Annotated in this window: 55 protein-coding genes (1 of these 55 only partly in view); 35 read left to right on the plus strand and 20 right to left on the minus strand. The window is 69.5% G+C overall.

The window, feature by feature from the left end; translation table 11 throughout:
• Positions 1–146 precede the first annotated feature (146 nt).
• Positions 147–2,375: a (Fe-S)-binding protein gene (locus AB0J91_RS24325; protein WP_363872912.1), complete on the minus strand. Its 2,229-nt coding sequence runs from the start codon at positions 2,373–2,375 to the stop codon at positions 147–149.
• A 502-nt stretch (positions 2,376–2,877) separates the two neighbouring features.
• Between AB0J91_RS24325 and AB0J91_RS24330 the strand changes: the two genes are divergently transcribed.
• From AB0J91_RS24330 to AB0J91_RS24355, 6 genes are all read left to right on the plus strand, one after another.
• Positions 2,878–3,201, plus strand: coding sequence for a multidrug efflux SMR transporter (locus AB0J91_RS24330; protein WP_363785635.1), 324 nt, complete (start codon positions 2,878–2,880; stop codon positions 3,199–3,201).
• Between the two features lie 5 nt (positions 3,202–3,206).
• On the plus strand, positions 3,207–3,791 hold the full coding sequence (locus AB0J91_RS24335; protein ID WP_363873037.1) for a TetR family transcriptional regulator: 585 nt from the start codon (positions 3,207–3,209) through the stop codon (positions 3,789–3,791).
• A 323-nt stretch (positions 3,792–4,114) separates the two neighbouring features.
• The gene (gene dnaK, locus AB0J91_RS24340) at positions 4,115–5,989 is read left to right on the plus strand and encodes a molecular chaperone DnaK (RefSeq protein WP_363872915.1); all 1,875 of its coding nucleotides are present in this window, start codon (positions 4,115–4,117) and stop codon (positions 5,987–5,989) included.
• A 17-nt stretch (positions 5,990–6,006) separates the two neighbouring features.
• Positions 6,007–6,711 carry a nucleotide exchange factor GrpE gene (gene grpE, locus AB0J91_RS24345; protein WP_363872918.1) on the plus strand — a complete coding sequence of 235 codons (705 nt, stop codon included), beginning with the start codon at positions 6,007–6,009 and terminating at the stop codon, positions 6,709–6,711.
• A gap of 25 nt (positions 6,712–6,736) precedes the next feature.
• Complete coding sequence (gene dnaJ, locus AB0J91_RS24350) at positions 6,737–7,930, plus strand: molecular chaperone DnaJ (protein WP_210968147.1); 1,194 nt, start codon at positions 6,737–6,739, stop codon at positions 7,928–7,930.
• Between the two features lie 44 nt (positions 7,931–7,974).
• Entirely contained in the window at positions 7,975–8,403 is a 429-nt protein-coding gene (locus AB0J91_RS24355) for a helix-turn-helix transcriptional regulator (RefSeq protein ID WP_165944488.1), read from the plus strand.
• A gap of 249 nt (positions 8,404–8,652) precedes the next feature.
• On the opposite strand, the gene AB0J91_RS24360 is transcribed toward AB0J91_RS24355, so the two are convergent.
• On the minus strand, positions 8,653–9,756 hold the full coding sequence (locus AB0J91_RS24360; protein WP_363873040.1) for an FAD-binding oxidoreductase: 1,104 nt from the start codon (positions 9,754–9,756) through the stop codon (positions 8,653–8,655).
• Positions 9,757–10,107: 351 nt separating this feature from the next.
• On the opposite strand from AB0J91_RS24360, the gene AB0J91_RS24365 reads away from it, so the two are divergent.
• The 5 genes from AB0J91_RS24365 to AB0J91_RS24385 all read left to right on the plus strand — a co-directional run bounded on the left by AB0J91_RS24365 (position 10,108) and on the right by AB0J91_RS24385 (position 15,751).
• Entirely contained in the window at positions 10,108–10,824 is a 717-nt protein-coding gene (locus tag AB0J91_RS24365) for a pyridoxamine 5'-phosphate oxidase family protein (protein WP_363873043.1), read from the plus strand.
• A gap of 310 nt (positions 10,825–11,134) precedes the next feature.
• Positions 11,135–11,599: a MarR family transcriptional regulator gene (locus tag AB0J91_RS24370; RefSeq protein WP_307870184.1), complete on the plus strand. Its 465-nt coding sequence runs from the start codon at positions 11,135–11,137 to the stop codon at positions 11,597–11,599.
• A gap of 168 nt (positions 11,600–11,767) precedes the next feature.
• Complete coding sequence (locus AB0J91_RS24375) at positions 11,768–12,259, plus strand: MarR family winged helix-turn-helix transcriptional regulator (protein WP_363872921.1); 492 nt, start codon at positions 11,768–11,770, stop codon at positions 12,257–12,259.
• Between the two features lie 74 nt (positions 12,260–12,333).
• Positions 12,334–14,763, plus strand: a complete 2,430-nt coding sequence (locus tag AB0J91_RS24380; protein ID WP_363873046.1) for an MFS transporter — start codon at positions 12,334–12,336, stop codon at positions 14,761–14,763.
• Positions 14,764–14,884: 121 nt separating this feature from the next.
• The gene (locus tag AB0J91_RS24385) at positions 14,885–15,751 is read left to right on the plus strand and encodes a YceI family protein (RefSeq protein ID WP_363872924.1); all 867 of its coding nucleotides are present in this window, start codon (positions 14,885–14,887) and stop codon (positions 15,749–15,751) included.
• A gap of 205 nt (positions 15,752–15,956) precedes the next feature.
• On the opposite strand, the gene AB0J91_RS24390 is transcribed toward AB0J91_RS24385, so the two are convergent.
• Positions 15,957–17,534: an alanine/glycine:cation symporter family protein gene (locus tag AB0J91_RS24390; protein ID WP_363872927.1), complete on the minus strand. Its 1,578-nt coding sequence runs from the start codon at positions 17,532–17,534 to the stop codon at positions 15,957–15,959.
• A 226-nt stretch (positions 17,535–17,760) separates the two neighbouring features.
• On the opposite strand from AB0J91_RS24390, the gene clpB reads away from it, so the two are divergent.
• Positions 17,761–20,346, plus strand: coding sequence for an ATP-dependent chaperone ClpB (gene clpB / locus AB0J91_RS24395; RefSeq protein WP_363872930.1), 2,586 nt, complete (start codon positions 17,761–17,763; stop codon positions 20,344–20,346).
• 93 nt (positions 20,347–20,439) lie between these two features.
• On the opposite strand, the gene AB0J91_RS24400 is transcribed toward clpB, so the two are convergent.
• The gene (locus tag AB0J91_RS24400) at positions 20,440–21,645 is read right to left on the minus strand and encodes an MFS transporter (RefSeq protein ID WP_363872933.1); all 1,206 of its coding nucleotides are present in this window, start codon (positions 21,643–21,645) and stop codon (positions 20,440–20,442) included.
• A 90-nt stretch (positions 21,646–21,735) separates the two neighbouring features.
• Between AB0J91_RS24400 and AB0J91_RS24405 the strand changes: the two genes are divergently transcribed.
• The 5 genes from AB0J91_RS24405 (at position 21,736) to AB0J91_RS24425 (ending at position 25,227) form a co-directional block, all read left to right on the plus strand.
• Positions 21,736–22,359 (plus strand): helix-turn-helix domain-containing protein, encoded by a 624-nt coding sequence (locus tag AB0J91_RS24405; protein WP_363785655.1) that lies wholly within the window; start codon positions 21,736–21,738, stop codon positions 22,357–22,359.
• A gap of 115 nt (positions 22,360–22,474) precedes the next feature.
• The gene (locus AB0J91_RS24410) at positions 22,475–23,167 is read left to right on the plus strand and encodes a hypothetical protein (RefSeq protein ID WP_363873049.1); all 693 of its coding nucleotides are present in this window, start codon (positions 22,475–22,477) and stop codon (positions 23,165–23,167) included.
• A gap of 84 nt (positions 23,168–23,251) precedes the next feature.
• Positions 23,252–24,025, plus strand: coding sequence for an SDR family oxidoreductase (locus AB0J91_RS24415; RefSeq protein ID WP_363785661.1), 774 nt, complete (start codon positions 23,252–23,254; stop codon positions 24,023–24,025).
• Positions 24,026–24,043: 18 nt separating this feature from the next.
• Entirely contained in the window at positions 24,044–24,586 is a 543-nt protein-coding gene (gene pyrE / locus AB0J91_RS24420; RefSeq protein ID WP_363872936.1) for an orotate phosphoribosyltransferase, read from the plus strand.
• Entirely contained in the window at positions 24,583–25,227 is a 645-nt protein-coding gene (locus AB0J91_RS24425) for an RNA methyltransferase (protein WP_363872939.1), read from the plus strand. The genes pyrE and AB0J91_RS24425 overlap by 4 nt, the downstream gene beginning before the upstream one ends.
• A gap of 110 nt (positions 25,228–25,337) precedes the next feature.
• Here AB0J91_RS24425 and AB0J91_RS24430 read toward each other — a convergent pair whose 3' ends face one another.
• From AB0J91_RS24430 to AB0J91_RS24440, 3 genes are all read right to left on the minus strand, one after another.
• Positions 25,338–26,009, minus strand: a complete 672-nt coding sequence (locus tag AB0J91_RS24430; protein ID WP_363872942.1) for a VTT domain-containing protein — start codon at positions 26,007–26,009, stop codon at positions 25,338–25,340.
• 321 nt (positions 26,010–26,330) lie between these two features.
• Positions 26,331–27,485: an N-acetylglucosamine-6-phosphate deacetylase gene (gene nagA, locus AB0J91_RS24435; RefSeq protein WP_363873052.1), complete on the minus strand. Its 1,155-nt coding sequence runs from the start codon at positions 27,483–27,485 to the stop codon at positions 26,331–26,333.
• A gap of 126 nt (positions 27,486–27,611) precedes the next feature.
• Positions 27,612–28,181, minus strand: a complete 570-nt coding sequence (locus AB0J91_RS24440; protein ID WP_363785671.1) for a SigE family RNA polymerase sigma factor — start codon at positions 28,179–28,181, stop codon at positions 27,612–27,614.
• Between the two features lie 93 nt (positions 28,182–28,274).
• On the opposite strand from AB0J91_RS24440, the gene AB0J91_RS24445 reads away from it, so the two are divergent.
• The 4 genes from AB0J91_RS24445 to AB0J91_RS24460 all read left to right on the plus strand — a co-directional run bounded on the left by AB0J91_RS24445 (position 28,275) and on the right by AB0J91_RS24460 (position 31,784).
• Positions 28,275–28,553: a YciI family protein gene (locus tag AB0J91_RS24445; RefSeq protein WP_363785673.1), complete on the plus strand. Its 279-nt coding sequence runs from the start codon at positions 28,275–28,277 to the stop codon at positions 28,551–28,553.
• A gap of 208 nt (positions 28,554–28,761) precedes the next feature.
• Positions 28,762–29,796, plus strand: a complete 1,035-nt coding sequence (gene fbaA, locus AB0J91_RS24450) for a class II fructose-bisphosphate aldolase (RefSeq protein ID WP_363872945.1) — start codon at positions 28,762–28,764, stop codon at positions 29,794–29,796.
• 290 nt (positions 29,797–30,086) lie between these two features.
• Positions 30,087–30,497 (plus strand): DUF3151 domain-containing protein, encoded by a 411-nt coding sequence (locus tag AB0J91_RS24455; RefSeq protein WP_363872948.1) that lies wholly within the window; start codon positions 30,087–30,089, stop codon positions 30,495–30,497.
• 198 nt (positions 30,498–30,695) lie between these two features.
• Complete coding sequence (locus AB0J91_RS24460; RefSeq protein ID WP_363872951.1) at positions 30,696–31,784, plus strand: FUSC family protein; 1,089 nt, start codon at positions 30,696–30,698, stop codon at positions 31,782–31,784.
• Here AB0J91_RS24460 and AB0J91_RS24465 read toward each other — a convergent pair.
• The 3 genes from AB0J91_RS24465 to AB0J91_RS24475 all read right to left on the minus strand — a co-directional run bounded on the left by AB0J91_RS24465 (position 31,781) and on the right by AB0J91_RS24475 (position 33,618).
• Positions 31,781–32,023, minus strand: coding sequence for a hypothetical protein (locus AB0J91_RS24465; RefSeq protein ID WP_132680425.1), 243 nt, complete (start codon positions 32,021–32,023; stop codon positions 31,781–31,783). The two genes, AB0J91_RS24460 and AB0J91_RS24465, sit on opposite strands and share 4 nt — an antisense overlap.
• Before the next feature lie 171 nt (positions 32,024–32,194).
• A complete protein-coding gene (locus AB0J91_RS24470) occupies positions 32,195–32,827 on the minus strand; it encodes an HNH endonuclease family protein (RefSeq protein WP_363872954.1) in 633 nt (210 codons plus the stop codon).
• A 152-nt stretch (positions 32,828–32,979) separates the two neighbouring features.
• On the minus strand, positions 32,980–33,618 hold the full coding sequence (locus AB0J91_RS24475) for a hypothetical protein (protein ID WP_363872957.1): 639 nt from the start codon (positions 33,616–33,618) through the stop codon (positions 32,980–32,982).
• 166 nt (positions 33,619–33,784) lie between these two features.
• Here AB0J91_RS24475 and AB0J91_RS24480 point away from each other — a divergent pair, with 166 nt between their 5' ends.
• Positions 33,785–35,071: an adenylosuccinate synthase gene (locus AB0J91_RS24480; RefSeq protein ID WP_363785688.1), complete on the plus strand. Its 1,287-nt coding sequence runs from the start codon at positions 33,785–33,787 to the stop codon at positions 35,069–35,071.
• Between the two features lie 42 nt (positions 35,072–35,113).
• On the opposite strand, the gene AB0J91_RS24485 is transcribed toward AB0J91_RS24480, so the two are convergent.
• Together AB0J91_RS24485 and AB0J91_RS24490 are read right to left on the minus strand one after the other, a co-directional pair.
• Positions 35,114–36,727, minus strand: coding sequence for a Na+/H+ antiporter (locus AB0J91_RS24485; protein ID WP_363872960.1), 1,614 nt, complete (start codon positions 36,725–36,727; stop codon positions 35,114–35,116).
• A 214-nt stretch (positions 36,728–36,941) separates the two neighbouring features.
• Positions 36,942–38,042: a glycerophosphodiester phosphodiesterase gene (locus AB0J91_RS24490; protein ID WP_363872963.1), complete on the minus strand. Its 1,101-nt coding sequence runs from the start codon at positions 38,040–38,042 to the stop codon at positions 36,942–36,944.
• A 186-nt stretch (positions 38,043–38,228) separates the two neighbouring features.
• Between AB0J91_RS24490 and purD the strand changes: the two genes are divergently transcribed.
• From purD to AB0J91_RS24505, 3 genes are all read left to right on the plus strand, one after another.
• Positions 38,229–39,491 carry a phosphoribosylamine--glycine ligase gene (gene purD, locus AB0J91_RS24495; RefSeq protein ID WP_363872966.1) on the plus strand — a complete coding sequence of 421 codons (1,263 nt, stop codon included), beginning with the start codon at positions 38,229–38,231 and terminating at the stop codon, positions 39,489–39,491.
• A 95-nt stretch (positions 39,492–39,586) separates the two neighbouring features.
• A complete protein-coding gene (locus AB0J91_RS24500) occupies positions 39,587–40,750 on the plus strand; it encodes a pyridoxal phosphate-dependent aminotransferase (protein WP_363872969.1) in 1,164 nt (387 codons plus the stop codon).
• A 130-nt stretch (positions 40,751–40,880) separates the two neighbouring features.
• Positions 40,881–41,045: a hypothetical protein gene (locus AB0J91_RS24505; protein WP_363785701.1), complete on the plus strand. Its 165-nt coding sequence runs from the start codon at positions 40,881–40,883 to the stop codon at positions 41,043–41,045.
• A 95-nt stretch (positions 41,046–41,140) separates the two neighbouring features.
• Here AB0J91_RS24505 and AB0J91_RS24510 read toward each other — a convergent pair whose 3' ends face one another.
• A complete protein-coding gene (locus tag AB0J91_RS24510; protein WP_363873055.1) occupies positions 41,141–41,734 on the minus strand; it encodes an HAD family phosphatase in 594 nt (197 codons plus the stop codon).
• Between the two features lie 23 nt (positions 41,735–41,757).
• Positions 41,758–42,780, minus strand: a complete 1,023-nt coding sequence (locus AB0J91_RS24515; RefSeq protein ID WP_363872972.1) for a GntG family PLP-dependent aldolase — start codon at positions 42,778–42,780, stop codon at positions 41,758–41,760.
• A gap of 167 nt (positions 42,781–42,947) precedes the next feature.
• On the opposite strand from AB0J91_RS24515, the gene AB0J91_RS24520 reads away from it, so the two are divergent.
• From AB0J91_RS24520 to AB0J91_RS24530, 3 genes are all read left to right on the plus strand, one after another.
• The gene (locus AB0J91_RS24520) at positions 42,948–43,463 is read left to right on the plus strand and encodes a SigE family RNA polymerase sigma factor (RefSeq protein WP_132671969.1); all 516 of its coding nucleotides are present in this window, start codon (positions 42,948–42,950) and stop codon (positions 43,461–43,463) included.
• A gap of 51 nt (positions 43,464–43,514) precedes the next feature.
• Positions 43,515–44,132: a hypothetical protein gene (locus tag AB0J91_RS24525; RefSeq protein ID WP_363872975.1), complete on the plus strand. Its 618-nt coding sequence runs from the start codon at positions 43,515–43,517 to the stop codon at positions 44,130–44,132.
• Between the two features lie 89 nt (positions 44,133–44,221).
• A complete protein-coding gene (locus AB0J91_RS24530; RefSeq protein ID WP_363785707.1) occupies positions 44,222–44,806 on the plus strand; it encodes a TetR family transcriptional regulator in 585 nt (194 codons plus the stop codon).
• A 55-nt stretch (positions 44,807–44,861) separates the two neighbouring features.
• Here the strand turns inward: AB0J91_RS24530 and AB0J91_RS24535 are convergent, their stop codons facing one another.
• Positions 44,862–45,128: a hypothetical protein gene (locus AB0J91_RS24535; RefSeq protein WP_363872978.1), complete on the minus strand. Its 267-nt coding sequence runs from the start codon at positions 45,126–45,128 to the stop codon at positions 44,862–44,864.
• Positions 45,129–45,437: 309 nt separating this feature from the next.
• On the opposite strand from AB0J91_RS24535, the gene purB reads away from it, so the two are divergent.
• On the plus strand, positions 45,438–46,871 hold the full coding sequence (gene purB, locus AB0J91_RS24540) for an adenylosuccinate lyase (RefSeq protein ID WP_363872981.1): 1,434 nt from the start codon (positions 45,438–45,440) through the stop codon (positions 46,869–46,871).
• A gap of 242 nt (positions 46,872–47,113) precedes the next feature.
• Here purB and AB0J91_RS24545 read toward each other — a convergent pair whose 3' ends face one another.
• Positions 47,114–47,761 (minus strand): TenA family protein, encoded by a 648-nt coding sequence (locus AB0J91_RS24545; RefSeq protein ID WP_363872984.1) that lies wholly within the window; start codon positions 47,759–47,761, stop codon positions 47,114–47,116.
• 72 nt (positions 47,762–47,833) lie between these two features.
• Here AB0J91_RS24545 and AB0J91_RS24550 point away from each other — a divergent pair, with 72 nt between their 5' ends.
• Both AB0J91_RS24550 and AB0J91_RS24555 read left to right on the plus strand, forming a co-directional pair.
• On the plus strand, positions 47,834–48,724 hold the full coding sequence (locus AB0J91_RS24550) for a phosphoribosylaminoimidazolesuccinocarboxamide synthase (RefSeq protein ID WP_363872987.1): 891 nt from the start codon (positions 47,834–47,836) through the stop codon (positions 48,722–48,724).
• Positions 48,725–48,947: 223 nt separating this feature from the next.
• Positions 48,948–49,691: a DUF2334 domain-containing protein gene (locus tag AB0J91_RS24555; protein WP_363785720.1), complete on the plus strand. Its 744-nt coding sequence runs from the start codon at positions 48,948–48,950 to the stop codon at positions 49,689–49,691.
• A 33-nt stretch (positions 49,692–49,724) separates the two neighbouring features.
• Here AB0J91_RS24555 and AB0J91_RS24560 read toward each other — a convergent pair whose 3' ends face one another.
• Both AB0J91_RS24560 and AB0J91_RS24565 read right to left on the minus strand, forming a co-directional pair.
• Positions 49,725–50,360 (minus strand): MBL fold metallo-hydrolase, encoded by a 636-nt coding sequence (locus AB0J91_RS24560; protein ID WP_363872990.1) that lies wholly within the window; start codon positions 50,358–50,360, stop codon positions 49,725–49,727.
• A 104-nt stretch (positions 50,361–50,464) separates the two neighbouring features.
• Entirely contained in the window at positions 50,465–50,875 is a 411-nt protein-coding gene (locus tag AB0J91_RS24565) for a hypothetical protein (protein ID WP_363872993.1), read from the minus strand.
• A 233-nt stretch (positions 50,876–51,108) separates the two neighbouring features.
• Between AB0J91_RS24565 and purS the strand changes: the two genes are divergently transcribed.
• From purS to purL, 3 genes are read left to right on the plus strand one after another with little or no spacing between them, the layout of a single operon-like run.
• Positions 51,109–51,348 (plus strand): phosphoribosylformylglycinamidine synthase subunit PurS, encoded by a 240-nt coding sequence (purS, locus tag AB0J91_RS24570; RefSeq protein ID WP_132621754.1) that lies wholly within the window; start codon positions 51,109–51,111, stop codon positions 51,346–51,348.
• Positions 51,345–52,022: a phosphoribosylformylglycinamidine synthase subunit PurQ gene (gene purQ / locus AB0J91_RS24575; protein ID WP_363872996.1), complete on the plus strand. Its 678-nt coding sequence runs from the start codon at positions 51,345–51,347 to the stop codon at positions 52,020–52,022. Before purS ends, purQ begins: the two co-directional genes overlap by 4 nt.
• Positions 52,019–54,328, plus strand: a complete 2,310-nt coding sequence (gene purL, locus AB0J91_RS24580; RefSeq protein WP_363872998.1) for a phosphoribosylformylglycinamidine synthase subunit PurL — start codon at positions 52,019–52,021, stop codon at positions 54,326–54,328. The genes purQ and purL overlap by 4 nt, the downstream gene beginning before the upstream one ends.
• Positions 54,329–54,343: 15 nt before the next feature.
• On the opposite strand, the gene AB0J91_RS24585 is transcribed toward purL, so the two are convergent.
• Together AB0J91_RS24585 and AB0J91_RS24590 are read right to left on the minus strand one after the other, a co-directional pair.
• Positions 54,344–55,327, minus strand: a complete 984-nt coding sequence (locus AB0J91_RS24585; protein ID WP_363873001.1) for a pentapeptide repeat-containing protein — start codon at positions 55,325–55,327, stop codon at positions 54,344–54,346.
• Between the two features lie 108 nt (positions 55,328–55,435).
• The gene (locus AB0J91_RS24590; RefSeq protein WP_363873004.1) at positions 55,436–55,648 is read right to left on the minus strand and encodes a hypothetical protein; all 213 of its coding nucleotides are present in this window, start codon (positions 55,646–55,648) and stop codon (positions 55,436–55,438) included.
• Between the two features lie 416 nt (positions 55,649–56,064).
• Between AB0J91_RS24590 and AB0J91_RS24595 the strand changes: the two genes are divergently transcribed.
• Positions 56,065–56,901: the 5' portion of an EAL domain-containing protein gene (locus AB0J91_RS24595; protein WP_363873007.1), read on the plus strand. 1,329 nt of this gene lie beyond the right edge of the window; 837 of the gene's 2,166 nt are visible here — the first part of the coding sequence; the start codon lies at positions 56,065–56,067; the stop codon falls past the right edge of the window.

Here is a 56,901-nt window from a genome sequence, read left to right on the forward strand (position 1 = left end):
GAGTGGGAACCCGACCCCGCCGTGGGGGGGGGGGGGGCGGGCCCCCCGCGCGGGGGGGGGGGGGCTGTACTAACCCCCCCCCCCGGCCCGGCGCCCGCGCGCGGGGCGCCGGGGGGGGGGGCGCCCCCCTTCTCAGCTCACAACCGTCAGCTGGTGGCGGGTTCCGCCTCGGCTGCGCCGTCCTTCTTGTCGTCGCCGCGCTTGACCGCGTTGAGCAGCAGCTGGGCGACGTCGACGACCTCGACGGACTCGTTGGCGACCTTCTCGCTCTTCCGAGCGGTCAGGCCGTCGGAGAGCATCACCTTGCAGAACGGGCAACCGGTGGCGATCTTCGAGGGGGCGGTGCCCAGGGCCTCGTCGACGCGCTCCTGGTTGATCCGCTTGCCGGTGCGCTCCTCCATCCACATGCGGGCACCGCCGGCGCCGCAGCACATGGAGCGGTCCGCGTGGCGTGGCATCTCGCGGAAGGTCGCACCCGCGGCGCCGACCAGGTCGCGCGGCGGCGTGTAGACCTTGTTGTGCCGTCCCAGGTAGCAGGGGTCGTGGTAGGTCACGTCCTCGGCGACCGGGGCGACCGGGGTCAGGCGCTTCTCGCGAACCAGCTTGTTGAGCAGCTGGGTGTGGTGCACGACCTCGTAGTCACCGCCGAGCTCGGAGTACTCGTTGGCGAGGCTGTTGAAGCAGTGCGCGCAGGTCGCGACGATCTTGCGCTTGCCCGGCTCGCGGCCCTCGAACACCGAGTTGAGGACCTCGACGTTCTGCTGGGCCATCATCTGGAAGATGAACTCGTTGCCCGCGCGACGGGCCGGGTCACCGGTGCAGGTCTCCTCCGGGCCCAGCACCTTGTACTTCACGCCCGCCATGTGCAGCAGCTCGGCGACGGCCTGGGTGGTCTTCTTCGCGCGGTCCTCGAAGGCACCGGCGCAGCCGACCCAGAACAGGTACTCGTCGTCGGCGGCGAGCTCACCGTCGAAGACCGGCACCTCGAAGTCCAGGTCCTCGGTCCACGCGAGGCGGTCCTTGGCGTTCTGGCCCCACGGGTTGCCCTTGTTCTCCAGGTTCTTGAACATCCCGCCCAGCTCGGTCGGGAAGTTCGACTCGATCATGACCTGGTAGCGGCGCATGTCGACGATGTGGTCGACGTGCTCGATGTCGACCGGGCACTGCTCGACGCAGGCACCGCAGGAGGTGCAGGCCCACAGCACCTCGGGGTCGATGACGCCCATCTCCTCCGGACCGCCCACGAGCGGGCGCTCGGCCTCGGCCAGCGCCAGCGCGTTGATCTTGCCCAGCTTCTCCTCGGCGCCCTCACCGGTGATGCCGACCTCGTCACCGGCCATGTCCTTGCTGCCACCGGCGAGCAGGTACGGGGCCTTGGCGTAGGCGTGGTCGCGCAGCTGGGTGATCATCAGCTTCGGCGACAGCGGCTTGCCGGTGTTCCAGGCCGGGCACTGCGACTGGCAGCGACCGCACTCGGTGCAGGTGGTGAAGTCCAGCCAGCCCTTCCAGGAGAAGTCCTCGACCTTGCCGGCGCCGAACACGTCGGTGTCGGGGTCGGCCTCCTCGAAGTCCAGCGGCTTGCCGCCCGACATCATCGGCTTGACCGCGCCCAGGGCGACGTCACCGTCGTCCTCGCGCTTGAAGTAGATGTTGAAGAACGCGCTGAAGCGGTGCCAGGCCACACCCATGGTCATGGTGCGGGCGACGACGATCAGCCAGACGGTGGCGCTCATCAGCTTGATGAACGCGAACACCGAGACCAGGTTCTCGCTGGCGGGCAGCAGCATGCCGACCGGGCCGGAGGCGAACTCGGCCCACAGCGGGATCTCGTGGGCGCCCAGCGCCGACTTCGCGGCGCGCACACCGAGGATGCCGATGCCCTCGATCAGCACCACGGCCTCGATGAAGTAGGCCCAGGTGAAGTTGGAGCCCTGGAAGCGGGAGACCCGTCCGGCCTTGCGGGGGTGGTTGGCCTGGCGGATCGCCATCAGCACGAGGATGCCGACGACCGTGCCGACGCCCAGGATCTCCATCAGCAGGTGGTAGATCGCCAGGTGGTCGAGGATCGGCCAGCCCCAGGTGGGGACGAAGACCTCGCCGTAGGCCTCGAACAGGGCAAGGGAGCCGAGCAGGAAGCCCCACATGACCAGCCAGTGCCACACTCCGACGTTGCGGAACTTGTTCATCCGGGTGTGCGCGGCGAACTCCTTGACCAGTGTGGCCAGACGCGCCAGAGCCGGACCGTTCCGGGTGCCGTCGGGTTGCCCGAGGCGGATGATCCGCACGAATCGGGCGATGGTCATGGCGAACATGCTCCACGCGACGACGCCGAGCGCGACCGAGATCGCGCCAAGCGTGATCTGTACAGCACCCATGCTCGCGGCCTCCTGTTTCGGGGGTTGTCCGTTTGGGGAGCGTACGCCCTGTTACCCGCTGGTAACCACGGGGGCTGGGGCGTGAATTCGGGAACAGACGGTGATTCTGCGAGACCCCAGGTCGAAAAACTACTTGGGCGATCGTTCAGTTTTCTGCTAATTTTGGTGCTGTGGCGGCCAGATCGCGGTCGTCCGGGGTCCCGGGTGTTTCTGGAGTTGTCGCTGTTGAACGCACGGTGCAGGAGTGGGCACGTGCCGCGGTTCCACTGCTGCGGCTGTGCCGATCAAGGCGGACCGATGAATGGTTGTGCGATTTTCGCCACGTAATTGATCGAGTGAACGTCATCATCGATCAATCCGCACCTGGGGGTGGGGGCATGGTGGATCCGAACGGCGGAGGCGCGACGACCTCGGCCGAGCGCTGATCCCTTGGTTCCCGCGACCCGGGGACGCGCAGGTCCTAAAAGTTGGGCGATCGCCCATGTTGATTCGAGGAGGTCTCGTGGCGTACCTGCTGCTCGTGGTGGCGATCTGCAGCGAAGTGGTGGGCACGGTGTCGCTGAAGCTGTCGGAAGGCTTCAGCAAGCCCGTCCCGTCCGCGGCGGTCGTGATTGGATATGCGGTCGCGTTCACCGCCATGAGCGCGGTGCTCAAGCTCGGACTGCCCGTCGGGGTCGTCTACGCGATCTGGGCGGGAGCCGGAGTTGCGCTGGTCGCCGTCATCGGAGCGGTGTTCCTCGGGGAGTCGATCACCGCGGTGCAGGTCGGGGGCATCGCGCTCATCATCGGCGGGGTGGTGGCACTGGAACTGGGAGGCGCGCATTGACAGAGGTGACCGACGGGCGGCGGCTCAAGGGAGAACGCCGCCGCCGCGCGATCGTCGACGCGACGCTGCGAGTCGTGGCCCGCGAGGGCGTCGGCGCGGTCAGCCACCGCAACGTCGCGCGCGAAGCCGGCGTCCCGCCGGCGTCGATCGCGTACTACTTCAACGGCATCGACGACCTGCTGGTCGCCAGCCTGCTCGACGGGTGCGAAGGGCTCGTCGAGCAGATCAACGCCGTCCGCGAGCAGGTCACCGACAACACCCAGTGGCCGCGCGCCATCGCCGAACTGCTCGTACGCATGATCGTCGAGCAGCGCGAGCGCACCCTCGGCGAGTACGAGCTCTACCTCCTCGCCGCCCGCCGACCCGCCCTGCGCCCGGCCGCGCGCCGCTGGATCGAACTCATCCGGGGCAACATCAACAACGGCGCGGGCGGCAGCGACCCGGTCATCAGCGCCTTCATCGCGGGCATCGACGGCCTGCTCATCCAGGCCCTCATCGCCGACGAACCCCCCACCGCCGACGACCTCGAACCGGTCCTCCGCTTCCTCATGCACCCCCACGACCACCTCGGAGTCCCGTCCCCGGAGTGACCGCACCCCTGCGGCCGGTGCCGGAGCACCGGATTTCAATGGAAGTCAGGGGTCGGAGTTCCATTGAAATCGGGATCCTGGTTTCCATTGAAATCGCGTCACCCCCGGCGGGACGGGTGGCGCTCCGGCGTGTCGGGTGGGTCACCTGGCGGGTTTCGGGGAACTGATCTGGCTGGTCAGGCGTTGGAGTGGCAGAAAGCTTGAGCGCCCCTTGCTCAACCCGTTTGACGGTGCGCATGGGTAGTGGGTAAAACTTGAGCGAGCAAGGCTCAAGAGCCGGAGACGGCCTTGGGCGGACTGGACTAGTACTGGAGGAACCACCCATGGCGCGAGCGGTCGGCATCGACCTGGGGACGACCAACTCCGTCGTTTCCGTCCTGGAGGGCGGTGAACCGACGGTGATCGCCAACTCCGAGGGCTCGCGGACCACGCCGTCCATCGTGGCCTTCGCGAAGAACGGCGAGATCCTCACCGGTCAGCCTGCGAAGAACCAGGCGGTCACCAACGTTGACCGCACCATCCGGTCGGTCAAGCGCCACATGGGCACCGACTGGAAGGTCGGCATCGACGACAAGGACTACACGCCGCAGGAGATCTCCGCGCGAGTCCTGATGAAGCTCAAGCGCGACGCCGAGTCGTACCTGGGCGAGGACGTGACCGACGCGGTCATCACCGTCCCCGCCTACTTCGAGGACGCCCAGCGCCAGGCGACCAAGGAAGCCGGTCAGATCGCCGGCCTCAACGTGCTGCGCATCGTCAACGAGCCGACCGCCGCCGCCCTGGCCTACGGCTTGGACAAGGGCGAGGCCGAGCAGACGATCCTGGTCTTCGACCTCGGTGGCGGTACCTTCGACGTCTCGCTGCTGGAGATCGGCGAGGGCGTCGTCGAGGTCCGCGCCACCTCCGGTGACAACCACCTCGGTGGTGACGACTGGGACGAGCGGATCGTCGACTGGCTGGTCGAGAAGTTCAAGTCGTCCAACGGCATCGACCTGACCAAGGACCGCATGGCCATGCAGCGGATCAAGGAAGCCGCTGAGAAGGCCAAGATCGAGCTGTCCTCCTCGTCGACCGCGGGCATCAACCTGCCCTACATCACCGTCGACGGTGACAAGAACCCGCTGTTCCTGGACGAGACGCTGTCCCGCGCCGAGTTCCAGCGGATCACCTCCGACCTGCTCGAGCGCTGCCGCAAGCCGTTCGAGTCCGTCATCCGCGACGCGGGCATCAAGCTCTCCGAGATCGACCACGTCGTGCTCGTCGGTGGTTCCACCCGCATGCCGGCCGTGTCCGACCTGGTCAAGGACCTGACCGGCGGTCGCGAGCCGAACAAGGGCGTCAACCCGGACGAGGTCGTCGCCGTCGGTGCCTCGCTGCAGGCCGGTGTGCTGCGCGGTGAGGTCAAGGACGTCCTGCTGCTCGACGTCACCCCGCTGTCCCTGGGCATCGAGACCAAGGGCGGCATCATGACCAAGCTGATCGAGCGCAACACCACGATCCCGACGAAGCGCTCGGAGACCTTCACGACCGCTGACGACAACCAGCCGTCGGTGCAGATCCAGGTCTTCCAGGGCGAGCGCGAGATCGCCGCGCACAACAAGAAGCTCGGCATGTTCGAGCTGACCGGCCTGCCGCCGGCGCCGCGCGGCGTCCCGCAGATCGAGGTCACCTTCGACATCGACGCCAACGGCATCGTGCACGTCTCCGCCAAGGACCTCGGCACCGGCAAGGAGCAGTCGATGACGATCACCGGCGGCTCCGCGCTGCCGAAGGACGACATCGAGCGGATGGTCTCCGACGCCGAGGCCCACGCCGAGGAGGACAAGAAGCGTCGCGAGGAGGCCGAGGCCCGCAACCAGGCCGAGACGCTGGTCTACCAGACCGAGAAGGTCCTCAAGGAGAACGACGAGAAGCTGCCCGAAGAGACCAAGACCAAGGTCAAGGGCGCGATCGACGAGGTCAACGAGGCCCTGAAGGGCGAGGACGTCGACGCCATCTCCAGCGCCGTGGAGAAGCTGGCCACCGAGTCGCAGGCTCTCGGCCAGGCCCTCTACGCCGACGCCGGTGCCGCCGCCGCGGGCGGCGCGGGTGCCGGTGACGCCGCTGGTGAGGCCGGCGCGGGCTCCAGCTCCTCGGCCAAGGACGACGACGTGGTGGACGCCGAGATCGTCGACGACGAGGACGAGAAGAAGAAGTGACTTCGGACAGGCCCGAAATGTCGCGCAACGAAGGCGAGCAGCAGGAGCCGGTGGTCGTCCGGGATCGGCGTCGAATCGACCCCGAGACCGGTGAGCGCCGGACCCCTGCTCCGAACGGAGACGAGGCTCAGGTGGCCGAAAGCATGTCCGGCACCCTCGACGAGGAGTTCGGCCAGGCCGACGAGTCGGCCGAACTGCCCGTCGACGGTGCCTCGCCCGAGCAGGGTGGCGAGTCCACCGGCCTGCAGAAGCAGGTCGACGAGCTCACCGCCGACCTCAAGCGGGTCACCGCGGAGTACGCGAACTACCGCAAGCGGGTGGAACGCGACCGCGAATCGGTGATCGCCGCCGCGAAGGCGTCGGTGGCCGGCGACCTGCTGACCGTCCTCGACGACCTGGAGCGGGCCGAGGCCCACGGCGACCTCAACGGCGCGTTCAAGGCGGTGGCCGACAAGCTCATCGGCGCGCTGAACTCCTCCGGTCTGGAGGCGTTCGGGGCCGAGGGCGACGAGTTCGACCCGTCGGTGCACGAGGCCGTCCAGCACACCACCTCGTCGGAGGTCTCCGGCCCCACGGTCACCACCGTGATGCGCCGCGGCTACCGGTTCGGCGAGCGGGTGCTGCGCCCGGCGATGGTCGCGGTCACCGACTACGAGGCCGACGGGGACACCGCGTCCGAGGCCGGTGCCGACCAGTCCGGCGAGTCCACCGAACAAGAGTGACCATGAGCGGAAGGAGGAGCGTCCGGTGAGTGCCAGGGAATGGCTCGACAAGGATTTCTACGCTGAGCTGGGCGTCTCCTCCGATGCTTCATCCGAGGACATCAAGAAGGCGTACCGGAAGCTGGCTCGGGAGAACCACCCCGACGCCAACCCCGGCAACGCCCAGGCCGAGTCCAAGTTCAAGGCGGTGTCCGAGGCCTACGGGGTGCTGTCCGACCCCGACAAGCGCAAGCAGTACGACGAGGCCCGGCGGCTCTTCGGAGCCGGCGGGCTCGGCGGTGCGGGCGGTGGCTTCGGCGCTCCGGGCGGCTTCGGCGGTCCCGGCGGTGCCGGTGGCGGCTTCGACCTCGGTGATCTCTTCGGCGGTCAGCAGGGGGCCGGTGGCCTGGGCGACCTGTTCGGCGGGTTGTTCGGCAACCGGCGACCCGGTGGCGGCGCGGGCCCGACCACGGCCAGCCGGCCGCGGCGCGGGGCCGACGTCGAGACCGAGGTGCGCATCGACTTCTACGAGGCGGTGCGCGGTGCCACGGTGCCGTTGAGGCTGTCGAGCCCGGCGACCTGCCAGACCTGCCGGGGCTCGGGCGCCAAGCCCGGAACCCGGCCGCGCGGCTGCTCCACCTGCGGCGGAGCCGGTCTGGTCACCCGCAACCAGGGCGCGTTCGCGTTCAGCGAGCCGTGCCCGGACTGCCGGGGACGCGGCCAGATCATCGACAGCCCGTGCGAGGACTGCGCCGGTGAGGGCATCAGCACCCGCACTCGGACGCTGACCGTGCGCATCCCGCCAGGAGTGGACGACGGGCAGCGGATCCGGCTGGCGGGACAGGGCGAGCCCGGACGTCAAGGTGCCACCTCGGGTGATCTGTTCGTCGTGGTGCACGTCAACGGCAACAAGGTGTTCGGACGATCCGGTGATGACCTGACGATCTCGGTCCCGGTCACCTTCCCGGAACTCGCGCTGGGCACTACGTTGGCGGTGCCGACCCTGGACGGGAAGGTCACGTTGAAGGTTCCCGCCGGAACCAGCAGCGGACGGACTTTCCGGGTGCGTGGCAAGGGCGTGGGCAAGAAGGCCGGTGGCAACGGGGACCTCCTGGTGACGCTGCAGGTCGCGGTGCCGTCGAAGCTCGACGGCAAGGCGGCCGAGGCGCTCGCCGAGTACGCCGAGGCCACCGCCGATCACGACCCGCGCAGCGAGCTGAACGAGTTGCTCGGGAGGTAAGCATGGCCGGCCGCATGACGGGTCCCGGTGGGATCGGACCGGAGATGGGATTCGCGTTCCCGCCCGGTTCCAACGAGGACACCCCGATGTTCGTGATCTCGGTGGCGGCGCAGCTGTCCGGGCTGCACGCGCAGACCCTGCGCAGCTACGACCGGCTCGGACTCGTCTCGCCCGGACGCACAGCGGCAGGCGGCCGACGCTACTCGCTGCGCGACATCGCGCTGCTGCGCGAAGTCCAGCGGCTCTCCCAGGAGGAGGGCGTCAACCTGGCCGGGATCAAGCGCATCATCGATCTGGAGAACCAGGTCGACGCGCTGCAGGCCAAGGTCACCGAGCTCACCGAGGAGGTCGCGGCGGCCTACGCGGCGGCGGAATCGGCAGCGGCCCAGATCCACGCCTCCTACCGCCGAGACCTGGTCCCGGTGCGCCAGGAGACCGCGCTGGTCGTCTGGAAACCCAACCGCAAGCGGTAACCCCGTGAACGTGAAGAAGGGCGTCTCCCACCAGGGGAGACGCCCTTCTTCACGTCAGCCAAGCGGCGAAGCCGCTTCCTCCTCACCCCACCTGCGCAACCGGCACCGCCGGGGGTTCTGAGCGGCTTCGTGGCGAGCACGCCGCGACGCCGATGTCCACCCCCTGGGTAAGCGGCATGCATCAGGAGTGGCGCGCGGAGTCCACGGAGCCGCTCAGGTTCCCCCACCGGCACCGCTGAGCAAGACGACTCAGTCCAAGGTAAATGGGTCGTAGCGGATGTTGTCGAGGGTGGTGCCCGCGACCAGCATCTTCGAGACGGTGGCGCGGATCATCGCCGGAGAACCGGAGACCAGCACGTCCCAGCCCTCCCAGGCCCCGTAGCGGGAGACGACGTCGGCGATCGTGCCGTGCTCGACCCCCTCGACGTTGGGGTCGTTCTCCAGCACGGCCGTGATCGTCAGCCACGGGTTGTGCATCGCGATGCGGCGGAGGTTCTCAAGGTCGTAGAGGTCGTCGCGGGTGCGTCCGCCGTAGAAGAGCTGCACGCGCGGGTTCTCGCCGTACTGGGCGAGGTCGTCGATGATCGCGCGCAGCGGCGTGACGCCGGTACCGCCGGCGATCATCAGGACGTCCGGCGAGTTCTCCCGGTCGACGGTCAGCCGCCCCATCGGCGAGCCGATCCGCCACTGGTCACCGGGCTGCGCGTGGCCGACCAGCGCACGGCTGACCCAACCGCCATCGACGGAGCGGACGTGGAACTCCATCACGCCGTCGTCGCTGGGCGCGTTCGCCGGCGACAGGTACCGCCACATCCGGGGCCGCTGGGGGACCTCGACGCTGACGTACTGGCCGGGCGCGTAGGGCACGGGGTGATCGGTCTGCACGCGGACCACGGCGAGATCCCAGCTCAGCCGCTCGTGGTGCAGGACCTGGCCGGTGTACCAGGCGGGACCGTCGTCGGCGGCCGCCGCTTCGGTCATCGCCGAGGCCATGACCGTGTAGGCCTCCGCCCAGGCGCGTTCGACCTGGTCGGTCCAGCTGTCACCGGCGAAGCGCTTGATGGCTGCCAGCAGTGCGGTGCCGACCGCCTCGTAGTGCTGGGTGACGACACCGAACTTGCGGTGATCGCGACCCAGCTGCTGCAAGAACGGGAGCAGCTCGTCGGGCTTGTCGACCATCTGGATGACGTGCACGAGCGCCCGAAGCAGACGGCTGCGCTGCACCTCCATGTTGGCGGCGAACAGCTCGCGCGTGTGCGGCGCGATGCTGAACAAGGTGCCGTAGAAGAACTTCGCCACCTCGTCTGAGTGCGGTTCGACCACCGCGTAGCTCTCGCGGATGAGTCGAACCATCTTGCTCACACCGGAGTTGGACGGTTCGTTGTTCGGGGGCGGACCGGGGCTCAGTACGGCGTTCGTCATCGTTTCGGGCGCAGTCTTCTCCACGTTGGCGGCAGGCACCTGGGGTGGGCGCAACCGCTACCTGCAAACGTTCCCCGACATCAGGGGCGACCCTAACCCCTGATCGGGCGTACGTCTGCCTTGATGGCACTTTCGAGTGCTTTGTAACTACTTCACGTAGATAATCCATCAATCGGTCGGGGGAAAGCTAGTGGCGAGGCTGTTACCGGACAGGGCGACATGACACGGTGGTCCGCCGTGACCCCCGATCACGTCAATCCGGTCGGCGTGGCTCCCGATGCCATGCTGGACCTAGAGCTGTCCGACAGCACAGCGCCCCCCGTCCCGACCCCCGCCCGATTATCCGAGTCGCAGCTCACCGACCCGTTTTGGCAGGAAACCCCGACTCTGCCCGGATCGGCCGGTGAGCACCTGCTCCAGAGCGCCTACGGCACCGAGAAGCGGGCCCGACGCTTCTACGACGACCAGGTGCTGGACAGGCTCAACGACGAGATGAAGGCGTTCATCGGGCGCATGGAGCTGGCTTTCGTGGCCACCTCCGACGCCCGAGGCGAGTGCGATTCCAGCCTGCGGGCAGGACCGCCCGGCTTCATCGAGGTCCTCGACGACCAGCACGTCTGCTACCCGGAGTACCGGGGCAACGGGGTGATGGCCAGCCTCGGCAACATCAGCGAGAACCCGCACGTCGGCATCCTCCTGGTGGACTTCGTCACCGACCTGATCGGCCTGCACGTCAACGGCAAGGCCCGCATCGTCGAGGACTCCGACCTGCGCGGCATCTACCCAGCGCTGCCCTCGGAGTTCGATCGGGGCCGCACGCCCGAGCGCTGGGTGGTGGTGCAGGTCGAGGAGGCCTACATCCACTGCCGCAAGCACATCCCCCGGATGATGCCTGTCCTGCGGGAACGCACCTGGGGCACGGACGATGTGAAGCGCAAGGGTGGCGACTACTTCAGCGCCAAGGGAATGCCCCGCCCCTGGCACGAAGTCATGAGCTGATCCTGGCCGGTTTGCTTAGCGGTGCGGGTGGGGGAACCTGAGCGGCTTCGTGGACTCCGCGCGCCACTCCTTGAGTATGTGAGTACGCGGCGTTGCGGCGTATTCACCACGCAGCCGCTCAGAACCCCCGGCGGTGCAGGTTGCTCAGGTGGTGAAAGAGAAAGCGACTTCGTCACTTGCCTGACGTCCGGGTATTGGCGAGCCGGTCGTCCGGTTGGAAATCGGGTTGACTGGTTCTCGGGCTGGTGCTCTGCGTTGCGGGCGTGCTCCCTAGAGTGGGGCGAAACGGTCGCAAGGTGCGGGGAGAGACGTGAGCGAGCAGGACGACGAGATCGCGGAGGACCCCGCGCGCCGCGAAGCGGCCGAGGAGATCGAACGCGAGCTGGTGATGATGTTCCGCAACGCGCGGAACCTCTCCACGCACGTCGCCGCGCTGGTGCACCCGGACCTGGACCCGGCGTCCTACACGATGTTGTTGATGGTGGCCAACGAAGGACCGCTGCGCGGCATGGACCTGGCCGGCCGCACCGGCCTGGACAAGTCCACCGTCTCGCGGCAGATCGCCACCCTCGTCGACCTGGAGCTGCTGGAGCGCGCGCCCGACCCGGACGACGGCCGCGCCCGCCGCATCCAGCTCTCCGACCTGGGGCAGGAGCGCCTGGAGCGGGTGCGCGCCGAGCGCCGCAAGCACCTCCACGGCCAGTTCGCCAGCTGGAGCACGCAGGACCTGGCGGACCTCGCCCGACTGCTCGGCAAGCTGAACCAGACCAGCTGATCTGACGGCTCCGGCCACCCCGGCACGCCTGCTTCCGCGTGCTGAATCTCGTGCCCCATCAGGCAAAACGGCCAAAACCGGCCGTGGTGCGAGTCACCCTGATTTCAGTTGCGTGCTGCAACCAAGTGGTCCTATTGTTGCCTAGAGCAACTAAAAGGATGGGCTCGCATGGGACCTACACCAGAGACCTGCGGTGAGCTGCTCCGGCCACTTCGCGCCTTGATGGGCCTCAAGCAGGTCGCGCTGCAACGGGGGTTGCAGCTCTCCGACCAGGTGCCCTACGCCGCGGCGGGGCTGCTCACCGAGCTCGTGCACCGCGGCGAATGCCGGGTCTCCGACCTCGCTCACCACCGCATCGTCGATGCGTCCGTGGTGAGCCGGCAGGTGAACCAGCTCGAACAAGCCGGATTGATCACACGCCGGCCGGACCCCGCCGACCGCCGGGTCTCGCTGCTGCGGACCACCGAGCTCGGCGACCGGGTCGTCGCCGAGCTCGAGCAGAAGAAGGCGGAGTGGATCGGCGAGGCGCTGGTCGACTGGGAGGACACGAAGGTCCGCGAACTGGCCCGGTTGCTCGGCGACGCGATGTCGGACATCCGCCGCCACACGATCGAAAGCGGAGATCACTCAGACTCCGGGATGAGGGAAGGAACTCGATGACCAGCTCGACGGAGACGGCGCCCGCGGTGTCGACTCAACCGAGCGCGCCGCACGAGTCGGCCCAGGACCAGGCGATGTCGCACCGCCAGATCCTGGAGGCCATGTCCGGCCTGATGTTGGCGCTGTTGGTCGCCATCCTCAGCTCGACCATCGTGTCCAATGCGCTGCCGAGGATCATCGCCGACCTGCACGGCACCCAGGGCCAGTACACCTGGGTCGTCACGGCGATGCTGCTGACCTCCACGGCCTCCACCCCGCTGTGGGGCAAGCTCTCCGACCTGTTCAGCAAGAAGCTGCTGTACCAGATCGCGATCACCATCTTCACCATCGGCTCCGTGGCCGGCGGTTTCGCGCAGTCGATGGAGACCCTGATCGGTTTCCGCGCGCTGCAGGGCATCGGCATGGGCGGTCTGCAGGCGCTGATCCAGGTCGTGATCGCCGCGATGGTCCCGCCGCGCGACCGCGGTCGCTACAGCGGTTACATCGGCGCCACCTTCGCCGTGGCCACCGTCAGCGGCCCGCTGGTCGGCGGCGTCATCGTCGACACCCCGTGGCTGGGATGGCGCTGGTGCTTCTGGGTCACCGTGCCGATCGCCGTCATCGCCTTCATCGTGCTCGGCCGGGTGCTCAAGCTGCCGGTGATCAAGCGCGAGGTCAAGATCGACTGGTTCGGCGCGCTGTTCCTGGTCGGCGGTGTGTCGCTGCTGCTGATCTGGGTCTCTCTGGCCGGCAAGAACTTCGACTGGCTCTCGCCGGAGACCGGCTACTTCGTCGGTGGCGGCATCCTCGCCCTGATCATCGCCGTCATCATCGAGTCCAAGCACAGCGAGCCGATCGTGCCGCTGAAGATGTTCCGCAACCCCACGGTCACGATGGCCACCATCGGCACCGTCGCGGTAGGCACCGCGATGTTCGGCGGCGCGGTGTTCCTGGGGCAGTACTTCCAGATCGCGCGCAGCTTCAGCCCGACCACCGCGGGCCTGATGACGCTGCCGATGGTCGGCGGTCTGTTCATCTCCTCCACGGTCAGCGGCCAGGTCATCTCCCGGTACACCGGCAAGACCAAACCGTTCCTCGTGGGCGGCTCGATCGTGATGATCATTGCGATGGGGCTACTGAGCACCGTCGATCATGAAACGAACCTGGTGCTGGTGGGGGTCTACCTCTTCCTGATGGGCACCGGAGTGGGCATGCTCATGCAGAACCTGGTGCTGGCGGTGCAGAACGCCACCAGCGCCAAGGACATGGGCTCGACGACCTCCGTCGTCACCTTCTTCCGCACCTTGGGAGGTTCGGCTGGTGTGTCGGTGCTAGGCGCGGTGCTGGCCACCCGCGTTCAGGACTACATCGTGGAGGGCCTGGCGAAGATCCCCGGCGCGGCCCAGGCCGCGGCCGCCGGCGGAGGAACCGGATCGCTGGACATCGGACACCTCCCCGGGCCGATCCAGACCATCGTCCGCGCGGCGTACGGGGATGCCATCGGCGACATCTTCCTCATCTCGGCGTGCATCTCCGTGGTCACCTTCCTCGCGGTGCTGTTCATCCGCGAGAAGCCGTTGCGGACCACGATCGAAAGCAACGAGGAAATGGAGACGGCTTCAGTGGCCGCACACGAAGAGGGCCGGAACAACGGCGCGCAGGCGAACTCCGCCCAGGCCAGCCCGTGGACCGAGCCGTCGATCCCGTCGTTCGCCTCCAACGGCGCGGCGCTGACCGGCCGGTTCATGGAGGACCAGGAGCACGCCCAGCAGCGGGTCGTGCACGGAGTCGTCCACGACTCGATCGGCACCCCGGTTTCCGGCGTGGTGCTGACCCTCACCGACGCCAACGGGCGCCAGGTGGAGCGGGCGCGCACCGACAACGACGGCGAGTTCGACTTCGCCGTCGACAACGGTGGCACCTACGTGCTGATCGCCTCCGGCGGCAGCTACCAGCCCACCGCCTCGATGGTGGTCGTGGCCGACCGCCCGGTGCGGCACGACGTGCAGCTGCTCGGCGCCGGTGAGCTCAGCGGTCTGGTGCACGTCGGCGGTGTCGGCGTGCCGGGCGCGATGGTGGTGCTCACCGACGTGCGCGGCGAGGTCGTGGCCACCAACGCCACCGACGCCGACGGCGACTACGGCTTCTCCGACCTGGTCGGCGGCTCGTACGCGCTGACCGTCACCGCGGACGGATACCGTCCGGTGGCCCACCCGATCGTGGTCACCGATGGGGAGCGGGTGCGCGTCGACGTCGCCCTGCAGACCGGGGCGCAGCTGAGCGGCGTCATCCGGTCGGCCAACCTGGGCGTGCCGGTGCCGGACGCGCGGGTGACGCTGCTCGACGCTTCGGGCGCGGTGGTGGCCGCGGGGACCACCGACATCGACGGCAACTACCACTTCACCGACCTGCCCGACGGCGAGTACACGGTGATCGCCAGCGGTTATCCGCCGGTGGCCGGCTCGCTGCGGCTGACGGGCCAGGAGATGTCGCACGACGTCGACCTGGGCTACCCCGAAGGCTGACCGGTCGCACCAGCACCACCCGGAGGTCACGGTCGTGCTGCGGCGGGCGGGATCGGCTGGACGTCGGCCCGCCCGCTGAGCAAGATCATGACCGAGCTCTGCTTCAAAGGAGTGTTTTCAGATGGATCTCGGCCAACCGCAGGCCGCGGCCGCCAACGGCGAGACCGGCGCCGCCCGGGGTTCCGGGGCGGTGACGGCGTCGGTGCGCGGCAGCGACGGCTGGCCGGTGCCGGAGGCGGTGGTCACCGTCATCGACGGTAGCGGCACCCAGGTCGCACGAGCTCAAGGCGACGCGCAGGGCTCGGTGATGGCCTCCGGCCTCGCCGCGGGCGCCTACACCGCGATCGTCACCGCGATCGGCCACGAGCCGGTCGCCCGCACCACCCTGGTGCACGAGGGCGCGACCGCCAACCTCGGTGAAGTCGAGATCCGCCGTGTCGGCGGCGCCGATCTGCCCGCCCCCGGGTTGTGGCGGATCGACCCCGTGCACTCCTCCATCCAGGTCACCGCCAAGCACCTGGGCCTGAGCAGCATCCACGGCCGCTTCAACGAGTTCTCCGGCGAGGTGCGCATCGGCGCCCCGATCGAGAAGTCGCTGGTGGAGGCCCGCATCAACGCCGACACCATCGACACCGGCAACAAGCTGCGCGACGACCACCTGCGCACCGAGGACTTCCTCAACGTCGCCGAGTACCCGGAGATCGTCTTCCGCTCCACCGGGCTGCGCCCGCGCGGCGGCGACAAGTGGGACCTGGCGGGCGAACTCACCATGCTCGGCGTGAGCAAACCGGTCATGCTGGACACCCGCTTCGACGGAGTCGGTCCCGACCAGTGGGGCGGCACCCGGGCCTCGGCCTCGGCGGTCGCGCAGCTTCGTCGCGACGACTTCGCGGTGCGGTTCAGCCAGTCGCTCAAGAGCGGCATCGCCACCGTCGGCACCACGCTGCGCGTGCAGATCGACATCCAGGTGGTGCACGAGCAGGAATGAGACCAGGAGCGGTCTGCTGTGGCTGGCTCGGCCGCTCCTCGAAAGAAGAAGCCGTGCGCACGTCGGGGGTGCGCACGGCTTCTTCACATCTTGGCGTCCGAGGTGGAATCGGCTTGCTCAGCGGTGCCAGTTGCTCAGGTGGGCAAAGAGGAAGCGACTTCGTCGCTTACCGGGATTGCCCCCGCAACCGGCACCGCCACCGCGGTCAGACGCCGGACTTCGAGTCGACCTTGCGGACCTCGCCGGAGCGGATCTTGGCCTTGTAGTCGGCCAGCTCCCGCTTGACCACCGGGATCATGATGTAGAGGCCGATGATGTTGAACAGGGCCAGCAGGAACAGCACCGCGTCGGTGAAGTCCATGACGCTGCTCAGGCTCAGCACCGAACCGACGATCACGAACAGGCAGAACACCACGTTGTAGATGTTGCGGCTCACCGAGGTGTTGCCGAACAGGAACAGCCACGCGCGCTGGCCGTAGTAGCCCCAGGTGATGATCGTGGAGACGGCGAAGAGCACGACCGCCACGGTGAGCACGTACGGGAACCAGGGCAGGACGCTGGCGAACGCCTCGGAAGTCACCGTGACGCCGTCCGGCTCCTCACCACCGGCCAGCACCGCCTTCTGGCCCTCGACCCACAGCTGCGGCTGCGCGATGACGATGGTCAGCGCGGTCATGGTGCAGATGATGACGGTGTCGATGAAGGGCTCCAGCAGCGCCACCAGGCCCTCGGTGGCGGGGTGCTGGGTGCGGACCGCGGAGTGCGCGATCGGCGCCGAGCCCAGACCGGCCTCGTTGGAGAACGCGGCGCGCTGGAAACCGACGATCAGCACACCGATGAGACCGCCGAATCCGGCCTCCGGGGTGAACGCGCCCTGGACGATCGTGACGACCGCGTCCGGCACGGCGGTGATGTTGACGCCGATGACCGTCAGCGAGGCCAGGACGTAGATGATCGCCATCGCCGGGACGAGCTTGCTGGTCACCGCGCCGATGGACTTGATGCCGCCGACCACGACCGAGCCGACGATGATCGCCAGGATGACGCCGAAGATCAGCGCGGCACCGTCCGAGCCGAGCAGGCCCTCGTCGCCGCCGGTGACGTCGCGCACCTGGGCGAAGGTCTGGTTGGCCTGGAACATGTTGCCGCCGCCGACGCCGAACAGCAGGATCATGATCGCCGCCAGTACGGCGAGCACCTTGCCCAGGCCCCGTCCGAAGGCGTTGGGGATCTGCTCGGCGAGGCCCTTGCGCAGGTAGTGCATCGGACCGCCGTGAACGTTGCCGTTCGCGTCGATCTCGCGGTACTTCACCCCGAGAGTGCACTCGACGAACTTGGTCGCCATGCCGAGCAGGCCGCAGAGGATCATCCAGAAGGTCGCACCCGCGCCGCCGACGGTGACCGCGACACCGACACCGGCGATGTTGCCCAGACCGACGGTTCCCGACAGCGCCGAGGACAGCGCTTGGAAGTGGTTGATCTCGCCCGGTTCGTCCTTGCTGGTGTACTTGCCGCGCACCAGGTCGACAGCGAGCTTGAAGCTCCGGATCTGCACGAAGCCGAAGACCAGGGTGAACACCGTCGCGGCGATCACCAGCCAGGCGACGATCCACGGGAAGCTCACGCCGAGGACGGTGATCTCACCGAACACGAACCCGGAGAAGGCCTCCGAGATCGGCGTGAAGACGTTGTTGATGGTGTCCTCGATGCTGGCGAGTGGGCCGGCATCGGCCGCAAGGACGAGTTCGCCGTCCGGCGGTGGTGTCCCCAAGGTGTAGGTCATGGCGCAATAGCAAAGCGAGCAAAACCCCTGAAAGCAAGCACTGTGCGTAACAATCTGCGGAAGGTTGGTCCGATTGGTCAGACCTATGTTTACGCCGTGTGAAAAAAGAAACCTAGTGTGAAACTGAGCTTGAGCGGAAGGCGCTCAACTTTTGTTATGTTGGACGTGTGGAGTCTGCTGCCGACAAGCGGGACGACCAGGCACGACAAGCGGCACGAGGTGAGGAATGGACGCGTTCAACCCGACGACGAAGACTCAGCAGGCGATCTCCTCCGCGGTTCAGGCCGCGACGATGGCCGGGAACCCGGACGTAGGCCCCGCGCACGTGCTCGGCGCCCTGCTCGCGCAAGGTGACGGGCTGACGGCACCGCTGCTCACCGCCGTCGGGGCGGACGTCGCCGACGTGCGGCGCGAGCTCGACTCGCTGACGCACTCGCTGCCCGCCGCCACCGGCAGCACCGTCGGCGCCCCGCAGCTGTCGGGCGAGGCCGTCAAGGCGCTCACCCGCGCGCAACGCCTGGCCACCGAGATGGGCGATGAGTACGTCTCCACCGAGCACCTGCTGGTCGGCCTGGCCGCCGAGGGCGGCCGCGTCGCCGACCTGCTGCGCAAGCACGGCGCCACCCCCGACGCCCTGCGGGAGGCCTTCGCCAACGTGCGCGGCTCGGCCCGCGTGACCAGCGCCGATCCCGAAGGCACCTACCAAGCGCTGCAGAAGTACGGCCAGGACCTCACCGAGCGCGCCCGCGCCGGTGAGCTCGACCCGGTCATCGGCCGCGACGCCGAGATCCGCCGCGTCGTGCAGGTGCTGTCCCGGCGGACCAAGAACAACCCGGTGCTCATCGGTGAGCCCGGCGTCGGCAAGACCGCCATCGTGGAGGGCCTCGCGCAGCGGGTCGTCGCAGGTGACGTGCCCGAATCGCTGCGCGGCAAGCGGGTCGTCTCGCTCGACCTCGGTTCGATGGTGGCCGGCGCGAAGTACCGGGGCGAGTTCGAGGAGCGGCTCAAGGCGGTGCTCAAGGAGATCACCGAATCCGCCGGTCAGGTGATTACCTTCATCGACGAGCTGCACACCATCGTCGGCGCCGGTGCCACCGGTGACGGTTCGATGGACGCGGGCAACATGATCAAACCGATGCTCGCGCGCGGCGAGCTGCGCATGGTCGGTGCGACCACGCTCGACGAGTACCGCGAGCACATCGAGACCGACGCCGCGCTGGAACGCCGCTTCCAGCAGGTGCTCGTCGGCGAACCCAGCCCCGAGGACGCCGTGGCGATCCTGCGCGGGCTCAAGGAGCGCTACGAGGTCCACCACGGCGTCCGGATCACCGACGGCGCCCTGGTGGCCGCCGCGACCCTGTCCGACCGCTACATCACCGCCCGCTTCCTGCCGGACAAGGCCATCGACCTCGTCGACGAGGCGGCGTCCCGGCTGCGCATGGAGATCGACTCGCGCCCGGTGGAGATCGACGAGGTCGAGCGCGCCGTGCGCCGGCTGGAGATCGAGGAGATGGCGCTGGCCAAGGAGACCGACCCGGCCTCGGTCGAACGGCTCGCCGCGCTGCGCGCCGAGCTCGCCGACCGGCGCGAGAAGCTCTCCGAGCTCACCGCGCGCTGGCAGCAGGAGAAGGAGTCCATCGACAAGGTCCGCGATCTGAAGACTCAGCTGGAACAGCTGCGCGGGGAGTCCGAGCGCGCCGAGCGCGACGGCGACCTCGGCAAGGCCGCCGAACTCCGCTACGGGCGAATCCCCGCGCTGGAGAAGGAACTCGACACGGCCACCCACGCGCAGACCGAGCGCAAGGCGATGCTGCAGGAGGAGGTCACCGCTGACGACGTCGCGGACGTCGTCAGCGCCTGGACCGGCATCCCCGCGGGTCGCCTGATGGAGGGCGAGACCACCAAGCTGCTGCGGATGGAGGACGCCCTCGGCGCCCGCGTCGTCGGCCAGTCCGAAGCGGTGCGCGCGGTCTCCGACGCGGTCCGGCGCACCCGCGCCGGTGTCTCCGACCCGGACCGGCCGACCGGATCGTTCCTGTTCCTGGGCCCGACCGGGGTCGGCAAGACCGAGCTGGCCAAGGCGTTGGCCGGTTTCCTGTTCGACGACGAGCGGTCGATGATCCGCATCGACATGAGCGAGTACTCCGAGAAGCACTCGGTGGCCCGCCTGGTCGGCGCCCCGCCCGGCTACGTCGGCCACGACCAGGGCGGTCAGCTCACCGAATCGGTCCGCCGCAGGCCCTACTCGGTGGTGCTGTTCGACGAGGTCGAGAAGGCCCACTCCGACGTCTTCGACGTGCTGCTGCAGGTCCTCGACGACGGGCGGCTCACCGACGGGCAGGGCCGCACGGTCGACTTCCGCAACACGATCCTGGTGCTGACCTCCAACCTCGGGTCGCAGGCCATCGCCGATCCCAACCTCGGCGAGCGGGACCGCGACGAGGCCGTGATGTCGGTGGTGCGCGCGCACTTCAAGCCCGAGTTCCTCAACCGGCTCGACGACGTCGTGGTGTTCCACCAGCTCAACACCGAGGAGCTCACGTCCATCGTGGACATCCAGGTGGACCGGCTGGCCAAGCGGCTCGCGCAGCGGAGGCTGAGCCTCGACGTCCAGCCGGCGGCGCGGGACTGGTTGGCGCTCAACGGTTTCGACCCGATCTACGGCGCTCGTCCGCTGCGCCGCCTGGTGCAGTCGGCCATCGGCGACCAGCTGGCCCGCAAGCTCCTCGCGGGCGACATCCGCGAGGGCGACAAGGTCCGCATCGACGTCACCGACGACAACGACGCCCTCACCGTCGAACCCGCGAACTGACCTCACGTTCGGGTGAATGATTCGAATTTCGCGCGAAATCTGAATGCCGAAGTTCGGGCTCGAATTTCGCGCGAAATTCGAATCACCCTGGTCTCAACGGCGAAAGGTGGACAGGGCTGCGATCGCGGCGAAGAGGGAGGCCGCCGCGGTGAAGACCAGGGTGGCGGTGGTCAGATCCGTGATGGTGCTGATGTAGCCGAGCACGACCGCGGGGACCGTGGCCGACAGGTAGGCGACGACGTAGATCATCGCCGCCGTGCCCGCGCGCTGGTGCGGGGCCGCCAGGCCGGTGAGCATCCGGAAGGCGCCCATGAACATCAGCCCCCAGCCGACGCCGAGCACGGCGGTGGCCGCGAAGAACAGGTCGGCGTGGTGGGACAGCACAGCGGTCGCGATCCCCGCCATCGGGATGATCATCAGCACCGCTCCGACCCGCACCGCTCGCTCGGCGGCCCAGCGGGCCAGCAGCAGCTGGGTGAGCCCACCGACCCCGGCCAGCACCGCCACCGGAAGCCCGCTGATCAGGTTCGGGAGGTCGTGCACCATGCCCTTGGCCACCGACGGGGCCAGCGACATGAACATCCCGCCGACGATCCACGAGGCCAGCACCATGGTCGACATCAGCGCGAACCGAGCGCCCTGGCCCGCCGGGACGACCGGCCGGCGCGGGCGCAGCGCCTCCCCGATCGAGCTGATCTTCGCCACCGGTTCCGGCATGGCGAGCACGATCGGGATCGCCACCGCGAAACCGGCGGCGAGCAGCAGGTAGCTGGTCAGCGTCGGCCCCGGGACGAACTGCACCAGGATTCCCGACAGCAGCGATCCGCCCGCCATGCCCAGCGCCGCCGCGACCCCGTTGACCAGCGAGCCCTGGCTGGATCCGGGGCGCTGGAAGTCCAGCAGCGCACCGCTGATCGCGCTGGTCGCCGCACCCGTGGCCAGCCCCTGCAGCACGCGGCCGGCGAACAGCCCGCCGACGCCGGTGGCCAGCGCGAGCACCAGCACCGCGGCGATCTCCACCACCAGCGCCCCGATCAGCACCGGGCGTCGCCCGATGTGGTCCGACAGCGACCCGCACAGCAGCAGCGCCACCAGGATCGCCACCGCGTAGGAGGCGAACACCTCCGTCAGGACGGTGTTGGTGAACCCCCACCGGTGCTGGTAGATCGAGTACATCGGGGAGGGGGCGGTGGAGGCCATCAGGAACAGGGCGTAGATCCCGCCGATGAACCAGAACGAGCCGGAACGTGACAACCCGCGCTCGCGCGTGAGGCTCGGGCGTGCCAGTTCGGTGGTCATGGATTTCCTCTTCGGTCGGGTTCGGGGTGTCCGGACAACGACAACCTCTTAGCGGAACGAACCATTCCGCGCGGGCGTAGCCTTGTGCGCATGGCCACAGCAACGACCGCTCGGCACGACGACGCCGTCATCCGAGCCGCCCGGGAGGTCTTCGCCGAGCACGGGATGGCCGCTCCGATGGCCGAGGTCGCCAAGCGCGCCGGGGTCGGCGTGGCCAGCATCTACCGCCGCTACCCGAGCAAGGCCGAGCTCGTCGAGCAGGTGCGCATCGCGGCGTTCCGCCTGGTCATCGATGAGGCCGAGGCCGCGCGCGCCGAGGAGAGAGATCCGTGGCGGGCGCTGAGCCGCTTCATGCACCGCTGCCTGCGGGAGGGCTCGGGCATCGGCACCGTGCTGCCGCAGCTGGAGAAGCGGCACACCTTCTCGGTCGAGTTCCGCGACCTGCAGCAGCGCGTCGCCGAGGTGATCGAGGCACTGGTCGACGACGCCAAACTGGCCGGAGAGCTCCGCGCCGACGTCGACTGGACCGACGTCCTGCTGCTGTTCAAGCACCTCAACCCGTCGCTGCCGACGACCGAGTCCCGTCGCGCCGAGCTCCGCGCCCGCTACCTCGGCCTGGTCCTGGAGGGCCTCCGCGCCGACGGCGCCGCCCTGCGCGGTCCGGCGCCCGACACGGCCGAGTGGCGAGCTCTCTGCGACAACCGCGCCGAGTGATCCGACCGGTTCGCGGTTTTCGCACGTCAAGGTCAACCGAACGAGCGGTTCGGATTCCGATGCGCAGGTGATCTTCGAGTTCCGCGATGTTCGGACTACCCTGCCCGGTGTGGGCATACCTGCGTGGCTCTGGTTCCTCGTCGCCGTCGTCGCGATCGTCGCCGGCGTCGCGCTGCTGATCTCCGACCGATCGCAGCGCACCTCCAACAACCGGGAGCGGCGTCGCTGGGCGGCGCTGCGCGGTTGGCAGTTCGCCGAAGTGGACCGCGTCCTGCCGACGCGGTGGGAGCGCGGTGTGCTCGCCCAGTACGGCGCGACGACCGCGATGGACGTGGTGGCGGGCTCGACGTTCACCGCCGACGGCCGTCGTCAGGTCTACGTGCTGGACCTGGATGCCGCGGGCAAGACCGTCGCCGTCCTGGTGGGCGTGCGCTGCCGCCGCACGACCCCGGCGACCATCGAGCTGTGGCTGCCGGACGTGCCGGTGCCCCAGGACTCCGGGCTGGACCTGCTGGGGCCGGTCGGTTCGCGCTACGCCTTCGTCACCGAGGTCGCCTCGGCCCGCCCGCTGGTCACCGCCGACCTGGTCGACGCCACCGAGGAGATCGGCCAGGACGTCACCGTGGTCTGGCTGGAGAACGACTGGGTGCTGGCCGCGATGCACCCGGCCGACGCCGACCCGGCACGCCTGGAGCGCCTGCTGCGCGATCTCGGCGACCTCGCCGACCTGGTCGACCCGTTCGACAGCGACCCCAACGACGCGCCGACCGAGACCGAGGCGGAAGAGACCTCGCAGCACATCCAGTAGGTCAAGCGGCGCAGCCGTCCCCCATCCGCACCGCTGAGCAAGCCGACCTCAGCCGATGGTTTTCGAGACCGGTAGGTTCGGGATATGCCTACCGCACTCGTCACCGGTGCCACCGCGGGTATCGGCCGCACCTACGCTCGTCGGCTGGCCGCCGAAGGTCACGACATGGTCCTGGTCGCGCGCGACACCGAGCGGCTCGAAGAGCTCGCCGACCGGCTGCAGACCAGGCACAACGTGCGAGTCGAGATCCTGCCCGCGGACCTGTCCGACGCCGCGCAGCGGGCGAAGGTCGCCGAGCGCCTCAGCGACGCGACCAGGCCGGTGGACGTGCTGGTCAACAACGCCGGGTTCGGCACCGGCGGAGCTTTCTGGGACCTCGCGCCCGAGGTGCTGCGGCAGCAGCTGGACGTCAACGTCGCGGCGGTGCTGGAGCTGACCCACGCGGCGGTGCGGACGATGCGCGAGCGCGGACGCGGCGACGTGATCAACGTGGGCAGCGTGGCCGGGTTCTTCACCGTCTCCGGCTCCACCTACGCCGCCACCAAGGCGTACGTGATCGCCTTCTCCGAGGGCCTGGCGACGTCCCTGGCGGGCACCGGGGTGCGCGTCATGGTGCTGTGCCCCGGGTTCACCCGGACCGAGTTCCACGAGCGCGCCGGGCTGGAGATGAGCAGGCTGCCGCGCGCCTTCTGGCTGCAGGCCGACCAGGTCGTGCACGAGTCGCTGGCCGACCTCCGCGCGGGCAAGGCGGTGTCGATCCCGGGCGCCCAGTACAAGGCGCTGGTCGCCATCGGACGGCTGATCCCGAAGAAGCTGCAGCGCATGGTGGTCACCCGCACCGTTCCCGGCCGGACCTGAGAACTATCCTCGGTTCTCGTGGTGAACGAGAAGCAGCGCTCCGAACTGGCCCGACTGGTCAAGGAGCTCGCGGTGGTGCACGGCAAGGTGACGTTGTCCTCCGGCAAGGAGGCCGACTACTACGTGGACCTGCGCCGGGCGACCCTGCAGCACCAGGCGGCCCCGCTGATCGGGAGTCTGCTGCGGCAGATCACCGCTGACTGGGACTACACCGCCGTCGGCGGGCTGACCCTGGGCGCCGACCCGGTCGCCGCGGCCATGATGCACGCCGACGGTCCCGCGCTGGACAGCTTCGTGGTGCGCAAGTCCGCCAAGGCCCACGGCATGCAGCGCCAGATCGAGGGACCGGACATCACCGGCAGGCGGGTGCTGGCCGTGGAGGACACCTCGACCACCGGCGGCAGCGTGCTCACCGCCGTCGAGGCGCTGCGCGAGGCGGGCGCCGAGGTGGTCGGCGTGGCGACCGTCGTCGACCGCGACACCGGGGCTCGCGAGGCCATCGAGGAAGCGGGGCTGCCCTACCGCACGTTGCTGGGGCTGTCCGACCTCGGACTGGCGTGAGCGAGGACGTCGGGCCCACCGAGTGGGGCACCAGCGTCGGCGTCGGCCCGTGGGAGGGCCCCTGGCCGGACGACGACCGCTACGACCCGGAGCTGCTGGAGCACGGTGACCGCCGCAACGTCGTCGACCACTACCGGTACTGGCGGCGGGAGGCGATCGTCGCCGACCTGGACCTGCGGCGGCACGAGTTCCACGTGGCCATCGAGAACTTCCAGCACGACCACAACATCGGCACGGTTGTGCGCACCGCCAACGCGTTCCTGGCGGAGGCGGTGCACATCGTGGGCCGCCGCCGCTGGAACCGGCGCGGCGCGATGGTCACCGACCGGTACCAGCACGTGCACCACCACCCGGACGTCGAGTCGCTGAGCGCGTGGGCGCGAGAAGCGGACCTGGCGGTCGTGGCGGTGGACAACACGCCGGGCGCGATCCCGGTGGAGCGCGCGGAGCTGCCGCGCCGGTGCGTGCTGCTGTTCGGCCAGGAGGGGCCCGGCCTGCACGAGGAGTCCCGCCGCGAGGCCGACCTGGTGGTCTCCATCGCGCAGTTCGGCTCCACCCGATCGATCAACGCCGGGGTCGCCGCGGGCGTCGTCATGCACACCTGGGTGCAGCAGCACGCCGACCTCGGCTTGGCGTGGTGAGGGCTTCGGGTCCGAACCGTCGATGCCCGGTCAGTTCGGACCAAAATCGCCCCTGATGCGAAAGAAGAGCCGGACCCGAGTGGGTGCCGGCTCTTCTTTCGAGGGTTCCGTCAGGCCGCTTCGCGGGCCTTCTCGCGGCGTCCCTTGATGTACTCGATGATGATCGGCACGATCGAGATCACGACGATGACGATGGCCATGGCCTCGATGTTGTTCCGGATCCACGGGATGTTGCCCAGGAAGAACCCGAGCAGCGTCATGCTCAGGATCCAGGCCACACCACCGATGGCCGAGTAGCTGAAGAACTTCTTCTGGTCCATCTGACCGATGCCGGCCACCGCCGTGATGAACGTGCGGACGATCGGCACGAAGCGGGCCAGGATGATCGCGCGGGCGCCGTACTTCTCGAAGAAGGCGTGCGTCTTGTCGACGTGCTCGCGCTTGAACAGCTTCGAGTCGGGCTTGTTGAACATCGCCGGGCCGACCTTGCGCCCGATCCAGTACCCGGTCACGTTCCCGACGAAGGCGCACACCGCCAGCAGCACGCAGACCAGCCAGATCGGCGTGTTGATCGCGCCGATGGCGACGAACATGCCGGTCACGAACAGCAGCGAGTCACCCGGCAGGAAGAAGCCGATGAGCAGACCGCATTCGGCGAAGATGATCAGGCAGACGCCGATCAGCGCGAACGGGCCGAGACCAGAGACGATGTTCTCCGGATTCAGCCAATCCGGAAGCAGAGCGAGCGCGGGCTGTGCCGCGGCGGCGAATTCGGACGTCACGCTTGCCAACGGTACCGTGACGCCGCTTCGCCCGGATTTCGGGAGAGCTGCGGGACATCAACGCAGCGCACACCCACGATCACCCAATGGGGTAAAGGACTGTGACGCCCGCCGCGAGCGAACCGGACAGGAGTCCCAGAACGATCACGAAGAGCAGCACTCTCGTGGAACTGGGTCGCAGCGTGCGCTGCGACGAGGAGGGACGGCCGCTCGCCCGCGCCCGTAACGCGGCGGACAGCGTGTCCTCGGTTTCCCGGCCGTTCATCCCCCGACCCTAACCAGCAGCCAGGCCGAACGGCTGCAGATCGGCGATGCAGCAGGTCACGCGGGTTCGGTGAGCCACCGGCCGCCGCGCATGACGCCCTGCAGGTCCAGGTCGTCACCGAGCACGACCATGTTCGCGTCCGCGCCCGGGCGGATCTCGCCCACGTCGGTCAGCCCGAGCCGCCGCGCCGGGTTCGTCGAGGTGGCCGCGACCGCGGCCGGCACGGACAGCCCGCAGCTGCGCACCAGGTTGCGGAACGCGGCGTCCATGGTCAGGGTGCTGCCGGCCAGCGAGCCGTCGGCCAGCCGGGGTTCGCCGTCGACGACGGTCACCGGCAGCGCGCCCAGCTCGTAGGTGCCGTCACCGGCGCCGGTGGCGCTGATGGCGTCGGTGACCAGGATCGTCCGGTCCACTCCGGCGTGGGTGGCGGCCAGCCGGGCGACGGTCGGGTGCAGGTGCACGAGGTCGCAGATCAGCTCCACGCTGACCCGCTCGTCGTCGAGCAGCGCGCCGACCGGTCCGGGCTCGCGGTGGTGCAGCGAACGCATGCCGTTGAACAGGTGCGTCGCCACGGTCGCCCCGGCCTCCACGGCCTCCAGCACCTGGTCGGCGATCGCGTCGGTGTGCCCGACGGCCGCGATCGCACCGCCGTCGACCAGCTGCCGGACCGCGTCCCGCGAACCGGGCAGCTCGGGGGCGAGGGTGACCATCCGGACCGTGCCGCGGCCGGCGTCGAGCAGCTGGCGGACGTCGTCGGCCTCCGGCGCGCACAGCGCCTCCGGAGCGTGCGCGCCGCACCGGGCGTGGGAGAGGAACGGTCCTTCCAGGTGAACACCGGCCACCAGGCCCTCGGCGGTCAGCTCGGCCAGCGTGGCGATCTGCTTGACCAGCTCCGGCACCGGCGCGGACACCAGGCTGGCCAGCATCGTGGTGGTCCCGTGCGCGCGGTGGTGGGCCACCGCGGTCTCGGTCTGCTCGGGTTCCAGCGAGGTGAACGAACCGCCGCCACCGCCGTGGCAGTGAATGTCCACGAAGCCCGGAACCAGCCAGCGCCCGGACAGCTCGATCGCCGGGCCCTGGGGGACGGCGCCGTCACCGACGGCGGCGATCTTGCCCGCGGACACGCGCACCCAGCCCGGCTGCGCGACTCCGCCCGGGGTGACGACCCGCGCGCCGGTGAGGATCAGTTCGGCAGTGTTCACAACGACGATCCTCCGCCAAACGCGAGCAGTGGTCTACACCAAAATCGGTGTTTTGCGGCTCAGCCCGAACCCGCCGAGCCGGTCACGGACGGTGAGACCGGGGGGAATGTCTGATTCGCCGAATATAGACCGTCGTCAGCTCGCGATGTGCTTCTGCAACGCCTCCAGGGCGCGGCTCGCCGTCGACTTGACGGTGCCCTTGGAGACGCCGGTCGCCTCGGCGATCTCGGCCTCCGACAGGTTCCCGTAGTAGCGCAGCACCAGCACTTCGCGCTGCCTGCGCGGCAGCTTGCCCAGCGCGTCCACCACGGCCTGGTGCTCGGCGGTGAGCATCGCCAGCGACTCCGCGGAGCGCGCGTTGGCCTGGTGCGGCGGCTGGTACTCGCGGGCGGTCTTGCGGCGGCGCAGCATCGAGCGGGAACCGTTGACGACCGCCGTGCGCAGGTAGGCGATCGCGGCGTTGGCGTCGCGCAGCCCGGACCAGTTCCGGTAGAGGCCGGTGAACGCCTCCTGGACCACGTCCTCGGCGCTGCTGATGTCGTCGACCAGCAGGATCGCCAGCCGGACCATCCGCATCCGCTGCTGCTTGTAGATGTCCTCCAGGGACAGCGGTTGCTGCGTCTGCCGGTGGACTCCGTCCAACTTGCGCAGCGTGCCGAAGGTCTTCTCGACGCTGCGCTCGATCCCTTCCGAATCACCGCCCATGATCGAAGAACTTACCCGGCGAGGATGGGTTCGCGGGGTGGGTTCGGGTTAGCGTCGCGTGGATCGTTGAATTCGCCGCTAGGGAGGCACAACATGGCGAGGTTCGTTGTCGAGCTGGTCTACGGGCCCGACGAGGACAAGAGGCTGGCGGTCCGCCCGGAGCACCGGGAGTACTCGCGCGGACTGGCCGAACGGGGCACGCTGCTGGCCGGCGGGCCCTACACCGACGGCAAGGGCGCCCAGATCATCTACGAGACCGCCGACGAGGCCGAGCTCGAAGACGTCCTGGCCGCCGACCCGTACACCGAGGCCGGGGTGATCGCCTCGACCACCATCCGCCAGTGGGAAGTCGTCACCGGCGCTTGGCTGTAGGCGGCGAGCGCCCCAGCGTGTGAGTATGTGCACAGGAACGTTTTCTGAATCCTTGCACCAACTTTTCAAAACAACACCGCTGGGGCACTGTGACGCGCGAACGAGTGGTATGTGCCCCGACGCGCCGCGGACGGTGCGCTGGGGTTCTTAGGATGCTGCGCGATCTCGCGACACTTCACGACCGAACTCCATCTGAGGAGGATGACCGATGCCCATCGCGACCCCCGAGGTCTACACGGAGATGCTGGACCGGGCGAAGACCGGTGAATTCGCCTACCCAGCGATCAACGTGACCTCGTCGGAGACGCTCAACGCGGCGCTGCGCGGGTTCGCCGAGGCCGAGAGTGACGGCATCATCCAGGTGTCGACCGGGGGCGCCGAGTTCGCCTCCGGCACCAAGGTCAAGGACATGGTCACGGGTGCCACCGCGCTCGCCGAGTACGCGCACGTCGTCGCCGCCAAGTACCCGGTGAACATCGCGCTGCACACCGACCACTGCCCGAAGGACAAGCTCGACGGCTACGTCAAGCCGCTGATCCAGATCAGCCAGGAGCGGGTCAACCGCGGCGAGAACCCGCTGTTCCAGTCGCACATGTGGGACGGCTCGGCGATCGACCTCGACGAGAACCTGCAGATCGCGCAGGAACTGCTGGAGCTGTCGGCCAAGGCCAAGATCGTCCTGGAGCTGGAGGTCGGCGTCGTCGGCGGCGAAGAGGACGGCGTCGCCAACGACATCAACGACAAGCTCTACACCGCGCCCGGCGACTACATCAAGACCGTCGAAGCCCTCGGCACCGGCGAGAAGGGCCGCTACCTGCTGGCCGCGACCTTCGGCAACGTGCACGGCGTCTACAAGCCGGGCAACGTCAAGCTGCGCCCGGAGATCCTCAAGCAGGGTCAGGACGTGGTGTCGGAGAAGCTGGGCCTGGCCGCCGGCTCCAAGCCGTTCGACCTGGTCTTCCACGGTGGTTCCGGTTCGCTGCTGGAGGAGATCCACGAGGCGCTCTCCTACGGCGTGATCAAGATGAACATCGACACCGACACCCAGTACGCCTTCACCCGGCCCATCGCGGACCACATGCTGAAGAACTACGACGGTGTGCTCAAGATCGACGGCGAGGTCGGCAACAAGAAGACCTACGACCCGCGCAGCTACCTCAAGGTCGCCGAGCAGGCCATGGCCGCTCGCGTCGCGCAGGGCTGCGAGGTCCTCAAGTCCGCAGGCCGCATGATCGCCGGCTGAGTTTTCTCGGTTCGCACTCGCCTTGCCGGGCGGTGCGGGTGGCGGAACCTCAGCGGCTCTCTGGCTCCGGGATCCGAGACTTGTGTATGTCGTCCAATACACGGCGCTTCGGCTGTCCTCCCCAGAGAGCCGCTGAGAACCCGCGGCGGTGCGAGTTGCTCAGGTGGTGAAAAGAGAAACCGGCTTCGCCGGTTGCCTGACGTTGGTTGGCTTTGTTGTCTTTCGACGGTCCGTTCGCCCTGTGGGTGGACGGACCGTCGTCGTCTTGGGTGAAGTGCGAGGATGGGGTCATGACGAGGAATCTGTTGGAGCCGCCGGAGACGCTGCTGCCGGAGAGCCCGGAGGCGCAGGGCGCCCTGGATGCAGGCACCGACCCCGCCGAGGTCGCCGCGCAGCACCCGGCGTTCAGCGCCGCTTGGGCCGCGCTCGCCGACAACGCCCTGAACAGCGGGGAGAACATCGCCGCCTACGCCTACGCGCGCACCGGATACCACCGCGGCCTGGACGCCCTGCGCCGCTCCGGCTGGAAGGGCTTCGGCCCGGTCCCGTGGCGCCACGAGCCCAACCGCGGCGTGCTCCGCTCGGTCGCGGCACTGGCCAAGGCGGCTCGCGCCATCGGCGAGACCGAGGAGTTCGACCGCTGCCGCCAGCTCCTCGAGGACAGCGACCCGGCCTCCCTGGAAGCCAACGACCTCGCCTGACGACCACGAACCCGGCCACGCGCGGACGCCCTGCCCGCACGTGGCCGGGCCCGTCGTACCCGGATCCCGCACGTCCCGGGGTGACCGGATTTCAGTGGAAATCGGGAACCCGATTTCAGTGGAACTCCGGGCCCCGATTTCCACTGAAATCCGGGACCGCCCGGCGGGCGCGGACGTTCGGTGGCGGAGGATGGTGTCGTGCTGCGTTTGCGTGAGGAGTTGACCCGCCGGCTCCGGCGGTTGCTGCGAACCGGTGTGCCGATCGTCCAGTGCGCGCTGGCCGCCGGCGTGGCCTGGTTCCTCGCGCACGACCTCGTCGGGCACGTGGCTCCGTTCTTCGCCCCCATCGCCGCGGTGATCTCGCTGGGCGTCTCGCTCGGGCAGCGGATGCGGCGAGCCCTGGAACTGGTCGTCGGCGTGAGCATCGGCGTCGGGGTCGGCGACGTGCTGATCTCGGTGATCGGCACCGGGACCTGGCAGATCGCGCTGGTCGTCGCGCTGGCGATGTCCACCGCTGTGCTGCTGGACAGCGGCGGCGTGATCGTGCTGCAGGCCGCGTCCTCGTCGGTGCTGGTCGCGACGCTGCTGCCGCCCGCCACCGCGGGCGGGCTGACGCGGATGCTCGACGCCGCGATCGGCGGGCTGGTCGGCTTCGCCGTCGCCGCGCTGCTGCCCGCCAACCCCCTCGCGGTCGCGCACCGCAACGGTCGCGTGGTGCTGGGAGCGCTCGCCGACGCGCTGCGCGGGGTCGCGAGCGCGGTCGCGCACCGCGACATGTCGATGGCCGCCGACGTGCTGGCCGATGCCCGCAAGAGCCACAAGTCCGTCGAGGAGTTCCGCGCCGCGCTGGAGGCCGGAGCCGAGATCGCCAGGTTCGCGCCGATCCGCTGGCGCAGGCGCGGCGACCTGGAGCGCTACGAAACCGCCGCCACTCCCGTCGACCGCGCGCTGCGCAACACGCGCGTGCTGACCCGGCGGGCGCTGGCGGCGCTGCGCGACGAAGAACCCGTTCCGCGACCGCTACCGGGCATGCTGGAGGAGCTCGCGGGAACCGTCGTGCTGCTGCGCGACGAGCTGGCCAGCGGCAAGGATCCGCTGCAGGCCAGGGAAGCCGCGCGCTCGGTCGCCAAGAAGTCCACAGTGGAACTCCTGGGCGAGGGTGACTTCTCGATGCAGGTCGTGGTCCTGCAGGTGCGCTCGATCGCCGTCGACCTGCTGCAGGCGTCCGGCCTGACTCGCGCCGAAGCCGTCGCCACCCTGCCGCCGCTGCACCCCGACGAGGGCTAGGGCCGGTTCAGCACGGCTGCCAGGCAGGCGTGCAGCGGCTCGTGGTCGCGCGGGTCGTGCAGCTCGCAATCGGCCGCTGAGAGGCGGTACCACTCCTCGGCGCCGGAGTAGCGGATCCACACCTGCACCGCGCCCTGCTCGCAGGAGGTCGCCAGTTCCAGGTCGCCGGTGATCACGCCGACCTCGTCGGTCATCACCCCGCCCGGAGGCGCGGTCAGAGTCGTGCGCAACTCGCCCATGACCGCAGTATGCCTTTCCGGATTTCGTTCGGGGCTCTTCGCGCGGTGGTGCGGGTGACGGGAACCCCGAACGGGAAAGCACTGGGGTCCTCCTGCTCCGGGCGCGCCGACTCGTGCGTGTCGCAGGAGGACCACCTCAGAACAACCCTCAGGTGGAACGGCTGCGCTGCTTCAGCAGCCGTCCAGGGCGGTCTGGAGAGCGCCCTTCTCGGCTTCGGTGATGGTCAGCTGGTACTTGTGCTTGGTGCCGACCCACATCGAGGCGTAGGTGCAGTGGTAGTCCGTCGCCGGCGGCATCCAGGTCTCGGGGGTTTGGTCGCCCTTCTCCTGGTTGACGTTGTCGGTGACCGCGATGAGCTGCGGGCCTTCCAGGTCGTTGGCGAACGCCTGGCGCTGGTCCTGGGTCCATTCGGCGGCACCGGAGCGCCACGCGGCGGCCAGCGGCACGATGTGGTCGATGTCCACGTCGGACGGCTGGGTCCAGGTCTCGCCGTCGTACGGGCTGGCCCAGCTGCCGGCGGTCGGGTAGCAGTCGGAGCCGACCTCGACGCCCTCGCCGTCCCGCTTGAGCACCGCTTCGCGGGTGTTGCAGTTGTCCGGCCCGTCGATCCAGTGCGGGAACTTCTCCCGGCTGTAGCCGTCCATCGAGCCCTCGGCGGCGACGGTCAGCTCAGCGAGCTCGGCCTTCGCGGTCGCCGGGTCGGGGATTCCCGGCGGCTCGGCGGCGGCCGGGATGGCGAGCCCGATGCTGATCAGTCCGGCCAGCGGCAGGGCGGTCAGGGTGGCGCGCAACGAACGTGTCATGGCTTCCTCCGCAGTGGGCTAGATCGCCTGCTTCGAGATGACGATTGCCCACGTGGGTGGCCGATTCAATGCCGAAGAGTGGCCGGAAGGTGACATGGCGTGAAGTCGCCACCGATCGCGCTACCAGAATGTGAATTCCACACACTCGGTGATCAACGCGCCAGGTTGAGGTCCTCGGTGTGCCGGTACCAGACCCACTTCTCCATCGGCCTGGGGTGATCGGTGCCGTCGTGCCGCACGGTGGTCGACCGGAACGACGCCTGGAACGCCCGCCCCCGCGCGGATTCGGTGCGACGGCGCAGCAGCCCGCGCCGGGTGACGCCTACCCGCAGCCCGTCCATCGGGGGGTCGATCGTGTGGTTCAGCGGATCGGCCGTCGGGTCCGGCAGCGGTGCCGCGTCCGGGTCCGGGGAGACCACGAGGCTCTGCGCGGCGCCGTTGAGGACCTGCGCGTCGTCGCAGTACGCCTGGCCGGTGATCGGTGCGATCACGCCCTCGCCCAGCAGGATTCCGCCCGAGTCGTCCCTGATCAGCGGCACCGGTCGCGGGGACGCGGTCAGCGCGCGCTCGAAGTCCCCGACGGCCAGCCCCCACAGCCGGGCCACCGGCGAGTCGGCCACCGGCACGTAGCCGACGGTCAGTTCGGTCAGCCGTTCCTTGCGCAGCAACCGCAGCACGACGGCCGCCAGGTCCATGTCCGTGCCGTGCACGACCACCCGATCGGTTGCTTCTGCCAGCAGCGGATCGACCTCGTTGCGACCCGGCGCGGCGGAAACCTCGTGCCATTGCACAGAGTCACCGGACGGACGCGCTGCGCCATCAACGTTTCCGCAGGACAATGCGGTGGTACTCACGTTTCGCTCCTGGTTTACCCTGATCGACCGGCATACCCCGTGGTGGGAGCGGGCGAAGCGTGCGGTCACGCTGGCGACCACCCAGTCCAGGTTGGAGTTTCACATGCCGGCGATCGTGCTGATCGGCGCCCAGTGGGGCGACGAAGGCAAGGGTAAGGCGACAGACCTGCTCGGCGAGCAGGCGCAGTGGGTCGTGCGTTACCAGGGCGGCAACAACGCGGGACACACCGTCGTGCTCCCGGACGGGCAGGACTTCGCGCTGCACCTCATCCCGTCGGGGATCCTGACTCCCGGCGTGACGAACGTGATCGGCAACGGCGTCGTCGTCGACCCGGGCGTCCTGCTGGAGGAGCTCGCCGGTCTGGAGGAGCGCGGGGTCGACACCTCGCGGCTGCTGCTGTCCGCCGACGCGCACCTGATCATGCCGTACCACGTGGCCATCGACCGCGTGACCGAGCGGTACCTGGGCAAGAAGCAGATCGGCACCACCGGCCGCGGCATCGGCCCCTGCTACCAGGACAAGATCGCTCGCGTCGGCGTGCGGATGCAGGACCTGCTCGACGAGAAGATCCTGCGCCAGAAGGTCGAGGCCGCCCTCGACATCAAGAACCAGATCCTGGTCAAGGTCTACAACCGCCGCGCGATCGACGCGGAAGAGGTCGTGGACACCGTGCTGGGGCAGGCGGAGAAGTTCGCGGGCCGCATCGCCGACACCAAGCTGCTGATCAACAAGGCGCTGGAGCGCGGCGAGCGGGTGCTGCTGGAAGGCTCCCAGGGCACGCTGCTCGACGTCGACCACGGCACCTACCCGTTCGTGACCTCGTCGAACCCGACCGCCGGTGGCGCTTCGGCCGGTTCCGGCATCGGCCCGACGAAGATCAGCGCGGTGATCGGCATCCTCAAGGCCTACACCACGCGCGTCGGTGCGGGCCCGTTCCCGACCGAGCTGACCGACGAGGCCGGCGAGAACCTGCGCAAGCAGGGCGGCGAGTTCGGCGTGACCACCGGTCGCTCGCGGCGGACCGGGTGGTTCGACGCGGTGATCGCCCGCTACGCGACCCGCGTCAACGGCATCACCGACTACTTCCTGACCAAGCTCGACGTGCTCTCCGGCCTGGAGACCATCCCGATCTGCGTCGCCTACGACGTCGACGGCGAGCGGGTCGAGGACATGCCGATGACCCAGACCGGCGTGCACCACGCGGTTCCCGTGTACGAGGAGATGCCGGGCTGGTGGGAGGACCTCAGCGACTGCCGCAGCTTCGAGGACCTGCCGGCCAACGCCCGCGCCTACATCGAGCGCATCGAGGAGCTCTCCGGCGCCCGCGTGTCGGCGGTCGGCGTGGGCCCGGGGCGCGATCAGACGATCGTGCGCCACTCGATGGCCTGATCCTCTCGCGGGGGACGGGGTTTCAACTGAAACTCCGTCCCCTCAGCGGTTCCGCCAGGAGCTCTCCACGGCGGCTTCCTGCAGGTCGAGTTCGCGGAGGACGCGGCGCAGCACCTCGTCGTCGAGGTTGCCCGCGTCGCGTTCGTCCGCGATCGCCGAGCGCTGCACGTCGATGATGTTGCGCCGCAGCTCGGAGAACGTCCGGGTCGAGGTGTCGGCGCGCTCCGCAGGAGTCCGCCCCACCTGATCGGCCGCGGCCATGCCCTGGTGCTCGACCAGGCCTCGCATCCGGGAGACCATCCGGTTCAGCGCGGAGCTCTCGCAGCGCGCGTCGGCCGGGGTCAGCCCGTCAAGGTAGGCCAGCGCCGCGTTCGTGGCGATCCGCCGCGCCTCCGCCTCGGCCTGGTCGTCGCTGCGCGCCTCCTCCGGGTCGGTGATGCCCAACCGGCGGATGAGCAGCGGCAACGTGGTGCCCTGCAGCAGGATCGTGCCGACCGTGACCACGGCGGCGACGAACTGGATCACCTCGCGGCCGGGCAGCGGAGCTCCGCTGCCGGTGGTGAACGGAATCGCGCCCGCCGCCGCCAGCGTCACCACGCCGCGCATCCCGGCCCAGGACAGCACCGCCGTCCGCCGCCACCGGCCGCCGCGCTGGCGACCGCTCCTGATCAGGTGCGACACGCCGGGCAGGTAGTTCGAGGCGAACATCCAGAGCACCCGGAACGCCATCAACGACAGCAGGATCAGCAGCGTGGCCAGCGCGATGGCACCCGCCGGGCGCCCGGACTCCAGCACCTCGGTGACCACCGACTTCAACTGCAGGCCGATGTAGGCGAACACCAGGCTCTCCAGCAGCAGGTTGATCGCGCCCCACACGGTGTGCTCCTGCAGCCGTCCGGCGGCGCGCGCCCGGGGCAGGTTGTGGCCCACGTACAGCCCGGCTGTGACCACCGCCAGCACGCCGGAACCGCCCAGCTCCTCGGCCGTCAGGTAGGCGATGAACGGCACGAGCACGCCCAGCAGCGTCGCGATCTGCACGTCCGGGATGTGCTGGCGGGCCAGCTGCGCGAGCATCCCGAATCCCAGCCCCAGAACGACGCCGACCACCACGGCCAGCGCGAACACCCACAGGCCCTGGGCGAGCGTCGGCGTGGTTCCCACGGCCGCGGTGATCGCCATCCGGTAGATCGTCAGCGCGGCGGCGTCGTTGATCAGGCTCTCGCCGCCGAGCACCGTCATCACCCCGCGCGGCAGCTTCAGCTGGCGGCCGATCGCCGCCGCCGTCACCGCGTCGGGAGGGGCGATCACCGCGCCCAGCACGATCGCCGAGGCCAGCGGCAGGTCCGGGATCAGCAGGAACGCGATCCAGCCCAGCACGAACGACGTGACGATCACCTGCAGCACCCCGTGGTGCACGATCGGGCGGATCCTCGCCCTGAAGTTGGTGAACGAGCTCTCCAGCGCGGCCGCGTACAGCAGCGGCGGGAGCACGGCGGTGAGCAGCAGCTCCGGCTCGATGCGCAGCTCGTCGAGCCCGGGCACCAGCGACACCGCCATGCCGACCGCCACCAGCAGCAACGGCGCAGCGATCTCCCGGCTCCGCGCCAGCGCCGTGACCAGCAACGCCCCGATCAGTACCAGAATCAGCTGGGTCAACTCGCACCTCCGTCCACGATGGACACCCTAGGTGCGCACCCTCGCGATCACCCGAAACGACGAAACCGCCGCCCCCGAAAGGGGACGGCGGTCTCACTCATCTCGCACTCCACCCCGGGGTTCCCGACTTCCACGGAACTCAGGGGTCCGATTTCCACTGAAATCGGGTTCCCGACTTCCACTGAAATCGGATCACCCGGGTGGGGTCGGTGGGTCAGTGCTGGTCTCGGGCGGTGATGGCGAGGTCGGGCATGTCGCTGAAGATGCCGTCGATGCCCTGGTCGTAGAGGGCGTGGAAGAAGCCGAGGGCGTCGCCCCACTGGGCCGGGTCCTGCGAGGACTGGAAGTCCGCGGGCAGGAAGTTGTTCTCGGCGCGGACGGTGTAGGGCACGACCTGCAGACCGGCGGCGTGCGCGTGGGCGACGACCGCGGTCGGCTCGGTGAGGTGGTTGCTGTCGTCGACCGGGAGGATCACCTTGGTGTCGGGGCCGATCACGTCCGCGTAGGTCGCGATCTCCTTCAGCCCCTCCGGCGTGACCAGGTCGGCGTAGGTGCGCGGGTCACCGGCTTCGATGAAGTCCTGCGGGGCCCCGCTGTTGCTGATCAGCTGAACGAGCCGCACCCGAAGCTGTTCGCGCAGCTCCTTGAGGTTGCCGACCTCGAAGGACTGCACGACGACCTTCGCGTCCTCCTCGTTCAGGCCGTTGGCGTCGAGCGCCTCGACCACGCCGGGCTCGACCGGCAGGCCGAGCTTGCGGAAGTAGCTGGGGTGCTTGGTCTCCGGCGCCACGCCGATGTCGCGGCCGAGCTCCTCGGACAGCCGCTCCCGCAGGTCCAGCACCTCCTGGAAGGTCGGCACCTCGTAGAGGCCGTCGTAGACCGTGTTGTGCTGGCGGATCTCCGGGATGCGCTCCTTGGCGCGCAGCGTCTTGAGCTCGGCGAGGGTGAAGTCCTCGGTGAACCAGCCGGTCATCTCGGTGCCGTCGATGACCTTGGTGGTCTTGCGGGAGGCGAACTCCGGGTGCTCGGCGACGTCGGTGGTGCCGCCGATCTCGGGCTCGTGCCGGGCGACCAGCACGCCGTCCTTGGTGGGCACCAGGTCGGGCTCGATGTAGTCGGCGCCCATCCGGGCGGCCAGCTCGTAGGAGGCGAGCGTGTGCTCCGGCCGGTAGCCGGAGGCGCCTCGGTGGCCGAACACCTCGATCTGCGCGGTGTCCGGGGCCGGCTCGGCGGCAGCGGGCCCCACCGAGGTGATCACCCCGAGCGCGGCGGCGCCCACAACGGACAAAGCGATCAACCGTCCCCGAATCGTCATGCGTTCTCCCCGTTCCGACTGTGGCGGCTCCACCCAACCCCCCGCATCCGACGCCAGGGGCACACCAGTGCGACGTGCGGCCGACCGCCGGGTGAACGCCGCGCGACCTGCGATGCGCCATCCGGCGGCAACACTTCCCCGGGGGCAGCCGCCAAGTGGCCCACCGCACGCTCTACGCTGCGTTTTGTGCGAATCCTCGTGATCGGCGGCGGCGGCCGGGAGCATGCGATCGTGTTGGCGCTGTCCCGTGATCCGTCCGTGACGGCACTGGCCTGCGCGCCCGGCAACGCCGGAACCGCCGCGCTCGCCGAGTCCTACGCCGTCGACGTCGCCAAGCCCGACGAGGTGGCCGCGCTGGCCACCCGCTGGAAGGCCGACCTGGTCGTCTTCGGTCCGGAAACACCGCTGGTCGCAGGCGCTTCCGACGCCGTGCGCGCCGCGGGCATCCCGTGCTTCGGCCCGTCCAAGGCGGCGGCCCGCATCGAGGGGTCCAAGGCCTTCGCCAAGGACGTCATGGTCTCCGCCGGCGTGCCGACCGCGCGCAGCGAGATCGTGGACAACCCCGCGAAGCTGGACGCCGCGCTGGCCGGTTTCGGCCCGACCTGGGTGGTCAAGGACGACGGTCTGGCCGCGGGCAAGGGCGTGCTGGTCACCGGCGATTTCGACGCCGCCCGCGCGCACGCGATGAAGCTGCTCGACGGCGGCCACCCGGTGCTGCTGGAGTCCTTCCTCGACGGGCCCGAAGCCTCGCTGTTCTGCCTGGTCGACGGCACCACCGTGGTCCCGCTGCTGCCCGCGCAGGACTTCAAGCGCGTCGGCGACGGCGACGCGGGCCCGAACACCGGCGGCATGGGTGCCTACGCGCCGCTGCCGTGGGCCCCGGACGACCTGGTCGACACCGTGGTCCGCACGGTCGTGCAGCCCACCGTCGACGAGCTCGACCGCCGCGGCACCCCGTTCTCCGGCCTGCTCTACGCCGGACTCGCGCTGACCTCGAACGGCCCGCAGGTCATCGAGTTCAACTGCCGCTTCGGCGACCCCGAGACCCAGGCCGTGCTGGCGCTGCTGCACACCCCGCTGGCGCAGCTGTTCAACGCCGTGGCGCGCGGTGAGCTCGCCGAGCAGCCGGAACTGGAGTGGGAGCAGGGCTCGGCGGTGACGGTCGTGCTGGCCGCCGAGGGCTACCCGGGCCGCCCGCGCGTCGACGACGTCATCCAGGGCTCGGACCTGCAGGGCGTGCTGCACTCCGGCACGCGTCGCCGCGAGGACGGCGCCGTGCTGTCGTCGGGCGGACGGGTCCTGTCGGTGGTGGCCACCGGTTCCGACCTCAGCGCCGCCCGCGACGAGGTCTACCAGCGTGTCGAGCGCGTCCACCTGCCCGGTGCGCACTGGCGCACCGACATCGCCCTTCGCGCGGTCGACGGCGAGATCAGCGTTCCGAAGCCCTGACGACCGGCGGCACCGGCCTCGTCCGCGGTGGCCGGTAGCGGCCCGAGCGGTCCCGGTCATCGGGATCCGCGCCGGCATCTGGCACGCTGGCTCGCATGGTGAAGCCCGCCGCGCTGGCCGCAGCTCAACGCGCGAACGTAGACCCGTTCCAGGTCATGGAGGTCCTCACGGCCGCAGCCGCCCGTCAGCGGGCGCGCGGCGACGTCGTGTCGCTGGCCGCCGGTCAGCCCTCCACCCCGGCGCCGAAGGCGGTCCGCGAAGCCGCCGCGCGGGCGCTGGAGAGCAACGCGCTGGGCTACACCGAGCAGCTCGGCGTCCTGGAGCTGCGGGAAGCCATCGCCGGGCACTACGAGAAGGCGTACGGCCGCTCGGTCCCGGTGGACGAGGTCGTGGTGACCACCGGCGCCTCGGGCGCGTTCCTGCTGGCCTTCCTCGGCGCCTTCGACGCCGGTGACCGGGTCGCGCTGGCCAGCCCGGGGTACCCGGCCTACCGCAACATCCTGTCCGCGCTGGGCTGCGAGGTCGTCGAGCTGCCCTGCGACGCGTCCACCCGGTTCCAGCCGACCGTCGAGATGCTCGAAGCCCTCGACGAGCCGGTGCGCGGGCTGATCGTCGCCAGCCCCGCCAACCCGACCGGCACCGTGCTCTCCCGCGACGAGCTCGCCGGGCTCGCGGAATGGTGCGAGGCCAACGGGGTGCAGCTGATCAGCGACGAGATCTACCACGGCCTCAGCTACGGCGAACCGCTGCACACCGCGCGGGAGTTCTCCGCCGAGGCGATCGTGGTCAACAGCTTCTCCAAGTTCTGGTCGATGACCGGGTGGCGGCTCGGCTGGATGCTCGTGCCGCCGCGCCTGCTGCGCGCGGTCGACTCGCTGACCGGGAACTTCACCCTCTGCCCGCCCGCGATCTCGCAGCAGGCGGCCGTCGCGGCGTTCAGCCCGGAGACCTACGACGAGGTGGAGGCCCACGTCGAGCGCTACCGGGAGAACCGGAGGCTGCTGCTCGACGGTCTGGCGGAGGCGGGCATCACCAAGGTCGCCCCGGCCGACGGCGCCTTCTACGCGTGGGTCGACATCAGCGATCACACCGACGACGCGGCGTCGTTCTGCCGTCGCCTCCTCGACGACACGGGCGTGGCGCTGGTCCCCGGCGTGGACTTCGACCCGGCCCGCGGCCACCACTACCTGCGCCTCTCCTTCGCGGGCGATCCCCACGACATCACCGAGGCCGTTCAACGGCTCGGAGCCTGGCTGTAGACCCGGTGGCTCGCGGGGACTCAGGGGGCACCCTGATGTTTCCCGGAACCGGGCCTTCGACCTGCCGATTTCCGCGTTCCCTCTGGCAGGCTGGACGCGCGGGACTCTCCCCGGTGAAGAGGTGGTCGTGATGTTGTGGAAGGTGCTCGGCGGTCTGCTGGTCCTGTGGCTGGTGGTCTCCGTCGCCGGAGTGCTGATCAAGGGCCTGTTCTGGCTCGCGGTGATCGGCGGGATCCTGTTCGTCGCCACCGCCGCCCTAGGCTGGGCCAAAGACAAGAAGGAGATCAAGCCGTAGGACCACCAAGTTGACGGTGGTCGGCTTGCCTGGCGGTGCGGGTAGCGGAACCTGACGCGTCGCCTGGCCTCCGGTCGCCACGACACCTTCGGCGCTCAGGCGGCCAGTTTTTCTTGGAGGAGGTCGCGGGCGTGGTCGGCCGAGTGCCAGAGCTCCGCGTTGAGGCCTGCTTGCCGGGCGCCGGCGATGTTCTCCGCGCGGTCGTCGAAGAACAGGCATTCGGCGGGCTCGGCGCCGATGGTGTCGAGCAGGATCCGCCAGATCTCCGGGGCGGGCTTGGTGACGCGCAGGTCGCCGGAGAACAGCAGGTGGTCGAAGAACCGCGCCCACGGCTTGCTCTCACCGGCGCGGGCGAACGTCGTCGAGGCGTTGGACAGCAGCGCCAGCGGTACCTCGCGCCGGTGCAGGTCTTCCAGCAGTGCCAGCGAATCCGGGTCGGCAAACATCCAGCCGTCGACGTCGACGCTGGTCAGGCGGTGGATCAGCGAGTCGTCCAGCTCGCGGTCCAGTCGTGCTGCCACCGCGCGCCAGTAGTCGGCGTCGGAGATACCCGCGTCGTAGGCCCGGCGCTCGGCCCAGTAGGCCTCCTCGAACGTCGGCAGATCGGTGTCCAGCATCGCGGCCATGTCGGGCAGCGCGTGGGTGCGTCGGCTGATGACCTCGCCGTAGTCGAACACGATCCACCGCAGCATTCGAACCTCCGCTCCCGGCGCTAGACCCCGGCTCGGTCGATCCGGCGCAACGCCTCTTCCACGTCCGACTTGGACACGTCCCGGTGCGTGACGAACCGGACCTGCCCGTTCATCGGCACCGCCAGCACGCCCACCGAGCGCAGCCGCTGCAACGTCAGCTGCACGTCCGGGACCGCCGCCAGCAGCATGTTCGTCTGCGGCGCGGTCACCTGCCAGCCCTGCTCGGTCAGGCCGTCGGCGAGCACCCGGGCGTTGTCGTGATCGTCCGCCAGCGCGTCGACGCGGTCCAGCGCGACCAGCCCGGCCGCGGCCAGCACACCGCCCTGCCGGACGCCCCCACCGAGCATCTTGCGGATCCGCCGCCCGGCCTTGATGAACTCCGCTTCGCCTGCCAGCACCGATCCGACCGGCGCGCCGAGCCCCTTGCTCAGGCACACCTGCACGCTGTCCACGCCCACCGTCAGCGCGGCGGGAGGCACGCCGAGCGCGACCGAGGCGTTCCACAACCGGGCGCCGTCGAGGTGCACCTTGAGGCCGAGCTCCTTCGCCGCGGCCGCCAGGCGTGCGTGCTCGTGCGGCGGGAGGACCGCGCCACCCGCGCCGTTGTGCGTGTTCTCCAGGCACAGCAACGTGGTGTGCAGGGCGTCGTAGGCCATGGTCAGGTTCGCCTGCGTGCGCACCGCTTCGGCCGTGGGCGCGCCCGGACCGGCGTCCCACTCCAGCGGATCCGGCATCCCGCCCGCCAGCCACGCCGCCGAACCGAGCTCGTGGTTGAGCACGTGCGCTCCGCGCGGCGCGAGGAAGCGGTCGCCCCGCTTGAGGTGCAGCATCAGCGCGATCAGGTTGCCCATCGTGCCGCTGGGCACCCACAACGCCGAGGCGGTGCCCAGAAGCTGGGCCACCCGTTCCTCCAGCGCGCGCGTGGTGGGATCGTGGTCGAGGACGTCATCGCCGACTTCGGCGGCGGCCATCGCGGCAAGCATCTGCTCGTCGGGACGAGTCACCGTGTCGGAGCGGAGATCGATGGGCGCCGGAGTGGTCACGAACAGATCACATCACACCTGCACGGGGTCGGGGCAATGGCCCTGTGGAGCGTGATCTCACCGCTGCGGTATCAATCACAGGTGGATCGGCTCGAAACGGCGTGCAACGGTTCGGGCACGCGATCCCGTCATAGCAGTGCAGGCAACGAACGAGCGGAGAGTTCCGCGTGGACCAGCGCGAAGAGCAGGAGTTCGCGGAGTACTTCGTGGCTCGGCGGGAGGCGGTGCGTCGGATGGCGTACATGATGTGCGGCGACTGGCACCGCGCGGACGATCTCGCTCAGACCGCGTTCATCGCCCTGCACCGCCACTGGCGAAAGGTCCGGGACAAGGGCGCGCTCGACGCGTACGTGCGCCGGACCTTGACCCGGGCGGTGATCGACGAGTCGAGGCGGCCCTGGCGACGGGAGAGGGCCGCCGAGACTCTGCCCGACAGTCCGGTCGACGACCCGGACGTGGACGACTCGGTGTCCACCAGGCAGACCCTCATCGCGGGGTTGCGCAAGGTGCCGCCGAAGCAGCGCGCCGTGCTGGTCCTGCGGTTCCTCGAGGGGCTGGACGTCGCGGGAGTGGCGGCGGTGATGCGATGCAGCGAAGGAACCGTGAAGAGCCAGTGCGCCAGGGGGTTGGCGACGCTCCGAGAGGTGCTGGGAGACGAGCTCGGGGATCTGAGGTCCGCGTGAAGGGGGTGCGGGTTGGACGAGCGCAAGCTCGAAGAGCTTTTCCGTGACTCGGTGCGAGCCGTTCCGCCGGCGTCGTTCGACGAAGGTGACATCTCGACGGCGTCGCGGCGGATCACGGCCCGGCGCCGGATGACCGCGACCGCCGGTGGGACGGTCGTGGCGGCTGCTGTGCTGGTCGGCGGGATCGGGGCGGGAACCGGTTGGTTCTCGTCGAAGACCGACACGGTGGCGAGCCCGCCGCCGGTGGCACCGCTGACGGCGGCACCCGGACCGCAGCTCGAGTCCGGCGGGATCAGCCCGCGCTCGTCCGGCTGCCAGCCGGACGCGTCGCTGGTCGAAGCGGTCGAGGCCACGCTGCCCGAGGCCGGGAGCACCACGCCGACATCGGTGCGCACGTGCCCGACCGGCTCGAAGGCGGCGGCGTTCTCGCTGCGCGACGGTGCCGCGGCCGGGCGGGTGACGGTGGTGATCAGCCCGGCGGGCGCGGCGCAGGCGGGCCAGTCGGCCCCGGGTGACGTGCAGCGTCCCGACGGTGCGCAGCAGTCGGTGCGCAAGGCGCGCAGCGGCAAGCTCGTGGTGGTGCTCAGCGAGCCCGAGGCCGGTTCGCCGGGGGCTCCGTTCGTCACGCGGGTCGGCAGCATCGCCGGGGATCTCGCCACCCGGTTCTGATCGGTGAAGCGGCTGGTCGGCCGTGCTGCGGAGTTCCTCAGCAGCGGCGATCAACCGGATGTTCCGGACACGGCATAGGATCGCGGGTCATGACAGCGGCCAGCACACCGAAGGGCGAGCGGCGGCGGCAGGCGTTGGTTGCGGCTGCGGCGCAGCTGCTCGTCGAGGGCGGGTTCGACGCGGTGCGGCACCGCGCCGTTGCCGAGCGCGCCGCGCTCCCGCTGGCGTCGACGACCTACTACTTCTCCTCGCTGGAAGACCTGATCACCGCAGCGGTGGAGCACAACGCGAGGGAGGAGCTCGCCGCCGGGCGGGCCCGCCTCGCCGATCTGTCCGAGCAGCAGCGCAGCACCGACGCGGTGATCGAACTCCTGCTGGACCTGCTCCTGGGCGTCGACTCCCGGCACGGCGGCGTCGAGCCGGTGCTGCTGCGCTACGAGCGGCTGGTCGGCTCGCCGCGCCGCCCCTACCTCGCCCCGCTGATGCGCGAGATGGCCGTCGAGCTGCAGAACCTGCTCGCGGAGATCTTCTACCGCAGCGGTATGGAGGTGGGCGCGGAGCGGCTCACCGAGCTCGTCGCGCTGGTCGACGGAGCCGTGGTGAACGCGCTGATCGAGTCCGATCCCGATCCGCGCGGAGTGGCCCGCAGAATGTTGCGCACGCAGCTTTCCTGATTCGCGTGCAAGAACGCCGCCCGGTCATCTGGCGAACCGAGAACGTTCTTTCACGTTAAAAGTCCCAACTGGTTTCCGCGTAATTCTTGCCCTCGGCGATTCCTTCGCACGCTGGGCACTTTCTTGTGACTTTCTTCGTCAGCGGATCGCGGCCCAGCGGGGTTGGCTGCGGAATCTTGATCTGAACGTCGCAGAGCGCCGCTACGCATTGCCCGGCGTACACCGCCCCTGGTCGCATGGTCGTCGCGTGGCGTTCCGCCTGACCTGCGCCCACGATCCAGAACACGTCCTGGCGATCTTCGGCGAACCTGGTGATGTTCATCCGCTCCCGTTCCCGTGCACAGCCGCGAATGCGTCGGTCAACGATAAGTTCGCGCGGTTGTATTCGTCCAGAATCCCACACCGGATCGAGCGGAATTGATGATTTCGCCGAACCGGCGATTGACGGAAAAATGTTTCACGACGGGAACGCCCTGGACCGGACGGGTTCGGCGGGGGTCAGGATTCGATCGCGGCGAACTCCACGGGCAGCGGCCTCTCAGCCACCTCGGGGGCACCGATCCGCGACACCGAGCGCGTCGTCAGCCGCTACGCAGAACGAGTCGACACGCCCGTCAATTATCCTGGGCGGGTGACGGACAAGCCCAGCATCCCCAATGTTCTCGCCGGTCGCTACGCCTCGCCGGAGCTGGTCGAGCTGTGGTCGCCGCAGCACAAGATCGTTCTCGAGCGGAGCCTCTGGCTGGCCGTGCTGCGCGCCCAGGCCGACCTCGGCATCGAGGTGCCGGAGCAGGCGGTGGCCGACTACGAGCGGGTGCTGGAGCAGGTCGATCTCGACTCCATCGCCGCGCGCGAGCGCGTGACCAGGCACGACGTGAAGGCCCGGATCGAGGAGTTCAACGCCCTGGCCGGTCACGAGCAGATCCACAAGGGCATGACCTCGCGGGATCTGACCGAGAACGTCGAGCAGCTGCAGGTCCGCCGCAGCCTGGAGCACGTCCGCGACCGCACCGTCGCCGTGCTCGCCCGGCTGGCCAAGCTCGCCGGGCAGAACGCCGAGCTGGTCATGGCCGGTCGTTCGCACAACGTCGCCGCGCAGGCCACCACGCTGGGCAAGCGCTTCGCCACCGCCGCCGACGAGCTGCTCGTCGCCTTCCGCCGCCTCGAAGAGCTCCTCGACCGCTACCCGCTGCGCGGCATCAAGGGCCCGGTCGGCACCGCTCAGGACATGCTCGACCTGCTCGGCGGCGACACCGACAAGCTCACCGAGCTGGAGCGCCGCGTCGCCGGTCACCTCGGCTTCGCCAGCACGCTCACCAGCGTCGGCCAGGTCTACCCGCGCTCGCTGGACTTCGAGGTGCTGAGCCTGCTCTCGCAGCTGGCCGCCGCGCCCTCCAGCGTCGCCAAGACGATCCGGCTGATGGCCGGGCACGAGCTGGTCACCGAGGGCTTCAAGCCCGGCCAGGTCGGCTCCAGCGCCATGCCGCACAAGATGAACACCCGCTCCTGCGAGCGCGTCAACGGTCTCGCGGTGATCGTGCGCGGGTACGTCTCGATGAGCGCGGAACTGGCCGGTGACCAGTGGAACGAGGGCGACGTGTCGTGCTCGGTGGTCCGCCGGGTGGCGCTGCCGGACGCGTTCTTCGCCTTCGACGGCCTGCTGGAGACGTTCCTGACGGTGCTCGACGAGTTCGGGGCGTTCCCGGCCGTCGTGGCCCGCGAGCTCGACCGCTACCTGCCGTTCCTGGCCACCACCAAGGTGCTGATGGGTGCGGTTCGCGCGGGCGTGGGCCGGGAGGTCGCGCACGAGGCGATCAAGGAGAACGCCGTCGCGGTCGCCCTGGACATGCGCGAGCAGGGCGCCGAGCGCAACGACCTCCTCGACCGGCTCGCCGCCGACGAGCGGCTGCCGCTCGACCGCGAGCAGCTGGAAGCCCTGCTGGCCGACAAGCTGGCCTTCACCGGCGCAGCGTCGTCCCAGGTCCGCGACGTCGTCGCCGCAGTCGAGAAGGTAGCGACCCAGTACCCCCAGGCCGCCGCCTACTCCCCGAGCGACATCCTCTGACCTGCACCACTCGCCACCGGACGGGGGCCAGGAACTGCCGCTCGGCGTTGCTTGAGGAATGCGCCGGTAGCCGCTGTTTCAGGTGCGGGACTCAGCTCGCACCGCCGCGGGTTCTGAGGTGGTTCTCCTGCGAGGACGCGTCGACGTGGTGTATTGGGTGGGCATACATGAGTCGGCGCGCCCGGAGCAGGAGGACCTTCCGCTACTTGCACCGCTGAGCAAGGTGAGATCTGAATAAACCTTCAGTCCCAGTGGGCGTTGAAGAAGTCGATCTCGCACTTGGTGGCCTGCTGGAACAGGCGCAGGCAGCGGGCTCGTTCGCGCTCGTCGAGGTCCGCGCCGATGCGGTCGAGCTCGGAGCGCAGCCAGGTCACCCACTCCTCGAAGTCGGGGTTGGCGTGCAGCTCGATCCACTCGGCGTGGACGAAGTTCTCCGGCTTCGCCGGTGCGCGCACGGCCCACTCCAGGTAGGTCCACTCGGCGACGGTGAGCACCGTCAGGATCTCGGCGTAACCGCCGTTGTCGCGGGTGTCGCGCATCAGGTCGCGGAACGCCACCGTCGCCGGGTCCAGCTCCGGGTTGACCCGGTCGGCCTCACCGATTCCCAGCGCGTCGAAGGAGCGCTGGAAGTAGGTGTTCTCCTCGCTGGTGACCACCGCGATGCTGCCTGCCAGCGCCAGCCGCGAGGAGTACCGGTCGGCCTGGGCGACGGCGGCGCCGAGCAGCGCCAGGAAGTCGTCCACGAACTGGTAGTCCTGCACCAGGTAGGAGCTCATGTACTCGTCGGGCATGGAACCGTCGAAGAGCGCGTCGGTGAACGGGTGCTCCACGACCTGTGTCCAGTCGGGTTCGCTGCGACCGCGCAGCCAGTCGGTGAAATTCTCGGTCACGATCTCCTCCTCCTGATCCCCTCAATCCCACCACGTGCGAGCCGCCAACCTGCGGTGGGAGACAATCGCGTCGTGGTTGCACTCGCCGATTACCCCCAGATCGCGGCAGGCAAGGTTCGCCAGCTGCACGCCGTTGACGACGAACACCTGCTGCTGGTCGCCTCGGACCGCATCTCGGCCTACGACCACGTGCTGGACACGCCGATCCCGGACAAGGGCGCCGTGCTCACCGCGATGAGCGTGTTCTGGTTCGAGCTGCTGGCCGACGAGCTGCCCAACCACCTGGTGGCCCACGACGACCCGCGCATCCCATCCGAGGTCCGCGGCCGCGCGCTGCTGGTCAAGCGGCTCAGCATGGTGCAGGTCGAGTGCGTGGCCCGCGGCTACCTGACCGGGTCCGGGCTGATCGACTACCAGCGCACCGGTTCGGTGTGCGGTGTCGCGCTGCCGGACGGGCTGGTCGAGTCGTCGCGTCTGCCGGAGCCGATCTTCACCCCGGCGACCAAGGCCGAGATCGGCGAGCACGACGAGAACGTGAGCTTCGAGGCCGTCGCCGCGAAGGAGGGCATCGAGCTCGCCACCGAGCTGCGGGACCTGACGCTGCGCGTCTACGCCCGCGCGGCGGAGCACGCGCGCGAGCGCGGCGTGATCCTGGCGGACACGAAGTTCGAGTTCGGCCGCAACGCCGCCGGTGAGCTGGTGCTCGGCGACGAGGTGCTGACCCCGGACTCGTCCCGCTACTGGCCGGCCGACGGCTACGAGGCGGGCAAGGTCCAGCCGTCCTTCGACAAGCAGTTCGTCCGGAACTGGCTGACCTCGGAGGAATCCGGCTGGGACCGCCATTCCGACACCCCGCCGCCCGCGCTGCCGGACCACATCGTCGAGGCGACCCGGGCCCGCTACATCGAGGCGTACGAGCGCATCACGGGCCGCTCCTTCGCCGACTGGCCGCAGGGCTCCTGACCACGGGCTTTCGAATTTCGCGCGAAATTCGAGTCGAGAAGTTCGGGGTCGAATTTCGCGCGAAATTCGAATGCTTCACCCGGTAGCGGGATTGAGCGGCGTGTCGCGGGGTGGACCTGGCCTGCGCGTTTGATGGTTGCGGGGTGGAGGTTCGCCGGATTTGCGCCGGGGGGACACCTGGCTTTCAGGTAACGGTCACCCGCGCCAGGCCGAATGGGTGTTTGTGAGCACGCCGCTCGTGGTGTCGTTGTCGGGGCTGGAACACCGGTCGCTGGACAGCTGCGCGGATTTCGCCGCGGAGCTGGACCGCCGGAACGTCCCGCTGTCCTTGTTGATCTCTCCGAGCCCGACCGATCTCGACGCCCGCGACCGCAGGTCACCGCTGCTCGGCTGGGTGGCCGATCGGCTCAACGGCCGGGACACGGTGAGCCTGCACGGCTTCGCCCGCAGCTCACCCGGTCTGCGCTCGCGGCTCGCGCCTGCGGCGCGGCTCCCCGCGCACGAAGCGGGTTTGCGGCTGGTGGCGGCCTCGGCGGTGCTGGAGCAGGCCGGGCTGCGCACGCACACGTTCATCCCGCCGCGCTGGCTGGCCTCGCCGGGAACGGTCCTGGCCGCTCAGCGGCGTGGCTTCGCGGTGTGCGCGGATGCCCTGGGCGTGCGCGACCTCGGCACCGGCACCGTGCTGCGGTCCCGCATCCGGATCTTGGGTCCGGGTGAGGTCGCGGAGCCGTGGTGGTGCCGGGCGCTGGTGCTGGGTGCCGGTCGCGCGGCTCGCCGAGGACGTGCTGTCCGCTTGGCGCTGGAGGCGCAGACGCTGGCGAAACCGGCGGTGCGTCACGCGATCCTGGACGCGGTGGATCTGGCGCTGCACCACGGTGCCGAGCCCGTCACCTACGCGTCGTTCGCCACGGTCCGCTCGGAGCCGGACCGGATCCCGACGCCGCGGATTCCGCACGAGGCCTGGTGATCGGGACGGTTCGGACCACGACCGCCCATCGCCCTAGACCTCCGTGGCCGAACCCCGGGGGAGGACGTCGACCGTGGTCTCCGAGGGGCTGAGCTCTTCGAACCTGCGGTAGTGCATCGCGGGCATCGCCAGGACCGCTTCGTGGATCGGCACGGCGGCGCGCGGCGCGACGGCGCGCAGGAAGTCGACGGCCTCGGAGAGCTTGAGCCAGGGCGCGCCGGTCGGCAGGCCCAGCACGTCGACCCGCTGCTCGGGGACGTGGAACGCGTCGCCCGGGTGGTAGAAGGCGCCGTGGTCGACGAGGTAGCCGATGTTGTCGATGTTCGGGATGTCCGGGTGGATCACCGCGTGCTGCCCGCCGACGATGTTGATCGAGGACCCGCCCAGCTCAAGGGCGTCGCCGGGCCGAGCCGTGGTGGCGGTCAGGCCCTTCTCGGCGACGGCGGGAGCGCTGCCCGGGTCGACGACCAGCCGGGCGTCCGGGTTGGCCGCCAGCAGCGCCGGGAGCCGCTCGAAGTCGAGGTGATCGGGGTGCTGGTGGGTGATCAGCACGGCGTCGAGGTCGCGCAGGTCCTCGAAGTCGGCCGAGAACGCGCCCGGATCGAGCAGCAGCCTGGCCGACCCGGTCTCCAGCAGCACGCACGCATGTCCGAAGTGGGTGATGTGCACGCGAATCCTCCTCAGCGGCGGGCGAAATCCGCACCCCACTCTGCCACCGCCCGCGCGAGGGCGAACACCGGCGGCCCCCGAGTCCCGTCGGCCTTCGCCTCCTGTCATCGGACGGTGATGGTGACTCCCGGAACCGAGCCGCCGCCCACGCGTGCGTGCACCACGTACTGGCCGGGCGGGACGTCGCTGATGGTGGCGACCGCGTCGGCGCTGCCGCCGGAGTCGCGGACCAGGTGGGCGACTCCCTCGTCGGCGCCCATCGGGTGCTCGGAGTCGCGGACGAACGAACCGGAGGAGATCCAGCTCAGCGCCTCCGGCCCGTGATCGAGGTGGATCTTCAGCTGCTCACCCGGGCGCACCACGGCGCGGTCGACGGTCAGCCCGTCGCCCTGGGCGGTGACCGCGGCGGCCGGCGCGGTGCTGGTGGCCGGAACAGCGGTGGCGATGGGCGCGGTGGCGGTCAGCGCGAGGCCGGCGAGTGCGGCTCCGGCGAGCGCGGTCTTCAAGCTGCGCATCGTGAAATCCCCTCAGTGCGAGCGATGTTGTTGATGTCCTGAAGACGTCCGACCCCGGAATAGGTTCAGACAACCACCCCTTCGGGTGATGCAGAACACAGGCGATGGGTGAGCTGCGACGCACGTCAGGCCCCTGCTCGGGAGGGCGAACGCCCAGCTCAGTTACGCTGCGCACGTACTGCTGGCCATCCGCCGGTACCGGCGGATCTGCACGGAAACCGGGAGCAGCACCCGTGGCCCGAGTCGTTGTCGACGTCATGCCGAAGCAGGAGATCCTCGATCCGCAGGGACAGGCGGTGGCCAACGCGCTGCCCCGTCTCGGATTCGACGGCATCACCGAAGTCCGCCAGGGGAAGCGGTTCGAGCTGGAGGTCGCCGACGACGTCGACGACGCCACGCTCGCCAACATCGCCGAGACGTTGCTGGCCAACCCCGTGATCGAGGACTTCGTCGTGCGCCGGGTGGAAGCATGAGCGCGAAGATCGGCATCATCACCTTCCCCGGCACGCTCGACGACGTCGACGCCGCGCGGGCGGTCCGCCGCGCCGGTGGCGAGGCCGTCGCCCTCTGGCACGCCGACCACGACCTCAAGGGCGTCGACGCCGTGGTCGTGCCCGGCGGCTTCTCCTACGGCGACTACTTGCGCTGCGGCGCGATCGCCAAGTTCGCACCGGTGATGACCGAGGTCATCATCGCCGCGGGCAAGGGGATGCCGGTGCTGGGCGTGTGCAACGGCTTCCAGATCTTGTGCGAGTCCGGGCTGCTGCCCGGCGTGCTGACCCGCAACGCGGGCCTGCACTACGTGTGCCGCGACCAGTGGCTGAAGGTGGAGAACAACTCCAGCGCCTGGACCACTCGCTACGACGCCGGCGCCGAGCTGCTCATCCCGATCAAGCACGGCGAGGGCAACTACGTGGCCGACGAGGCCGTGCTCGACCAGCTCGAAGGCGAAGGCCGCGTGCTGTTCCGCTACGCCGGGGAGAACCCGAACGGGTCGCGGCGCGACATCGCGGGCATCACCGACGCGCGCGGGCGGATCGCGGGCATGATGCCGCACCCCGAGCACGCGATCGACCCGCTGACCGGGCCCACCGACGACGGCCTCGGCATGTTCCTGTCCGTTCTGGATTCTTTGGTGGCAGCGTGACCGACAAGATCGACACGGCCGGTGGAGCCGGCCACATCGACTCCGTCGACCGGGCGAAGACCTCTCCGGACGTCGACCAGCCGTTCCGCGAGCTGGGCCTGAAGGACGACGAGTACCAGCGGATCCGCGAGATCCTCGGCCGCCGGCCCACCGAGGCCGAGCTGGCGATGTACTCGGTGATGTGGAGCGAGCACTGCTCCTACAAGTCCTCGAAGGTCCACCTCAAGTACTTCGGCGAGACCACCACCGACGAGATGCGCGCCAAGATGCTCGCCGGCATCGGCGAGAACGCCGGCGTGGTCGACATCGGCGACGGCTGGGCGGTCACCTTCAAGCTGGAGAGCCACAACCACCCGTCCTACGTCGAGCCCTACCAGGGCGCGGCCACGGGTGTGGGCGGCATCGTCCGCGACATCATGGCGATGGGCGCCCGCCCGGTCGCCGTCGCCGACCCGCTGCGCTTCGGCCCCGCCGACGCCCCGGACACCAAGCGCGTCCTGCCCGGCATCGTCGCCGGAGTCGGCGGCTACGGGAACTGCCTGGGTCTGCCCAACATCGGCGGCGAGGTCGTCTTCGACGATTCCTACGCCGGGAACCCGCTGGTCAACGCCATGTGCGTCGGCGTGATGAAGACCGAGGACCTGCACCTCGCGCACGCCTCCGGCAAGGGCAACAAGATCATCCTCTTCGGCGCGCGCACCGGCCTCGACGGCATCGGCGGCGTGTCCGTGCTGGCCTCGGAGACCTTCGACGGCGACGAGAGCGCGGGCGGCCGCAAGAAGCTGCCCAGCGTGCAGGTCGGCGACCCGTTCGCCGAGAAGGTGCTCATCGAGTGCTGCCTGGACCTGTACCACTCGGGCCTGGTCGTGGGCATCCAGGACCTCGGCGGCGCCGGGCTGTCCTGCGCGACCTCCGAGCTGGCCGCGGCCGGTGACGGCGGCATGCGCGTCGACCTGGACCAGGTCCCGCTGCGCGCCGTCGGCATGAACGCCGCGGAGATCCTCTCCAGCGAGTCCCAGGAGCGCATGTGCGCCGTCGTGGATCCGTCCAAGGTGGACGCGTTCATGAAGGTCTGCCAGAAGTGGGACGTCACGGCCAACGTCATCGGTGAGGTCACCGACGGCGAGAACCTCGAGATCTACTGGCAGGACGAGCTCGTCGTCGACGTGCCGCCGCGGACCGTCGCCCACCACGGCCCGGTCTACCAGCGTCCCGTCGAGCGGCCGGGCGAGCAGGACCTCATCGCCGCCGACAACGCCAACACCCTGGCCCGTCCGTCCACTTCGGACGAGCTGCGGGAGACCATCCTGACGATGGCCGCCTCGCCGAACCTGTGCTCGCGCGCGTGGGTCACCGACCAGTACGACCGCTACGTGCGGGGCAACACCGTGCTGGCCCAGCCGTCCGACGGCGGCGTGCTGCGCATCGACGAGGAGACCGGTCGCGGCATCGCGATCGCCACCGACTGCAACGCCCGCTACACCAGGCTCGACCCGTACACGGGTGCGCAGCTGGCGCTGGCCGAGGCGTACCGCAACGTGGCCACCACCGGTGCCACGCCGATGGCCGTCACCAACTGCCTGAACTTCGGTTCGCCGGAGGACCCGGGCGTGATGTGGCAGTTCCAGCAGGCGGTGCGCGGCCTGGCCGACGCCTGCGCCGAGCTGGGCATCCCGGTCACCGGCGGCAACGTCAGCTTCTACAACCAGACCGGTCAGCAGGCGATCCTGCCGACTCCGGTCGTCGGCGTGCTCGGCACGATCGACGACGTCACCCGCCGAATCCCCACCGGCATCGGTGGCGAGGAAGGCGAGACGCTGATCCTGCTCGGCGAGACGCGCGAGGAGTTCGGCGGTTCGGAGTGGGCCCGCGTGGCGCACGACCACCTCGGCGGCACGCCGCCGAAGGTCGACCTGGCCCGCGAGAAGCTGCTGGCCGAGATCCTGCTCGCGGGTTCCCGCGACGGCATGATCTCCGCCGCGCACGACCTCTCCGAGGGCGGTTTGGCGCAGGCGCTGGTCGAGACGGCGCTGGTCGGCGAGTGCGGTGCCCGCGTGGTGCTGCCGGAGGGCGCGGACCCGTTCGTCCAGCTGTTCTCCGAGTCCGCCGGTCGTGTCCTCGTCGCGGTCCCGCGCTCCGAGGAGCTGCGCTTCACCGACATGTGCACCGCCCGCGGCCTGCCGTGGGCCAAGGTCGGCGTCGCCGACGCGGGCTCGAACTCCCTGGACATCCAGGACGTCACCGAGATCCCGCTGCCGGAGCTCCGCGAAGCCTGGGAAGGCACCCTGCCGAAGCTGTTCGGCTGAGGCCCGGAAGCCCGCTCACTCAGGAGCCCCGACCGCGATGGTCGGGGCTCCTGTCGTTCCGGTCAGGTCCGGGGCCTGCTCGAAGACGACGCCGTCGAAGTCCGACCGCCCTTCGAACGTCGAACCGGCCAGCGTCACCTCGTCGGCGAAGGCGCTGTCGGAGAACTTCACGGGCCCGTGGAACGTGCTGCGCTGGCAGCGCACCGGGCCGCCGAAGTCCACGCCGCTGAACCACGCGCGGCGGTGGAACACCGCGTCGTCGCAGCGGAACCTTCCGCTGAGCCGGCCGGTGCCGAAGGCGCTGCCGGTGAAGTAGACGTCGCCGTGGAAGACGCTGCGGCTGAGGTTGTTGCTGCTGAACAGGTGCGCGTAGCGCAGCAGGACGGTGCCGACCTTGCGGTCGGACAGCTCGAAGTACTCCAGCGTCGCCCCGGTCAGGTCCAGGTCGAAGGCGGGTTCGTCGGCGTCGTCCGCGCCGGGCAGCAGCTCGGTGATCAGGCGCTGCGCGGTCAGCCGCACCTGCAGCTGGCGCTCGGCGTCGTCGGACTCCTCCGGCGTCCAGCGCTGCGACGGCGAGTAGCGCGGGTGCTGGAAGGGACGGCGCAGGTAGGAGCAGAGCACGTCGAGGACGGTCTGGGTGTAGTCGCGATTGCTGCGCGCCAGACCCGCCAGCGCGTGCAGCGCACCCACCCTGACCTGGTCGGTCTCGTGCCCCAGCAGCTCGACCGCGCGGGCGAAGCGCTCGTCGGCGACGCGGTCGCGGTCCAGGTCGGCGCGACGGCTCTCCAGGCTCTGCCGCTGCTCCTCGACCCGTCGCCGCCGGTCGTTGAGCCACAGCGCGTACAGCGCGACCACCGACCCGGCCGCGAGCCCTCCGGTCCGCAGCGCGTCCGCCCCGGTGATCCGCGGGTCGAACACCAGCAACCCGACGCTCACCCCGCACAGCACGAGGATCGCCAGCGAGATCGTCAGCACCAACCCGACCTTGCGTTCACCCATGCCGGTGATCCTCCCCGAAGCCGATCACCGAGAGGTGCCCTTCCGCGCCGTGGGACCGGATTACTCCGGTATTCCGTGGCCTGATCACCGGGGTATTCCGGTTCCTGATTACCGGGGTTTTCCTGCGACGTCCATGCCCGGCACGGTGGCCAGCGGGTCGAGGTTCGGCTCCGGCAGCGGATCCAGGGGCTCGAACTTGCGGATCTGCGATCCCAGCGTCGCGTTGTCCTCGTCGGCGGGACTCGCCTGAGCCGGGGCGGTGAGCACCGAGCACGCCAGCGCGACCACCAGGACCAGGGCTGAGCGACCGCGTGCAGTCATCGTGGCCTCGCATTCACGGATGGTCGTGGAGCATGTCGAGCGGCTACGCATCGTGCCCCGAAAGTGTGGCGAACGCTTTCCGGGAGCTGAAGGTGTTGTGTTAGCTTTTGACCGGATCGGCTCAATCCGTACAGCTGCGGGGCACCCGAACAGGGGTTTTGGCGAAGAATTGCCAGCGCAACCTCTGGGGGTGGGTTGAGCGTCTAACAGTGGGGGTTCGAACTCCGTCGCCGTTCATCGATGAACCGATCGCGGGCGGTAGCGGTATTTGTCTCTCGGCCACGCGGATGGCCGCCCGACACAGGTGTCGCGACTGCTCCGGGTGCCGTACATGATGTTCGACTGCCAAGCTCAACCGGCCGTATGCTCCGACGAGTAACGGCCAGGCTAGGACGACGAGTGGAGGGCGCCCAGGCATGACTGGCTGGACCGCGCCGGTGCCCAGCGCTCACGAGGTGGCCGCCAAGGTGAACCGAACGGACCGACGACGCTTCGCCGCGGTCTGGGCGCAGGCGCTCATGGGAACCAGCTACGTGCCGATGACCAGCGCCGAGGTCGAAGGTCGTCTGCACGGTTACACCGACCGCCTGGTCGACGCGCTGGTCGGTGAGCCCTTCGACGCCTCGCCCGCCCGCGCGGTGGGCGCTGACCTGATCGGTGTGCACTTCACCAGCTCCGAGTCGCTGGCCCGCACCGTCGAGCTCATCGGTGACGAGATGCTCGACGTGCTGCGGCTCGGCGACGACCCGGTGTGGCGCAAGCGCGTCGCCGCGCTGCAGGCGGCGCTGTGCTCCGGGTTCGTGCAGGCCGCGCGCAAGCGCACGCTCGACGAGCAGGAGGCCATCCGGCAGGCCGTGCTCGACGCGCGCGACGCCGTCGAGCTGGCCCTGCGCACCAGCGAGGCCCGATTCCGGGCGATCTTCTCCGAGGCCGCCATCGGCATCGGCATCGCCGACATCGACGGCCGGATCCTGGAGGTCAACGCGTCGCTGGCGCGCATCCTGGGCCGTTCCCCCGACGACATCCGCCGGATGCAGGTCCCGGACATGGTCCACCCCGCTGACTCGGAGCGGATCTGGCGGCTCTACGACGAGCTGCTGCGCGGCGAGCGCGAGCAGTTCCGCGTGGAGAAGCAGTTCTCCCGGCCCAGCGGCAAGACGGTGTGGACCGAGCTGTTCGTGTCCCTGATCCGCGACGACGACGGCAAACCGCTCTACCAGGTCGCCCTGATCGAGGACGTCACCGACCGCCGC

It is taken from the genome of Saccharopolyspora sp. NPDC049357 (genome assembly GCF_040677225.1).
Lineage (GTDB): Bacteria > Actinomycetota > Actinomycetes > Mycobacteriales > Pseudonocardiaceae > Saccharopolyspora.

Coding starts and splice junctions, on each gene's coding strand:
- AB0J91_RS24325 (WP_363872912.1), bottom strand. CDS start 2,375: ATGGGTGCTGTACAGATCACGCTTGGCGCGATCTCGGTCGCGCTCGGC.
- dnaK (WP_363872915.1), top strand. CDS start 4,115: ATGGCGCGAGCGGTCGGCATCGACCTGGGGACGACCAACTCCGTCGTT.
- grpE (WP_363872918.1), top strand. CDS start 6,007: ATGTCGCGCAACGAAGGCGAGCAGCAGGAGCCGGTGGTCGTCCGGGAT.
- AB0J91_RS24355 (WP_165944488.1), top strand. CDS start 7,975: ATGGGATTCGCGTTCCCGCCCGGTTCCAACGAGGACACCCCGATGTTC.
- AB0J91_RS24360 (WP_363873040.1), bottom strand. CDS start 9,756: ATGGTTCGACTCATCCGCGAGAGCTACGCGGTGGTCGAACCGCACTCA.
- AB0J91_RS24365 (WP_363873043.1), top strand. CDS start 10,108: ATGCTGGACCTAGAGCTGTCCGACAGCACAGCGCCCCCCGTCCCGACC.
- AB0J91_RS24375 (WP_363872921.1), top strand. CDS start 11,768: ATGGGACCTACACCAGAGACCTGCGGTGAGCTGCTCCGGCCACTTCGC.
- AB0J91_RS24380 (WP_363873046.1), top strand. CDS start 12,334: ATGTCGCACCGCCAGATCCTGGAGGCCATGTCCGGCCTGATGTTGGCG.
- AB0J91_RS24385 (WP_363872924.1), top strand. CDS start 14,885: ATGGATCTCGGCCAACCGCAGGCCGCGGCCGCCAACGGCGAGACCGGC.
- AB0J91_RS24390 (WP_363872927.1), bottom strand. CDS start 17,534: ATGACCTACACCTTGGGGACACCACCGCCGGACGGCGAACTCGTCCTT.
- clpB (WP_363872930.1), top strand. CDS start 17,761: ATGGACGCGTTCAACCCGACGACGAAGACTCAGCAGGCGATCTCCTCC.
- AB0J91_RS24400 (WP_363872933.1), bottom strand. CDS start 21,645: ATGACCACCGAACTGGCACGCCCGAGCCTCACGCGCGAGCGCGGGTTG.
- AB0J91_RS24405 (WP_363785655.1), top strand. CDS start 21,736: ATGGCCACAGCAACGACCGCTCGGCACGACGACGCCGTCATCCGAGCC.
- AB0J91_RS24415 (WP_363785661.1), top strand. CDS start 23,252: ATGCCTACCGCACTCGTCACCGGTGCCACCGCGGGTATCGGCCGCACC.
- AB0J91_RS24440 (WP_363785671.1), bottom strand. CDS start 28,181: ATGGGCGGTGATTCGGAAGGGATCGAGCGCAGCGTCGAGAAGACCTTC.
- AB0J91_RS24445 (WP_363785673.1), top strand. CDS start 28,275: ATGGCGAGGTTCGTTGTCGAGCTGGTCTACGGGCCCGACGAGGACAAG.
- fbaA (WP_363872945.1), top strand. CDS start 28,762: ATGCCCATCGCGACCCCCGAGGTCTACACGGAGATGCTGGACCGGGCG.
- AB0J91_RS24455 (WP_363872948.1), top strand. CDS start 30,087: ATGACGAGGAATCTGTTGGAGCCGCCGGAGACGCTGCTGCCGGAGAGC.
- AB0J91_RS24465 (WP_132680425.1), bottom strand. CDS start 32,023: ATGGGCGAGTTGCGCACGACTCTGACCGCGCCTCCGGGCGGGGTGATG.
- AB0J91_RS24470 (WP_363872954.1), bottom strand. CDS start 32,827: ATGACACGTTCGTTGCGCGCCACCCTGACCGCCCTGCCGCTGGCCGGA.
- AB0J91_RS24480 (WP_363785688.1), top strand. CDS start 33,785: ATGCCGGCGATCGTGCTGATCGGCGCCCAGTGGGGCGACGAAGGCAAG.
- AB0J91_RS24490 (WP_363872963.1), bottom strand. CDS start 38,042: ATGACGATTCGGGGACGGTTGATCGCTTTGTCCGTTGTGGGCGCCGCC.
- AB0J91_RS24500 (WP_363872969.1), top strand. CDS start 39,587: ATGGTGAAGCCCGCCGCGCTGGCCGCAGCTCAACGCGCGAACGTAGAC.
- AB0J91_RS24505 (WP_363785701.1), top strand. CDS start 40,881: ATGTTGTGGAAGGTGCTCGGCGGTCTGCTGGTCCTGTGGCTGGTGGTC.
- AB0J91_RS24530 (WP_363785707.1), top strand. CDS start 44,222: ATGACAGCGGCCAGCACACCGAAGGGCGAGCGGCGGCGGCAGGCGTTG.
- AB0J91_RS24535 (WP_363872978.1), bottom strand. CDS start 45,128: ATGAACATCACCAGGTTCGCCGAAGATCGCCAGGACGTGTTCTGGATC.
- AB0J91_RS24565 (WP_363872993.1), bottom strand. CDS start 50,875: ATGCGCAGCTTGAAGACCGCGCTCGCCGGAGCCGCACTCGCCGGCCTC.
- purQ (WP_363872996.1), top strand. CDS start 51,345: ATGAGCGCGAAGATCGGCATCATCACCTTCCCCGGCACGCTCGACGAC.
- AB0J91_RS24585 (WP_363873001.1), bottom strand. CDS start 55,327: ATGGGTGAACGCAAGGTCGGGTTGGTGCTGACGATCTCGCTGGCGATC.
- AB0J91_RS24590 (WP_363873004.1), bottom strand. CDS start 55,648: ATGACTGCACGCGGTCGCTCAGCCCTGGTCCTGGTGGTCGCGCTGGCG.